55 protein-coding genes and 1 pseudogene are annotated in these 55,217 nt (G+C 73.0%); 31 read left to right on the top strand and 25 right to left on the bottom strand.

Going from position 1 to position 55,217, the window contains the following annotated elements; all coding sequences use genetic code 11:
* Both ACZ5CZ_RS09265 and nudC read left to right on the top strand, forming a co-directional pair.
* Positions 1-544: pseudogene (locus ACZ5CZ_RS09265) on the top strand (IS5 family transposase); the annotation flags it as partial.
* Between the two features lie 94 nt (positions 545-638).
* Positions 639-1,538, top strand: coding sequence for an NAD(+) diphosphatase (nudC, locus tag ACZ5CZ_RS09270; RefSeq protein ID WP_468940760.1), 900 nt, complete (start codon positions 639-641; stop codon positions 1,536-1,538).
* 267 nt (positions 1,539-1,805) lie between these two features.
* Here the strand turns inward: nudC and ACZ5CZ_RS09275 are convergent, their stop codons facing one another.
* The 5 genes from ACZ5CZ_RS09275 to ACZ5CZ_RS09295 all read right to left on the bottom strand — a co-directional run bounded on the left by ACZ5CZ_RS09275 (position 1,806) and on the right by ACZ5CZ_RS09295 (position 6,636).
* Positions 1,806-2,339 (bottom strand): hypothetical protein, encoded by a 534-nt coding sequence (locus tag ACZ5CZ_RS09275; RefSeq protein WP_385846996.1) that lies wholly within the window; start codon positions 2,337-2,339, stop codon positions 1,806-1,808.
* 112 nt (positions 2,340-2,451) lie between these two features.
* Positions 2,452-2,778 (bottom strand): divalent-cation tolerance protein CutA, encoded by a 327-nt coding sequence (cutA, locus tag ACZ5CZ_RS09280; RefSeq protein ID WP_006143010.1) that lies wholly within the window; start codon positions 2,776-2,778, stop codon positions 2,452-2,454.
* Positions 2,779-4,084: 1,306 nt separating this feature from the next.
* The gene (locus tag ACZ5CZ_RS09285; protein ID WP_385846997.1) at positions 4,085-5,050 is read right to left on the bottom strand and encodes a pirin family protein; all 966 of its coding nucleotides are present in this window, start codon (positions 5,048-5,050) and stop codon (positions 4,085-4,087) included.
* A 32-nt stretch (positions 5,051-5,082) separates the two neighbouring features.
* Entirely contained in the window at positions 5,083-5,778 is a 696-nt protein-coding gene (locus ACZ5CZ_RS09290) for a type 1 glutamine amidotransferase domain-containing protein (RefSeq protein ID WP_385846999.1), read from the bottom strand.
* Between the two features lie 150 nt (positions 5,779-5,928).
* Positions 5,929-6,636: a DUF5995 family protein gene (locus tag ACZ5CZ_RS09295; protein ID WP_385847000.1), complete on the bottom strand. Its 708-nt coding sequence runs from the start codon at positions 6,634-6,636 to the stop codon at positions 5,929-5,931.
* A gap of 212 nt (positions 6,637-6,848) precedes the next feature.
* Between ACZ5CZ_RS09295 and ACZ5CZ_RS09300 the strand changes: the two genes are divergently transcribed.
* The 3 genes from ACZ5CZ_RS09300 (at position 6,849) to ACZ5CZ_RS09310 (ending at position 8,961) form a co-directional block, all read left to right on the top strand.
* Entirely contained in the window at positions 6,849-7,754 is a 906-nt protein-coding gene (locus ACZ5CZ_RS09300; protein ID WP_385847002.1) for a LysR family transcriptional regulator, read from the top strand.
* Between the two features lie 87 nt (positions 7,755-7,841).
* Positions 7,842-8,507, top strand: coding sequence for a transmembrane-type terpene cyclase (locus tag ACZ5CZ_RS09305; protein WP_468940766.1), 666 nt, complete (start codon positions 7,842-7,844; stop codon positions 8,505-8,507).
* 94 nt (positions 8,508-8,601) lie between these two features.
* Positions 8,602-8,961 (top strand): cupin domain-containing protein, encoded by a 360-nt coding sequence (locus ACZ5CZ_RS09310; RefSeq protein WP_385847006.1) that lies wholly within the window; start codon positions 8,602-8,604, stop codon positions 8,959-8,961.
* Between the two features lie 24 nt (positions 8,962-8,985).
* On the opposite strand, the gene ACZ5CZ_RS09315 is transcribed toward ACZ5CZ_RS09310, so the two are convergent.
* From ACZ5CZ_RS09315 to ACZ5CZ_RS09340, 6 genes are all read right to left on the bottom strand, one after another.
* A complete protein-coding gene (locus tag ACZ5CZ_RS09315) occupies positions 8,986-9,960 on the bottom strand; it encodes a D-cysteine desulfhydrase family protein (protein WP_385847007.1) in 975 nt (324 codons plus the stop codon).
* Between the two features lie 47 nt (positions 9,961-10,007).
* The gene (locus tag ACZ5CZ_RS09320) at positions 10,008-11,360 is read right to left on the bottom strand and encodes a VWA domain-containing protein (RefSeq protein ID WP_468940769.1); all 1,353 of its coding nucleotides are present in this window, start codon (positions 11,358-11,360) and stop codon (positions 10,008-10,010) included.
* Positions 11,357-12,214 (bottom strand): AAA family ATPase, encoded by an 858-nt coding sequence (locus tag ACZ5CZ_RS09325; protein ID WP_468940772.1) that lies wholly within the window; start codon positions 12,212-12,214, stop codon positions 11,357-11,359. Before ACZ5CZ_RS09325 ends, ACZ5CZ_RS09320 begins: the two co-directional genes overlap by 4 nt.
* A gap of 127 nt (positions 12,215-12,341) precedes the next feature.
* Positions 12,342-12,983: a LutC/YkgG family protein gene (locus ACZ5CZ_RS09330; RefSeq protein ID WP_468940775.1), complete on the bottom strand. Its 642-nt coding sequence runs from the start codon at positions 12,981-12,983 to the stop codon at positions 12,342-12,344.
* Entirely contained in the window at positions 12,980-14,458 is a 1,479-nt protein-coding gene (locus ACZ5CZ_RS09335) for a lactate utilization protein B (protein WP_468940778.1), read from the bottom strand. Before ACZ5CZ_RS09335 ends, ACZ5CZ_RS09330 begins: the two co-directional genes overlap by 4 nt.
* A complete protein-coding gene (locus tag ACZ5CZ_RS09340) occupies positions 14,455-15,210 on the bottom strand; it encodes a (Fe-S)-binding protein (protein WP_385847014.1) in 756 nt (251 codons plus the stop codon). The genes ACZ5CZ_RS09335 and ACZ5CZ_RS09340 overlap by 4 nt, the downstream gene beginning before the upstream one ends.
* A 341-nt stretch (positions 15,211-15,551) precedes the next feature.
* On the opposite strand from ACZ5CZ_RS09340, the gene ACZ5CZ_RS09345 reads away from it, so the two are divergent.
* The gene (locus tag ACZ5CZ_RS09345; protein ID WP_468940780.1) at positions 15,552-16,910 is read left to right on the top strand and encodes a BNR repeat-containing protein; all 1,359 of its coding nucleotides are present in this window, start codon (positions 15,552-15,554) and stop codon (positions 16,908-16,910) included.
* A gap of 113 nt (positions 16,911-17,023) precedes the next feature.
* On the opposite strand, the gene ACZ5CZ_RS09350 is transcribed toward ACZ5CZ_RS09345, so the two are convergent.
* Positions 17,024-17,335, bottom strand: a complete 312-nt coding sequence (locus tag ACZ5CZ_RS09350) for a hypothetical protein (protein ID WP_467541392.1) — start codon at positions 17,333-17,335, stop codon at positions 17,024-17,026.
* Between the two features lie 115 nt (positions 17,336-17,450).
* On the opposite strand from ACZ5CZ_RS09350, the gene ACZ5CZ_RS09355 reads away from it, so the two are divergent.
* The 4 genes from ACZ5CZ_RS09355 (at position 17,451) to ACZ5CZ_RS09370 (ending at position 23,173) form a co-directional block, all read left to right on the top strand.
* The gene (locus ACZ5CZ_RS09355) at positions 17,451-18,752 is read left to right on the top strand and encodes an alpha/beta fold hydrolase (RefSeq protein WP_468940784.1); all 1,302 of its coding nucleotides are present in this window, start codon (positions 17,451-17,453) and stop codon (positions 18,750-18,752) included.
* A 58-nt stretch (positions 18,753-18,810) separates the two neighbouring features.
* Entirely contained in the window at positions 18,811-19,554 is a 744-nt protein-coding gene (locus ACZ5CZ_RS09360; RefSeq protein ID WP_385847020.1) for a PIG-L deacetylase family protein, read from the top strand.
* Positions 19,555-19,711: 157 nt separating this feature from the next.
* Positions 19,712-22,288, top strand: a complete 2,577-nt coding sequence (locus ACZ5CZ_RS09365) for a patatin-like protein (RefSeq protein WP_468940787.1) — start codon at positions 19,712-19,714, stop codon at positions 22,286-22,288.
* Positions 22,289-22,297: 9 nt separating this feature from the next.
* Positions 22,298-23,173: a pentapeptide repeat-containing protein gene (locus ACZ5CZ_RS09370; RefSeq protein ID WP_385847023.1), complete on the top strand. Its 876-nt coding sequence runs from the start codon at positions 22,298-22,300 to the stop codon at positions 23,171-23,173.
* Here the strand turns inward: ACZ5CZ_RS09370 and ACZ5CZ_RS09375 are convergent.
* A complete protein-coding gene (locus tag ACZ5CZ_RS09375; RefSeq protein ID WP_468940790.1) occupies positions 23,135-24,718 on the bottom strand; it encodes a cytochrome P450 in 1,584 nt (527 codons plus the stop codon). The two genes, ACZ5CZ_RS09370 and ACZ5CZ_RS09375, sit on opposite strands and share 39 nt — an antisense overlap.
* A gap of 122 nt (positions 24,719-24,840) precedes the next feature.
* On the opposite strand from ACZ5CZ_RS09375, the gene ACZ5CZ_RS09380 reads away from it, so the two are divergent.
* A complete protein-coding gene (locus ACZ5CZ_RS09380) occupies positions 24,841-25,446 on the top strand; it encodes a TetR/AcrR family transcriptional regulator (RefSeq protein ID WP_385847026.1) in 606 nt (201 codons plus the stop codon).
* Positions 25,447-25,536: 90 nt separating this feature from the next.
* Positions 25,537-26,262 carry a DUF2470 domain-containing protein gene (locus ACZ5CZ_RS09385; RefSeq protein ID WP_468940793.1) on the top strand — a complete coding sequence of 242 codons (726 nt, stop codon included), beginning with the start codon at positions 25,537-25,539 and terminating at the stop codon, positions 26,260-26,262.
* Between the two features lie 23 nt (positions 26,263-26,285).
* Here ACZ5CZ_RS09385 and ACZ5CZ_RS09390 read toward each other — a convergent pair whose 3' ends face one another.
* The 3 genes from ACZ5CZ_RS09390 to ACZ5CZ_RS09400 form a co-directional block, all read right to left on the bottom strand.
* A complete protein-coding gene (locus tag ACZ5CZ_RS09390) occupies positions 26,286-27,527 on the bottom strand; it encodes an FUSC family protein (protein ID WP_385847029.1) in 1,242 nt (413 codons plus the stop codon).
* A 91-nt stretch (positions 27,528-27,618) separates the two neighbouring features.
* Positions 27,619-28,113, bottom strand: a complete 495-nt coding sequence (locus ACZ5CZ_RS09395; protein WP_385847030.1) for an FBP domain-containing protein — start codon at positions 28,111-28,113, stop codon at positions 27,619-27,621.
* A gap of 131 nt (positions 28,114-28,244) precedes the next feature.
* On the bottom strand, positions 28,245-28,889 hold the full coding sequence (locus ACZ5CZ_RS09400; protein ID WP_468940798.1) for a PAS domain-containing protein: 645 nt from the start codon (positions 28,887-28,889) through the stop codon (positions 28,245-28,247).
* 218 nt (positions 28,890-29,107) lie between these two features.
* Here ACZ5CZ_RS09400 and ACZ5CZ_RS09405 point away from each other — a divergent pair, with 218 nt between their 5' ends.
* On the top strand, positions 29,108-32,284 hold the full coding sequence (locus ACZ5CZ_RS09405) for a bifunctional cytochrome P450/NADPH--P450 reductase (protein ID WP_468940801.1): 3,177 nt from the start codon (positions 29,108-29,110) through the stop codon (positions 32,282-32,284).
* A gap of 131 nt (positions 32,285-32,415) precedes the next feature.
* On the opposite strand, the gene ACZ5CZ_RS09410 is transcribed toward ACZ5CZ_RS09405, so the two are convergent.
* Both ACZ5CZ_RS09410 and ACZ5CZ_RS09415 read right to left on the bottom strand, forming a co-directional pair.
* Positions 32,416-32,658 carry a hypothetical protein gene (locus ACZ5CZ_RS09410; protein ID WP_385847034.1) on the bottom strand — a complete coding sequence of 81 codons (243 nt, stop codon included), beginning with the start codon at positions 32,656-32,658 and terminating at the stop codon, positions 32,416-32,418.
* 20 nt (positions 32,659-32,678) lie between these two features.
* A complete protein-coding gene (locus ACZ5CZ_RS09415; protein WP_385847035.1) occupies positions 32,679-33,710 on the bottom strand; it encodes an SDR family oxidoreductase in 1,032 nt (343 codons plus the stop codon).
* Between the two features lie 176 nt (positions 33,711-33,886).
* On the opposite strand from ACZ5CZ_RS09415, the gene ACZ5CZ_RS09420 reads away from it, so the two are divergent.
* On the top strand, positions 33,887-34,765 hold the full coding sequence (locus ACZ5CZ_RS09420) for an alpha/beta fold hydrolase (protein ID WP_468940805.1): 879 nt from the start codon (positions 33,887-33,889) through the stop codon (positions 34,763-34,765).
* Between the two features lie 256 nt (positions 34,766-35,021).
* Here ACZ5CZ_RS09420 and ACZ5CZ_RS09425 read toward each other — a convergent pair whose 3' ends face one another.
* Together ACZ5CZ_RS09425 and ACZ5CZ_RS09430 are read right to left on the bottom strand one after the other, a co-directional pair.
* A complete protein-coding gene (locus tag ACZ5CZ_RS09425; RefSeq protein WP_385847037.1) occupies positions 35,022-35,678 on the bottom strand; it encodes an HAD family hydrolase in 657 nt (218 codons plus the stop codon).
* 30 nt (positions 35,679-35,708) lie between these two features.
* A complete protein-coding gene (locus tag ACZ5CZ_RS09430) occupies positions 35,709-36,749 on the bottom strand; it encodes a PHP domain-containing protein (protein WP_468940808.1) in 1,041 nt (346 codons plus the stop codon).
* A 126-nt stretch (positions 36,750-36,875) separates the two neighbouring features.
* Here ACZ5CZ_RS09430 and ACZ5CZ_RS09435 point away from each other — a divergent pair, with 126 nt between their 5' ends.
* The 10 genes from ACZ5CZ_RS09435 to ACZ5CZ_RS09480 all read left to right on the top strand — a co-directional run bounded on the left by ACZ5CZ_RS09435 (position 36,876) and on the right by ACZ5CZ_RS09480 (position 44,018).
* Positions 36,876-37,679 (top strand): SDR family oxidoreductase, encoded by an 804-nt coding sequence (locus tag ACZ5CZ_RS09435; protein WP_385847040.1) that lies wholly within the window; start codon positions 36,876-36,878, stop codon positions 37,677-37,679.
* Between the two features lie 4 nt (positions 37,680-37,683).
* Complete coding sequence (locus ACZ5CZ_RS09440; protein WP_468940812.1) at positions 37,684-38,739, top strand: DNA topoisomerase IB; 1,056 nt, start codon at positions 37,684-37,686, stop codon at positions 38,737-38,739.
* Positions 38,740-38,744: 5 nt separating this feature from the next.
* Entirely contained in the window at positions 38,745-38,990 is a 246-nt protein-coding gene (locus ACZ5CZ_RS09445) for a hypothetical protein (protein ID WP_468940815.1), read from the top strand.
* Between the two features lie 244 nt (positions 38,991-39,234).
* Positions 39,235-39,420 (top strand): hypothetical protein, encoded by a 186-nt coding sequence (locus ACZ5CZ_RS09450; protein WP_385847042.1) that lies wholly within the window; start codon positions 39,235-39,237, stop codon positions 39,418-39,420.
* Positions 39,417-39,869: an MrpF/PhaF family protein gene (locus tag ACZ5CZ_RS09455; protein WP_468940818.1), complete on the top strand. Its 453-nt coding sequence runs from the start codon at positions 39,417-39,419 to the stop codon at positions 39,867-39,869. The genes ACZ5CZ_RS09450 and ACZ5CZ_RS09455 overlap by 4 nt, the downstream gene beginning before the upstream one ends.
* Positions 39,870-39,902: 33 nt before the next feature.
* Positions 39,903-40,163: a Na(+)/H(+) antiporter subunit B gene (locus ACZ5CZ_RS09460; protein ID WP_385847045.1), complete on the top strand. Its 261-nt coding sequence runs from the start codon at positions 39,903-39,905 to the stop codon at positions 40,161-40,163.
* Positions 40,160-40,894, top strand: coding sequence for an MnhB domain-containing protein (locus tag ACZ5CZ_RS09465; protein WP_385847047.1), 735 nt, complete (start codon positions 40,160-40,162; stop codon positions 40,892-40,894). The genes ACZ5CZ_RS09460 and ACZ5CZ_RS09465 overlap by 4 nt, the downstream gene beginning before the upstream one ends.
* A gap of 10 nt (positions 40,895-40,904) precedes the next feature.
* Positions 40,905-41,252: a sodium:proton antiporter gene (locus tag ACZ5CZ_RS09470; protein ID WP_385847049.1), complete on the top strand. Its 348-nt coding sequence runs from the start codon at positions 40,905-40,907 to the stop codon at positions 41,250-41,252.
* Positions 41,252-43,018, top strand: coding sequence for a complex I subunit 5 family protein (locus ACZ5CZ_RS09475; RefSeq protein WP_468940823.1), 1,767 nt, complete (start codon positions 41,252-41,254; stop codon positions 43,016-43,018). Before ACZ5CZ_RS09470 ends, ACZ5CZ_RS09475 begins: the two co-directional genes overlap by 1 nt.
* A 55-nt stretch (positions 43,019-43,073) precedes the next feature.
* On the top strand, positions 43,074-44,018 hold the full coding sequence (locus tag ACZ5CZ_RS09480; RefSeq protein WP_385847052.1) for a ribose-phosphate diphosphokinase: 945 nt from the start codon (positions 43,074-43,076) through the stop codon (positions 44,016-44,018).
* 39 nt (positions 44,019-44,057) lie between these two features.
* Here the strand turns inward: ACZ5CZ_RS09480 and ACZ5CZ_RS09485 are convergent, their stop codons facing one another.
* Entirely contained in the window at positions 44,058-44,438 is a 381-nt protein-coding gene (locus ACZ5CZ_RS09485) for an anti-sigma factor antagonist (RefSeq protein ID WP_385847053.1), read from the bottom strand.
* Positions 44,439-44,654: 216 nt separating this feature from the next.
* On the opposite strand from ACZ5CZ_RS09485, the gene ACZ5CZ_RS09490 reads away from it, so the two are divergent.
* Positions 44,655-45,113 (top strand): pyridoxamine 5'-phosphate oxidase family protein, encoded by a 459-nt coding sequence (locus tag ACZ5CZ_RS09490; protein ID WP_385847055.1) that lies wholly within the window; start codon positions 44,655-44,657, stop codon positions 45,111-45,113.
* 54 nt (positions 45,114-45,167) lie between these two features.
* Here the strand turns inward: ACZ5CZ_RS09490 and ACZ5CZ_RS09495 are convergent, their stop codons facing one another.
* Positions 45,168-45,470, bottom strand: a complete 303-nt coding sequence (locus ACZ5CZ_RS09495) for a DUF4235 domain-containing protein (RefSeq protein ID WP_385847056.1) — start codon at positions 45,468-45,470, stop codon at positions 45,168-45,170.
* Between the two features lie 28 nt (positions 45,471-45,498).
* A complete protein-coding gene (locus ACZ5CZ_RS09500) occupies positions 45,499-46,515 on the bottom strand; it encodes a glutathione S-transferase family protein (RefSeq protein WP_468940829.1) in 1,017 nt (338 codons plus the stop codon).
* Positions 46,516-46,617: 102 nt separating this feature from the next.
* On the opposite strand from ACZ5CZ_RS09500, the gene ACZ5CZ_RS09505 reads away from it, so the two are divergent.
* The 4 genes from ACZ5CZ_RS09505 (at position 46,618) to ACZ5CZ_RS09520 (ending at position 49,956) form a co-directional block, all read left to right on the top strand.
* Positions 46,618-47,670, top strand: a complete 1,053-nt coding sequence (locus ACZ5CZ_RS09505; RefSeq protein ID WP_385847059.1) for a cation diffusion facilitator family transporter — start codon at positions 46,618-46,620, stop codon at positions 47,668-47,670.
* 280 nt (positions 47,671-47,950) lie between these two features.
* Complete coding sequence (locus tag ACZ5CZ_RS09510; protein WP_468940833.1) at positions 47,951-49,180, top strand: cytochrome P450; 1,230 nt, start codon at positions 47,951-47,953, stop codon at positions 49,178-49,180.
* 12 nt (positions 49,181-49,192) lie between these two features.
* Positions 49,193-49,393, top strand: a complete 201-nt coding sequence (locus tag ACZ5CZ_RS09515; protein ID WP_385847062.1) for a ferredoxin — start codon at positions 49,193-49,195, stop codon at positions 49,391-49,393.
* A 29-nt stretch (positions 49,394-49,422) separates the two neighbouring features.
* Positions 49,423-49,956: a flavoprotein gene (locus ACZ5CZ_RS09520; RefSeq protein WP_468940837.1), complete on the top strand. Its 534-nt coding sequence runs from the start codon at positions 49,423-49,425 to the stop codon at positions 49,954-49,956.
* Here ACZ5CZ_RS09520 and ACZ5CZ_RS09525 read toward each other — a convergent pair.
* Together ACZ5CZ_RS09525 and ACZ5CZ_RS09530 are read right to left on the bottom strand one after the other, a co-directional pair.
* Entirely contained in the window at positions 49,953-50,810 is an 858-nt protein-coding gene (locus tag ACZ5CZ_RS09525; RefSeq protein WP_468940840.1) for a hypothetical protein, read from the bottom strand. The two genes, ACZ5CZ_RS09520 and ACZ5CZ_RS09525, sit on opposite strands and share 4 nt — an antisense overlap.
* Before the next feature lie 175 nt (positions 50,811-50,985).
* Positions 50,986-51,792 carry an endo alpha-1,4 polygalactosaminidase gene (locus ACZ5CZ_RS09530; protein WP_385847066.1) on the bottom strand — a complete coding sequence of 269 codons (807 nt, stop codon included), beginning with the start codon at positions 51,790-51,792 and terminating at the stop codon, positions 50,986-50,988.
* Positions 51,793-51,988: 196 nt separating this feature from the next.
* Between ACZ5CZ_RS09530 and ACZ5CZ_RS09535 the strand changes: the two genes are divergently transcribed.
* Positions 51,989-52,957 (top strand): aldo/keto reductase, encoded by a 969-nt coding sequence (locus ACZ5CZ_RS09535; protein WP_385847068.1) that lies wholly within the window; start codon positions 51,989-51,991, stop codon positions 52,955-52,957.
* 352 nt (positions 52,958-53,309) lie between these two features.
* Entirely contained in the window at positions 53,310-55,016 is a 1,707-nt protein-coding gene (locus ACZ5CZ_RS09540) for an RICIN domain-containing protein (RefSeq protein ID WP_468941407.1), read from the top strand.
* The last annotated feature ends 201 nt before the right edge of the window (positions 55,017-55,217 follow it).

The raw sequence follows: 55,217 nt of genomic DNA on the forward strand, positions 1-55,217 counted from the left end.
TGGTCCTGGATGAACTCGGTGCCCGAGGTGAGCTGGACTGGTCGCGGTGCGCGATCGACTCGGTCAGCGTCCGGGCCCTCAAAGGGGGCAGCTGACGGGACCGAATCCGACCGATCGCGGCAAGAAAGGATCGAAAATCCACCTCGTCGTGGACCGTCAGGGCCTGCCTCTGTCGGTCGGCATCTCCGCCGCCAACCTCCACGACAGTCAGGCACTCATCCCGCTGGTCCGCGGCATCCCACCCATCCGCTCACGTCGCGGCCCTCGACGCCGGCGGCCCGCCAAGCTGCACGGTGACAAGGGCTACGACTACCGCCACCTGCGGCGATGGCACGCTTCCCGCGGCATCCAGCACCGCCTTGCCCGCAAGGGCATCGAGTCGTCCCGGCGGCTGGGCCGACACCGCTGGGTGGTGGAGCGGACCGTGTCCTGGCTGTCCGGCTGCCGCCGCCTGCACCGCCGCTACGAGCGCAAGCCGGAACACTTCCTCGCCTTCACAGCCATCGCCGCGACCCTCATATGCCACCGCCGACTAGCCAAGTGAAATGACGTCTTAGGCAAGTTCTGGCTGCGGAGGGTGTCGGCGGACGTATCCGCTAGTGTCGAGGACAGGCGGACACTGTGATCCAGGAGGAGCGGTGTACTACAGCGGGTTGGGGCTCGACCGTGTCGTTGATCGGCGGGGGGACTCGGACTGGATCGAGGCACTGCTGACCAGGGCCAGTACCCAGGTCATTCCCCTGTGGCAGGACCAGTGCCTGGTGCGAAACGAAACGCCGTTGCGGCTGCCCTTGGCCCAGGCGAGGGACATCCTCGTCGCGGCCGGCGACCGGGTGCTGCTCGGCCTCGAAGGCGAGAGGGCGGTGTTCGCGGCTGATGTGTCCGGGCTCGAACGGGAGAGCGCCGTCGAGCTGGCCGGCGCGGACGGGATGCTGGACGTGCGGGCGATGGTTCCCACCATCACGCCGGACGAAGCGGGTCTGCTGGCGTACGCGCGGGGAATTCTGCACTGGAACCGCAATCAGCGGTTTTGTGGCGCCTGCGGGGGCCCGGCCCGGTCCTGCAATGGTGGCCACCTGCGGACCTGCCAGAACTGTGGGAAGCTGCTGTTCCCGCGGATCGAACCGGCCGTGATCGTGCTAGTCGAGCTTCCGGGCACGCCCCGGCGCTGCCTGCTCGGCCGCCATGCGGCATCCGGCCCGAACCGCTTCAGCACACTGGCCGGGTTCGTCGAGATTGGCGAGAGCTTCGAGGACACGGTGCGCCGCGAGGTGCGGGAGGAAGCCGGCGTCACCGTGGGTGCGGTGACCTACCAGGGTTCCCAGGGGTGGCCGTTCCCGGCCGGGGTGATGATCGGGTTTCGCGCCGAGGCCGTTTCCGATGCGATCGATGTGGACAACGTGGAAGTGGTGGAGGCACGCTGGTTCACGGCCGCGGAACTGCGCGCGCGGCTGGCGGACGCTACGCTCGGCGGCCCGTACCGGGTCGATTCGATTGGCAAGGCGCTCATCGACCAGTGGCTGGCCGACACAGACTGAACCGATGCGGTGCGAAGACAGATTTTACGCTGGCTCGTTTATCTTCTGCTTCAACTCGGCCACCGCCTGGGTCCGTCGGCTGGCCGACGCCCACCCGGCCGCATACCAAGCCCAGTTGGACCAGTCGCTTCGGCTCCTTGCTTCACTCGAACGGGTATCCGAGTGGTGATGAAAGGCTGGCTGGTGTGCCGCCTCGCGGGACTGGGCCGAGTATCGCGGCGTGGGACCCAGGTGACGAGGCGATGGTCTACTGGTCGATGACGATGCTCATGACGCGCCGCCTTGCCCGGCCACGTCCTTCGCGAGCGTGAACTTGCCCGGCGCCGACTCGACCAGCCACCCCCGGGCCACCAGCCGCTTCGCCTTCGACCGCAGCGCTTCCACCTTCGCCGGCACCGGGCCCAGGCCGAAGCAGGCCGCCATCTCCTGGCACGTCAAAGGTCCTTGACCGAGCCGGCTCCGGTCCGCGAGAGCCTGCAGGATGCGCTGATAGTCCACCGAGAGCGCCGAGCAGGCCAGTCCCGCACGCCACATCGGTACCACGGACTTCCGCCTCGCCGCTTCCGCCGGCTCGGGACGAACCGGCGGCCCGTCCGGATGGCCCTGGTCCTCGGAGGCGTCGGCGTCGTCGTCCGGGGCCAGCACCTCGCCCACGCGCGAGCGGGCGATGACCCACTCGCTCCACTCCCGCTCGGCCACATCCAGCTCGGCGTGAATGCGGTCGGCATCCTCCCGCAGCTCGTCCACACGACGGCGAGCAGTGAGCTCACGCTGCTCCAGCAGCCCCACGACCGACGGCATCCCCGACCTCCACCCCAGCGACGACACGACACATCACCACTGCCACGAGGCCGCCGACCCTATACCTGACCAGCGGAAACACAGCCATCAAGACCGGAAAGACAACAACCACTCAGTCGGATTCCGTCTCCTCGAAGACCCAGGACAGGTACGCCTCCGACCCGCCGGTTACGGGCAGTGTGATCCATTGGGGGACGTCGTACGAGTGCTTCTCGTGCACCCACGCTTCTAGCGCGGGAAGACGGTCCGTCGTAGTCATATACGAGATGCGCCACTCCCGCGCCGCCTCGACCTTCCCCTTCCACCAGTAGAAGGCGGTGATGGGCGCATCGATGTGAACTCCCGCTGCCAGCTTGCTCTCGACTGCACCTCGGGCCAGCATCGTCGCCTGCCCCTCGTCGTCGCTGGTCGTCTGAGCAATCACAATGTCGTGGGCCATGCAACTACCTCTCCAGCTTGGGTACCGCGACCCTACCCAGCCGTCCAGAGCACACCGAAGGCCGGTCGTCACCCGTGAAAGGTGAGTGACGCTCGATCACGCCATGCATCAGTCCGACGGCAGCGGCTCGGAGGTGGCGCGTCGCTTGGGGTTGCGGTGGCAGATCCTCTCATCGAAGGGGTTGTTCGCTTGCAGGGGGCGCGCGAAGTCACGGACCGGCGCGTTGCTGCTCCCTCCAAGGGTCCGGTGTTGTGGACGGCTCGGCGCCACTCGCGCGTGGCGGAGATCTCGCCGTCGAACCAGGGCGGGGCGCCGGGCGAGGGGCCCTCGTCAGGCGCATGCCGCCCCCGCTCGGCCCGGCGCCACTTGGACGGTGTCGATGGTGCCGGCGCCCGTGGCGCGGCACCAGCAGGTACACCTTCACCCGCCGACATTCGAAGAACCGCGTACGGTCACAGACAGATCCAACCTTCCAACGGTCGCGACCACCTACAGACCACGGCCGCCGCGAGCTGCCGACAGTCCATCGCCTCCCCGCCCCCGATCGGCCAGGACCGCCACGAGCCGCTGGGTAGTCCGGCGCCAACGAGTCGAGAGCAAGCCCTTCCTCCGGCCCAGAAGGACGCCGGCAGGATCGCCGAACGCGCCGCCGCGCACCCCCGTGAGCTCGACGCCCTGCTCCTGCCCCTGCACGGGCCGACGGTGAAGGCGGCGGTACGGGTAAAGCTCAGGGGGAGGGGTCCTCTCGAAGATCACCGACTGGTCGTGATCTTCGTATCGGTCCCGGAAGGCGGCGCGCCCGGGAAGCAGCGGGGACTCCACTCGACCGCGGGCTAAATGGTGGTGCCGACGGGGCCGGCGGCTGGGGGAGGTTCGCTGAGGGTGGGGTCGTTTCTTGGGATGCCATGTTCGCCGCTGGGATCGGACGGTAGTGCCCCTACACCTGCAGCTGTTTGGTTCCCACAACTGCCCGAGCGGCCGACCTGCGACGACTAGCCCCGAGGGCTATCGGCTGCGGGGGGCAGCGTCAGCCGACAACACGATGCAGATGATCTCTCCCTCAGCCGCGCTCCAAGGAGCGATCACACCGCTTCACCATGTGCTGATGACTCGTCAGTAAAGTCAACATGGGGTCAGCATTCGTCCGGCCAAAGCTGCCCTCATATGACCAGACTTTGGAAACGCGGGCAGCCTCGGAGGCGTCCCGGAGGCAGCGTCCAAGGGCCCGTGCCACCAGCGATCGTCGCTGGAGGGCAGGCGAAGAGAGTCTCGAATGCCCTGGACTGCACATCAGAGTTTCCCCAGGTCAACGCACCCTTCCGCGCGGTTTCAGCGGTACTTCCGGCAGCTTCGGTGCGCGCAGTGGGGCCCCGTCGTAACCCTTCACCTCGCCGAAGCGGACGCCGTTCATCCAGTCCTCCCGCGCCCGTTCGATCTCCTCCTGGGAGCGGGCCACGAAGTTCCACCACATGATCAGCTCCTCGGCGAACGGTTCACCGCCCAGCAGCATGATCCCGGCGTCCGACTCGGCGCGCAGCGGGAGTTCGGTGCGTCCGCAGCCGAGGTAGAGGAGCGAGCCGGGCAGTACCGGCACGCCGTCCACGTGGACCTCGCCGGACATGGCCAGCACGCCGTACTCGAAGTCCGGTTCCAGCGGGAGCCGGACGTCGGCGCCGCGGGTGAGGGCGAGGTCGGCGCCGACGATGGGGGTGTAGGCCGTACCGGGGGAGACCGAGCCGTCGAGGTCGCCCAGGATCACCGTGGCGGTCAGGCCGGGCGCGGTGACCGTGGGCAGTTCGGGGTGGTACTCGAACTTCGGCTCGGTGTGCCGGTGTTCGTCGGGCAGCGCCACCCACAGCTGGGCGCCGTGCAGAAAGCGGGCGTGTGGGCGCGGGCTCTCCTCGGAGTGGCTGATCGCGCGGCCCGAGGTCATCAGGCCCAGCTGCCGCGGCCGGATCGTTTGCAGGCTGCCCGTCGAGTCGCGGTGCAGCACCTCGCCCTCGTGCAGCCAGCTGACCGTCTGGAGCCCGATGTGCGGGTGCGGCGGCACCTGCATACCGGGCTCGTCGGCGATGTCGTCGGGGCCGTAGTGGTCCACGAAGGCCCATGCGCCGATCATGCGGCGGCCGAGGTTCGGCAGCAGCCGGCGCACCTCCGTCGCCTCCCCCAGCTTCACCCGGCGGGGGCTCAGCAGCTCGCGGACCGGTTCGGCGACGACGAATCCGCGGCCACCGCAGACACTGGGCTCGGGCGCGCGGTCAAGGTTGCTCATGGCGCCCAACTTAGCCGGAAATCCCCGTCCGCTCAGCCGAGCCGCTTGAGCAGTTCCTCCGCGACCGGGCCCGCCGAGGCCGGGTTCTGGCCGGTGATCAGGTTGCGGTCGGCCACCACGTGCGGGGCCCACGGCTGGCCGGCCCGGATGTCCACACCGGCCTGGGCCAGCCGGTCCTGGAGCAGCCAGGCGGCCCGCTCGGCGAAGCCGGCCTGGGTCTCCTCGGCGTTGGTGAAGGCCGTCGCCCGGTAGCCGGCGAAGGCGTTGGTGCCGTCGGCGCGTACGGCGGCGAGCAGCGCGGCCGGCCCATGGCAGACCACGGCCAGCGGCTTGCCCGAGTCGAGCGCCGCGACCAGCAGCCGGCCCGAGTCGGCGTCCACGGCGAGGTCCTCCATCGGGCCATGGCCGCCGGGGTAGAACACGGCGGCGAAGTCGTCCAGGTCGACCTCCGCGAGCTTCACCGGTTCGCGCAGCTCGGTCATCTCCTCCAGCGTGCGGGCGATCTCGTCGGCCCGCTCCTGGCCGCCGTTGGCCTCCGCGGCCAGGCTGGCCCGGTCCACCGGCGGCAGCACGCCGCCCGGTGTGGCCACCACGATCTCGTGCCCCGCGGCCTTCAGCGCCCGGTACGGGGCCACGGCCTCGTCGGCCCAGAAGCCGGTGGGATGCAAGGTGCCGTCGGCGAGCGTCCAGTGGTCGGCGCCGGTCAGCACAAAAAGGATCTTCGACATGGTTCTTCTCCCGGAGCTTGGGTGTCCAGGAGAAGAACGTAGGCGAGGTGACCCATAGGCAACCAATGAAACGCCGAATGCCAGGTATCGGCTTCCCTATGCCTGCCCTGTACGACGCAGGGGACGGGCCTGTACGACGCAGGGGACGGGTCAGACGGCCGGCGGAGGCACGACCGGGACCAGGATGGCGCGGCTCGTGGTGCCGACCATGCGCGCGACGGCCTCGAGGTGGCTGTCGTAGATCAGGGAGATGTTCCTGTCGTGCCACAGGGTCTGGGCGTTGGTCCAGGCCGTCTCCCGGGCCGTGAAGATGCCGAAGCTGCCCACCGCGTGCTTGAGGGCCTCGGCGGGCTGGGTCGCCACATGGACGAGCATGGTCTCGAACTCGGCGCGGACCTCGGCCTCGACGCTCGCGAGGAGGTCGTTGACCTTCTCGTAGTCCTCGTGGACGGGCGCGGTCTGCGGGGTGGTGCCGCGCTCGGCGCAGGTCTGCACCACCGCCACGGCCAGGTCGTGGTTGATGTGGGCGTTCATGCCGGCGAAGGCGAACTGGATCGGCCAGATCACCGGGTTGGCCCGCATCTCGAACAGCGGCGCCCAGGAGGGGTTGACCGGCCGGCCGGCGGCCGCGGCGTCGACGTTGCGCAGATAGAGCCCGCCGAAGATGACGTCCATGCGTTCCAGGAAGGCGTTGTCCTTGAACGTGCCCGCGCCGACGTTCTCCTTCACCAGGCGGGTGACCTTCAGGTACATGCGGTTGAAGCACGCCACGCCGTCGCGCGGATCGAGCCGGTCGTCGATCTGCTGCATGCGGTCGATGACCTCGTCGATGGTCGTGGGCAGGGCCTGGGTGGTCATCTGGCTCCTTCGAGGCAGGGAGGGGGACGGGGATCGCTTGCGGGTCGAGACTGCCCGGGGGGACGCTCCGCGGGCCACGTCCGCCTCGGTACGGTCCCCCGGGCGGCCCATGCCGTATCGATCCGGCATCACCCGGTCCACCCACTGCGGTGCCCGGCCCGTGTGTCCGTCCGCCCGACCGGGGCGTCTGCGCAGCGGTGATACTCGGACGCGTGGACACCGCCTCCCTCGATCTGAACCTGCTGCGCACCTTCCTCGCCGTGTACCGCTCCGGCTCCTTCACCGGCGCCGCGCGGCTGCTGGGGCTGTCCCAGCCGACGGTGACGACGCAGATCCGCGCACTGGAACGGCAGACCGGCCGGGAGCTGTTCGAACGCCGGCCGAGGGGAGCGGCGCCGACCCCGGTGGCCGACGAACTCGCGGCCCGGATCGCGGCTCCGCTGGACGAACTGGCCGCCGTCGCCGGGCCCACCCCGCCCGCCGGGGCCCGGGCCGAACCGGTCCATCTGGCCGGCCCCGCCGAGTTCCTGTGCACCACCGTGCTGCCCGCGCTCGCGCCGCTCGTCGGCGAGGGCGTACGGCTGCGGGTGGCGACCGGGCTGACGGATCCGCTGCTGGAGGAGCTGCGCGCCGGCCGTCACGACCTGGTGATCGCCACCACCCGTCCGCGCGGCCGGACGCTGCACGCGGTTCCGCTGGTGGACGAGGAGTTCGTGCTGGTCGCCGCGCCCGTGTGGGCCGAGCGGCTGGCGGACCGGCCGGCCACCGAGGGGCCGTCGGCGCTGCACGACGTCCCGCTGGTCAGCTACGCCGAGGATCTGCCGATCGCCCGCCGCTACTGGCGTCATGTGTTCGGCCGGCGCTTGTCCCTGACCGCCGCCGTGACCGTACCCGACCTGCGCGGGGTGCTCGCGGCGGTGACCGCGGGCGCCGGCTTCGGCGTGCTGCCCCGCTATCTCTGCCAGGACCTGCTGGCCTCCGGTGCGCTGGTGGCCCTGCGGGAACCGGAGGACCCGCCGATCAACACCGCCTTCCTCGTCCAGCGGCCCGGCGCCGCCGACCGCCCGGACGTGGCCCGCGTCCGCGCGCACCTGCTGCGGGCGGCCCGGTCCTGGTGACCCACGCCCGGTCCGGACCCTAGGCTGGGCCGAGCGGTGCCTACAGGGATGGGCCTACAGGGACGGGCCTACAGGGATGGGGGCGCGATGCAGTCGTTGCACACGGCGTTATTGCTCGGCACGGGAGCCTTCTGGACGGCGGCCTATGTGCTGCTGGTCCGCACCGGGGTGCGGGAGCGCACCTTCGGGATGCCGGTGGTGGCCTTCGCCACCAACATCAGCTGGGAGTTCATGTTCGCGTTCGTACGGCCCCCGGCCGGGATGCTGCACGTCGTGAACATCGTGTGGTTCTGCTTCGACCTCGCCGTCGGCTACACGGTCGTACGCTTCGGACGGTCCGAATTCCCGTATCTGCCCGGCCGGTTGTTCCTTCCGGCGCTCGCCGTGCTGCTGGCGCTGGCCTACGTGGGCATGGACTACGCCTCGCAGGAGTTCGACCAAGGGGTCGGCACCATCACGGCGTTCGGCAGCAACCTGGCGATGTCCGGCATGTTCCTCGCGATGCTCGCCGCGCGCCGCGGCACCCGCGGACAGTCGGCCGGCATCGCGCTGGCCAAGCTGCTGGGGACGGCCTGCGCCTCGCTGGCGCTGCTCACCGACCCCGCCGGGGACCCCCGCTACGACAGCGCCCTGATGTACTACCTCTACGTCGGCTGCTTCCTCCTCGACGTCGCCTATCTCGCCGCGCTGTGCGCCGTACGCCGTGCCGAACGGGCGGCGCCGGTGCCCGTGGAGCACAGCCGCGCAGCCTGACATCGTTGTCCGTTTTCTACCGTTCGGTTCCTATGGCGGCCACGTGTGGGCGGGCCGACGATGGAGGCGGGACAACCAAAGGGAGGAGGCCGTCATGCTGGAAGTGAAGACGGTCGACAAGCCGGACGAACGGCGCGACTTCCCCCGGGGCCACCTCGAAGCCGTCCACCTGACCGGGCTCGACTTCGCGGTGGGCACCTTCGAGCCCGGCTGGCGCTGGTCGGAGTCCGTGGGCCCGATCGCGGGCACCGAGAGCTGCCAGGTCCATCACAACGGCTTCGTGGTGCAGGGAAGGATGCGCATCCGCACGGACGAGGGCAACGAGGGCGAGGTCGGCCCCGGCGATGTGTTCGTGCTGCCGCCCGGCCATGACGCCTGGGTGGTGGGTGACGAACAGGTCGTGGTCTACGACTTCGCCGGGACCATGGCGAACGAGTACGCCAAGGGCCGGTGAGGCGGAAGGCTCCGAAAAGGGCGGTCACCCGTCGAAGGCCGCCGCACCCTTCTCCGCGAACGCCACGGCGTCCGCGTGTCCGAACAGGCCGGGCAGGCCGCCGGTGTGGACGAAGACCGTGCGCTCGCCCGGCCGGATCCCGCCGTCCCGGACGGCCGCGCGCAGCCCGGCCAGGGCCCGGCCGGTGTAGACCGGGTCGAGCACCAGGCCCTCGGTGCGCGCGGCCAGCCGGAGCGCCTCGGCGGCCGGCCCGGTCAGGGTCGCGTACCCCTCGCCCACCTGGTCGCGGCGTACCCGCAGCTCCTCCACCGTGACCTCGCTCGCGGTCAGCGGGGTCGCGAACCGGGCCACCGCCGAGGCGGGGTCGGGCAGCGCGCCCACGTCCACACCGAGCACCGATCCGGCGCCCAGCGCGGCGACCAGGCCGGCCATGGTGCCGCCCGAGCCCAGCGCGACCACCGCGGTGCGCAGCTCCGGCAGCTGCTCGCGCAGCTCCTCCCCGCAGCGCACATACCCGCGGGCGCCCAGTGCGCCGGATCCGCCGAACGGGATCAGCGCCGGCCGGGCGCCGTCCGCCCGCAGCCGGGCGCACACCTCGGCCGCCGCCGCGTCCAGCCCCGCCTGGTCCACCGCGCCGGCCCAGGCCAGCCGCGCCCCGAACAGCCCGTCCAGCGCGAGATTCCCGGACCGGGAGGCGCCCGGCGAGCCCCGCAGCACGAGGACGACGTCCAGGCCCAGACGGGCGCCCGCGGCGGCGGTCAGCCGGGCGTGGTTGCTCTGCGGTGCGCCGGTCGTCACCAGCGTGTCCGCGCCCTCGGCGAGCGCGGCGCCGGCCGTCCACTCCAGCTTGCGGATCTTGTTCCCGCCGCCGCCCAGGCCGGTCAGGTCGTCCCGTTTGATCCACAGGTCGTCGGGGCCGAGGCCGAGCGCGGCGGCCAGCCGGGGCGCGGGTTCGAGCGGGGTGGGGAACGTGCCGAGCGGCACCGGGACATGGCTCATGGCGGACATCCTCGCAGCCGCTGCCCCGCCGGGGCCGCCACCCCGGGTCACACCGGGAGCAGCCGGGCGATCAGCGTGCCGAGCTGCCGGGCCGTACGGCACTCGTGCATCTCGACCAGCTCGGCGTAGGCGGGGGCGGCCGAGTCGCCGGTGCCCCACCGGCTCTGCGGCTCGGGGTTCAGCCAGTAGACGCGGCGGGCGCGCCGGGCGAGGTCGCGGACGGCCGGCAGATTGGGGTCGCTCATGTTGGTCCGGGCGTCGCCGAGCACGAACACCGTGGTGCGCGGGGAGACCGCCGCGCCGTACCGCTCGGTGAACTCGCCCAGCGCCATGCCGTAGTCGCTGCTGCCGTGCCAGCCGGTGAGGGCGGCCTCGGCCAGGATCCGGGCGCTCAGCCCGTCGGGGTCGGCGCGGCCGTGGTCGAGCAGGCCGGTGACCTCGTCCAGCCGGTTGACGAAGGCGAACACCCGCACCTTGCTGAACTGGTCGTGCAGCGCCTGCACCAGCAGCATGGTGAAGTCCGAGAAACCGGACACCGAGCCCGAGACATCGCAGAGCAGGACGAGTTCGGGGCGCACCGGGCGGCGCCGGCGCAGCACCGGACGCATCGGCACCCCGCCCGTGGACAGCGAGGAGCGCAGGGTGCGGCGCAGATCGACGGTGCCGCGGGCGGCCCGGCGGCGGCGCGCGGCGAGCCGGGTGGCCAGCTTGCGGGCCAGCGGCTGCACCGTCCGGCGCAGCTCGGCCAGTTGCTCCCGGTTCGCGAAGAGGAAGTCCACCCGGTCGGCCGTCGGCCGGACCGCCCGCCGGGCGATCTCGTCCCGGCCGCGCCGCTCGGCCACCCGGCGCCGCGCCTCGGCCCCGACCATCCGCCGGAACTCCTCGATCCGGCGCCGGATCTCGTCGTCCAGCAGCCGGTCCGCGAACCCGGCGCCGCCCCGGTCCCGGGCCCGCGCGTCCGCCCGCACCCGGGCGAGCAGCGTCTGCGGGCGCACCCGTTCCAGCGTCTGGTACGCCGACCAGCCGTCCGAACCCGGCGAGTTGCCGTATCCGCCGAAGCCGTCGACCGCCTCCGCCGCCAACCGGGCCAGCAGGGCCCGGTCGCCGGCGGCGAGGGCCTCGGCCAGCCGGTCGCGCAGCTCCTCGCGGTCCGCGGGCCCGCTGTCCGGGCCGCCGACCCGGCACGGGAAGTACAGGTCGAAGACCTGGTCGAAGACGGGCCGCTGACCCGGGCCGTGCAGCAGGGTCGCCGCCAGTCCCTCGCGCAGGCGCTCCCGGTCCGCGAGCCCCAGCGCCTCGGCCGCGAGGGCCGCGTCCACGGTCTCGCCGGTGCCGATCCGCACCCCGTGGGCGCGCAGGGCCCCGACCAGATCGGTGATCCGGTCGGCGACCGCGGTCACAGCGCGTCCAGGTCGAGTGTGGCCGCCGCCTTCTGGATGTCGTCCTGGTGCTTGAGGAGCACGCCGAGGGTGTCCCGTACGACCGTCTCGTCCAGGGTGCCGGCGCCGAGTGCCAGCAGAGTGTGCGCCCAGTCGACGGTCTCGGCGACCGACGGCACCTTGCGCAGGTCCATCGCGCGCAGCGCCCCGGCCACCCGGACCACCGACTCGGTCAGCGCGTCGCCGAGGCCGGGCACCTTCAGCCGGACGATCCGCCGCTCCAGCTCCGGCTCCGGGAAGCCGATGTGCAGGAAGAGACAGCGCCGGCGCAGCGCCTCGGACAGCTCCCGGCCGGCGTTGGAGGTGAGGACGACGAACGGCCGGCGGGTCGCGGTGACCGTGCCCAGCTCCGGGACCGTGATCTGGAAGTCGCTGAGCACCTCCAGGAGCAGGCCCTCCATCTCCACGTCGGCCTTGTCGGTCTCGTCGATGAGCAGCACCGTCGGCTCGTCGCCGCGGATGGCGGTGAGCAGCGGGCGGGGGAGCAGGAACTCCTCGCTGAAGATGTCGGTGCGGGTCTCGTCCCAGCTCTCGTCGCGGCCCGCGCTGATGCGCAGCAGCTGCTTGGCGTGGTTCCACTCGTACAGGGCGCGGGACTCGTCCACGCCCTCGTAGCACTGGAGCCGCACCAGCCGGGCCTCGGCCGCCTGGGCGACGGCCTTGGCCAGCTCGGTCTTGCCCACCCCGGCGGGGCCCTCCACCAGCAGCGGCTTGCCGAGCCGGGCGGCGAGGAAGACGGTGGTGGCGACGGCGGGCGAGGCGAGGTAGCCCGTTGCGGCGAGGCGGGCCGAGACATCGTCGACGGATGTGAACAACGGGGCCTCCGAAGGGGCGGGGAACACGGCTTCCGACCCTATCTAAGCGCTTGTTCAGCACCGCTGTCACGGGGGATTCGCCACCCGGACCGGCACGCGCCCGCCCGACTCCACCGGGGCGCGGTGGTCAGCCGAGCAGGATCACTTCCAGGGTCCGTGGGCCGTGTACGCCCTCCACCCGGTCCAGCTCGATGTCGCTGGTGGCGGACGGGCCGGAGATCCAGGTCAACGGGCGGGCCGGATCGAGGCGTTCGAGGGCCTGCGGGACGGAGGAGACCACCTGGCCGGGCACCCGCACCACGCAGATGTGGTGATCGGGGACCAGGCTGATCCGGCGGCGCCCCTGCCCCGGGCCGCCGTCCAGCACGATCGTGCCGGTCTCGGCGATCGCCACCGCGCAGGACGTGACCACACTGTCGGCCCGGTCCAGGTCGAGCGGCGTGCTCTCGGCCCGGTCCGGGACCAGGGTGACGTCCGCCCGCGCCGTCCAGTCCGCCGCCGACCCCGGCGGCACCAGCACCGAGCGGGCCTTCCGGGCGGCCAGCAACCGGGCGATCAGCGCCGGGAGTTCCCCCTCGGTGCAGCGGTGCACGAGCGCCCGGTAGTCCACCAGGTTCTCCGCCAGCAGCTCCACCGTCTGCTCGGCCGTACGCTCCCCGTGCACCCGCAGATAGTCCCGCGGCACGGCCTCCTCGTACGGTCGCTCGTCCGGCGTCACATCGGCGAGGGCGCGCCGTACCCGGCCCAGGATCCGTTCCCTGCTGCTCACTTGGCGCCGTCCTTTCCCCCACGGGTGCGCTGCCACCAGTCCCGGAAGGGCTCCGCCGGTACGGCCGGCAGGTCCCGGGTGCCGGTCCACGCGCTGCCCGGCCCCGGCAGGGTGCGCGGATGCAGCCGACGGGTGCGCGAGGCGAGCCGCTGACCGGTGCGCAGCGCGCCCGGGCGGGCCAGGGCCCAGCGCGCCGCCCGCATGGCCGCCCGCTCCGCCGCATGGCCCTTGGCCGGCCGGAGCAGCACCTTGTTGCCCTGCTGCACCGCCGGGCCGCCCTCCACCACCCGCTCCCGCAGATGGACCAGCACCTCGGGGATGTCGATGGCGACCGGACACACCTCGTAGCAGGCGCCGCACAGACTGGACGCATACGGCAGCGAGGCGTCGATCTCGCTCGCGGTGCCCCTGAGCTGCGGACTGAGGATGGCGCCGATCGGGCCGGGATACACCGAGCCATAGGCGTGCCCGCCCGCCCGCTCGTACACCGGGCACACATTGAGGCAGGCCGAGCAGCGGATGCAGCGCAGCGCCTGGCGGCCCACCCGGTCGGCGAGGGTGTCGGTGCGGCCGTTGTCGAGCAGCACCAGGTGGAAGGTGCGGGGTCCGTCGCCGTCGGTGGTCCCCGTCCACATGCTCGTGTACGGGTTCATCCGCTCGGCGGTGGAGGAGCGGGGCAGCGTCTGGAGGAAGACCTCCAGATCCCGCCAGGTGGGCACCACCTTCTCGATGCCGACGACCGAGATCAGCGTCTCCGGCAGGGTCAGACACATCCGCCCGTTGCCCTCGGACTCGACGACGACCAGGGTGCCGGTCTCGGCGACCATGAAGTTGGCGCCCGAGATGCCGACCCTGGCGCGCAGGAACTTCTCCCGCAGGTGCAGCCGGGCCGCCTCGGCCAGCTCGGCGGGGGAGTCGCTCAGCCCGTCCGGGGCGGGGCGGCCCCACGCGGCCATCTCGCTGGTGAAGATGTCACGGATCTCACCCCGGTTGCGGTGGATCGCCGGAACCAGGATGTGCGAGGGCCGGTCCCTGCCCAACTGCACGATCAGCTCGGCGAGATCGGTCTCGTAGGCCCGGATGCCCTCGGCGAGCAGCGCCTCGTTCAGCCCGATCTCCTGCGTCGCCATCGACTTGACCTTGACGACCTCCGACTCCCCGGTCTCCTTGACGAGTTCGGCGACGATCCGGTTGGCCTCGGCGGCGTCGGCGGCCCAGTGCACGACGCCACCGGCCGCCGTGACCGCCTCCTCCAGCTGGACCAGATACCGGTCGAGATGGCGCAGCGTGTGGTCCTTGATCCGGCGGCCCGCCTCGCGCAGCCGGTCCCAGTCCGGCAACTCGGCCACCGCACGGGCCCGTTTGGCGCGGATGGTGTGCGTGGCATGGCGCAGGTTGCCGCGCAGGGTGGAATTGTGGACGGCGCTGTGCGCGGCCTCGGGGAAGGCCGGCATGCCGACGAACGTGCCGCTCATAGGGCAGGGTCCTCCTCTGTGCTCGCCAGGATCTCCGCGATGTGCACCGGCCGCAGTCCCGAGCGCAGCCGGCTCATGGTGCCGCCCAGGTGCATCAGGCACGAGTTGTCGGCCGCGCACAGCACCTCCGCGCCCGTCGACTCGGCGTTGCGCACCTTGTCCGTGCCCATCGCCGCCGACACCTCCGCGTTCTTCAGCGCGAAGGTGCCGCCGAACCCGCAGCACTCCTCGGCGCCGGGCAGTTCCACCAGCTGAAGCCCCTTGACCGCCTGGAGCAGCCGGCGCGGCCGGTCGCCCAGGCCCAGGCCGCGCAGCCCGTGGCAGGTCGGGTGATAGGTCACGGTGTGCGGGTAGTACGCGCCGACATCCGTCACCCCCACCACGTCCACCAGGAACTCCGTCAGCTCGTACGTCTTCGGCACCACCGGCGCCAGCGTCCGCGCCAGCGAGTCCCCGCGGCCCTCCTCCCGCGCCCGCTCGCCGAGCCGCGGATACAGCTCCCGCACCATCGCCCCGCACGACCCGGAGGGTGTCACGATCGCGTCGTAGCCCCGGAACACCTCGGCGAACCGCCGGGCCAGCGGCTCCGCCTCATGCCGGTAGCCGGTGTTGTAGTGCGCCTGCCCGCAGCAGGTCTGGCCGAGCGGGAAATCGACCTCCACGCCCAGCCTGTCCAGCAGTTTCACCACGGCACGGCCGGTGTCCGGATAGAGCGTGTCGTTGACACAGGTCAGGAACAGAGCGACACGCATCGCGGCTCCTCGCAGTCGGTCCTCGGACGAGTGCAGGGTAGTCGCCGGGCCCGGTCCGCCGGCAGACGGCCGCTCACCGGGCGGCGAGCCGCGCCTCGGCCGCCCGCCGGACGGCGGTGTCACCGGGGGGGCGCGTACCGGGTCAGCGGCTGGGTACGGTGAGCAGCCGGCGCAGGGCGGGCAGGGCGCCGGCCGGCCGCTGCGCGTCCTGGACGACCCGGCGGTGTGCGAGGGCCGGCGAGTCCAGGAAGCCAGGGCCCACCCATAGGGGTGTCCAGCACTCCGACCCGCCGTGATGGCTGGGGTCGCACCGTGAACTCCCGCTATCGTAGGAGCCGCTCATGAAAAGACGCATCACCGCCCCCGGCCCGTCCGTCAGCAGGAAGAGCACCACCCGACTCGACTCCCAGGCCGTCTTCTTCGTCTCCTACGACGGCCTGGTCAACAACAACTCCTTCCAGAAGCACGGCCTGCTGACCTACAAGGGCTACCAGTACGCCGCCTGGTACACCTCGTCGGGCAACGCCGTGGTCGGCCGCCGCGCCCTGAGCGCGAGCAGCTGGTCGACCGTCACCCTCTCCCACGTCCTGAAGGCCGGCGACTCCCACAACGTCATCTCCATGGGCGTCTCCATGTCTGACGGCCGCCTGCACCTCGCCATGGACTCCCACAGCGACGGTTATTTCTATGTGAAGTCGACGGCCGGGCTGATGGACAACCCCTCGACCACCAGCTGGACCTCGTCGGTCTTCGGTGCGGTCCAGACCTCCCTGGACGGCCTCGCCCTCACCCCGCAGTTCACCTACCCGCAGTTCCTCTCCACCCCCGAGGGCAGGCTCCAGCTCAGCTACCGGGCCGGCATCTCCGGCGACGGCCGCAACGCCCTCGCCGAGTACGACGGTTCGACGTGGACGGCACTGGGGGAGTGGACCAGCTCCACCGGCACGTACACCAGCGCACACGGCTCCTCGACCGCCCGCAACATGTACCTGCACGGCATCGACTACGACGTCAACGGCCGGCTGCACGCCCTCTTCACCTGGCGCGAGCAGAACGCCGCCGTGCTGTCCGGCAGCGGCGGCATCACCAACCACGACACCGGCTATGTGTACTCCACCGACCGGGGCCGCACCTGGCGCAACGACGCCGGTGCGCCGGTCGCCACCACCGGCACCTCCGACACGGTGGCGGTGACGGACAGCGGTCTCGTCGTGGACCCCCTCGGCCCGGACCACTCGCTGATGAACCAGGAGAGCCAGTGGACCGACTCGACCGGCCTCCCGCACGCGCTCATCAGCTACGTCCCCGGCCGCTTCGGCCGGTCCACCACCGACTACGTCGCAGCCCGCACCGCCGACGGACGCGCCTTCCACCTCCGCAAGAACACCTCCGGCACCTGGACCAAGACGGAGATCCCGGTCCCGCTCCACTCCAGCCAGCGCACCAAGCTGGTCCTGGACCGGTACGACAACGCCTACGCGGTCTTCCCCTTCGGCCGGATCGCCGCCGCGTCCAGGTCCTCCGGGTACACCGACTGGACCCTGCTGTACGACGGCAGCGACCTGAACGCCTTCGGCGAGGTCGTCATCGACGAGTGGCGGGTGCGGTACGACCATGTGCTGTCGTTCATGTACCAGGAGAAGTCCACCGGTACGACACCCTCGGCGCTCCATGTGATCGACTTCGCGCTGCCCGACTGACCCGCGCTGTCGCCCGCGCCGCCGGAGTGCCGGTGGGCACGGTGTCCAAGGTCATCAACCGCCCGCACATCGAGTGCGCTCCAGCCTCGCCGCCCGCCGACCGGCCGGGCCGCTCACTCCGGCTGACCCCAGCGCACCGCCGTGCCATAGGCGATGAAGAGTCTGTGCTGACCGTGGAGGCCGTCGGTGTCGTTCACTATCTGGAGGCCCAGCACGCCGTCGGCCTCCAGCTCCCGCGCGTCCTCCTGCATGCTCACCACCGCCTCCATCACCGTCGGCATCGGCTGCCCGACGGCCAGTCCCACGACGGTGTGCGGATGCGGCGGTGCGTGCACCGTGGCCGTGTAGAAGCTCTCGCTGGCCTCGTAAGCGGCCTGCTCCCGGCCCGCCCGCGTCCAGACTCTCTTCTTCGGGGATCGTTCCATTGCGGCATCTTCTCCCGGCTGCCCGGGCGAGGTGACGGGGGGTGGTCAGTCCCGGCCCGCACCCCGACATGTGCTCCACTGGGACGCGTCCGCTTCATCCGTCCCGGGAGCCCCGTTGAGCCTCAGCTACCACCAGCCCGGTGTCGTTCTCACCGACCGCCACTTCACCGTGCCCCTCGACCACGCCGACCCGGGCGGCGAGACCATCGAGCTGTACGCCCGTGAGGCCGTCGCGGGCGACAAGGCCGGGCAGCAGCTGCCCTGGCTGGTGTACCTCCAGGGCGGCCCGGGCTTCGGAGCGAACCGTTTCGTCGGACGTCAGGCCTGGCTCGACCGGGCCCTGAAGGACTACCGTGTCCTGCTGCTCGACCAGCGCGGCACCGGCCGCTCCACGCCCGCCACCCGGCAGACGCTTCCGCTGCGCGGCGGCCCCGCCGAACAGGCCCGCTATCTCACCCACTTCCGCGCCGACTCCATCGTCCACGACTGCGAGGCCATCCGCCCCGAGGTCACCGGCGGCGCCCCGTGGACCGTGCTCGGGCAGAGCTTCGGCGGCTTCTGCACCGTGTCGTACCTCTCCCTCGCCCCGCAGGGCCTGGACACCGCCGTCATCACCGGTGGCCTGCCCTCCCTCGACGCCCACGCCGACGACGTCTACCGCGCCGCCTATCCACGCGTGGAACGCAAGGTCGCCGCGCACTACGCCCGCTACCCGCAGGACGTCGGGCGGGCCCGCCGGATCGCCGACCACCTGCTCGCCCACGAGGTCACCCTGCCGAACGGCTACCGCTTCACGGTCGAGGCCTTCCAGTCCCTCGGCCTGATGCTCGGCATGAGCGACGGCAGCCACCGCCTGCACTACCTCCTGGAGGACGCCTTCGTCCGCACGCCCGGCGGCCTCGCCCTCTCCGACGCCTTCCAGGAGCAGGCCCAGACCCTGCTGTCGTACGCCTGCCACCCCCTCTACGCCCTCGTCCACGAGACGGTCTACGGCCAGGACGCCCGCCCCACCGCATGGTCCGCCGAGCGGGTCCGCGCCGAGTTCCCGCAGTTCGACGCCGCGAAGGCGGTCGCCGGGAACGCCCCGGTCCTGTTCACCGGTGAGACCGTTCACCCCTGGATGTTCGAGGCCGACCCGGCGCTGCGCCCGCTGCGCGAGACCGCCGAACACCTCGCCGCCCACTCCGACTGGCGTCCCCTGTACGACCCGGCCCGCCTCGCCGCCAACGAGGTCCCGGTCGCCGCCGCCGTGTACCACGACGACATGTACGTCGACACCGAGCACTCCCTGCGCACCGCCCGCGCCATCCGCGGTCTGCGCCCCTGGGTCACCAACGAGTACGAGCACGACGGGCTGCGCACCGGCGCGCCCCGGGTGCTGGACCGTCTGCTGGCCCTGGCCCGCGACGAGGTGTGACCCCGGTTCCCCCATAACCCCACGGGCCCGGCGGGGAGTTGCGGCATAGGATGCGGCCATGACCGAGTCGCAGAACGCCCAGCTCCAGCCCATGCCCGACGACTGGCAGCGCGCCCTCGCCGTGGTCGCGCACCCCGACGACCTGGAGTACGGGTGCGCGGCCGCCGTCGCCGCCTGGACCGATGCCGGCCGGGAGGTCTCCTATCTGCTCGCGACCCGTGGCGAGGCGGGCATAGACACCCTCGACCCGGCCGTCTGCGGACCGCTGCGCGAACGCGAGCAGCGGGCGAGCGCGGCCGCCGTCGGCGTCGAGTCGGTGGAGTTCCTCGACCACCGGGACGGCGTGATCGAGTACGGGCCCGCGCTGCGCCGCGACATCGCCGCCGCGATCCGCCGCCACCGCCCCGAACTGGTCATCACCCTCAACCACCGGGACACCTGGGGCACGATCGCCTGGAACACCCCCGACCATGTCGCCGTCGGCCGCGCCACCCTGGACGCCGCCGCGGACGCCGGCAACCGCTGGATCTTCCCCGAGCTCGTCGAAGAGGGCCTCGAACCCTGGGCCGGCGTCCGCTGGGTCGCCGTGGCCGGCTCGGCCGCACCCACCCACGCGGTGGACGCCACCACCGGCCTGGAGCGCGCCGTGCACTCCCTCCTCGAACACCGCACCTACATCGAGGCGTTGACCGACCAGGACCCCGAGACCTATGTCCGTGAATTCGTGACCGCCAACGCCAAGAGGGCCGGCGAGCGCTTCGGCGGTGTGCCGGCGGTGGCCTTCGAGGTGTTCAACCGCTGAGGACCCCTTCTGTCACTGAAGCTTCAGGGACAGAAGCTTCAGTGACAGAAGGGGCGCAGCGCGAGAAGCGTTATTATTGAGGTTCATACCCGATGGTCGGGATTCGTTCTGCCGCAGGACCTCGAGGCAGGGACATATCCGCAGGGACACATCGGCCATGGACGACACATCGACGCAGCTCGCACCGGCGGAACTCAGACTCGCGGCGGTCTTCACCGGCGGTGTGAGCCTCGCCGTCTGGATGGGCGGCGTGGCGCGTGAGATCAACCTCCTGACGCAGGCCGGGGCCGATCGCGCCGAGGACGGGCAGGTCCGCGCGAAGTACCGGGAACTGCTCGACCTGTTGCGCCTGGACGTCCGACTCGACGTGCTCTCGGGAACCAGCGCGGGCGGCATCAACGCGGCCTGCCTGGGACTCGCCAACGCACGCGGCTGCGACCTGGGCGGGCTGCGGGACCTGTGGCTGGACGAGGGGGCGCTGTCCGGGCTGCTGCGCTCCCCGGCCGAGCGGCACCCGCCGTCCCTGCTCAGGGGCGACGAGGTCCTGCTGGCCGGGCTGCGTACGGCGCTGGAGCAGCTGCCACCGCCGCATGCCGAGCCCCGCGACACCCATGTGTTCATCACGACCACCCTGCTCGACGGGGTGCGCAGCACCTTCCGGGACGACTACGGCACCGCGGTGCAGGACACCGACCACCGCGGCGTGTTCGCCTTCGGGCCCGCGGACCTCGCCGGCCCGGACATCCCGCAGGCGCTGGCCCTCGCCGCCCGCGCCAGCGCCTCCTTCCCGGTGGCCTTCGAGCCCGCGTTCGTCCCGGTCGGCACCGCGGGACCGGCCGGCCACCCCGACATGAGCCGTTATCTCGGCGCCGGCCCCCACACGCAGTTCTGCGCGGACGGCGGACTTCTGGCGAACCGGCCCCTCGGCCCCGCTCTGAAGGCCGTCTTCGACCGCCCCGCACGCGGTGAGGTGCGCCGGGTGCTCACCTATGTGGTGCCCACCGTGCGGACCCCGCCCCTCCGGCAGCCCGCGGCACGGCCGGATGACCCACCACCCATGGGCCCGGCCCTGGTCAGGGACCTCGACGCGGCCCTGTCCCAGACCATCTCCGGCGACCTGAAAACGCTCACCGACCACAACGACCGGGTGACGGCCCGGCGCCGCCGCGAGGAGTGGCTCGTACGGCTGCTCCCGCCCGACGACGAGACGACCACGAGCGCGATGTACGCCCAGTACCGCGAGGGCTGGATCGAGGACCACGCCCGCTCGGCCGCCGAGCGGAACCTGGCCCGGCGTACACCGGGACGGCCGCCGCCGGGCCGACGGCCCCCGGGGTACGGCAGCGATCTGGACGACCTGACCCACGGCATCGCGGCCGCGCTGGCGGCGAGGGTCCCCGACACCCTGCCGGAGCCGGACGCGCCGGACCTCTTCGGTGTACTGGCCCGCTTCGGCCAGGCACCCCTCGACGGAGCCCGGGCCTCCGTGCTCACCCTCCTGCGCGACGGCTCCGCCGCGGCCGGTCCCGACCTACGGCGCACGCTCGACGGCCTGATCGCGCGCGTTCCCGGGGCCGCCGCCGAGCACGCCCCCGCACGTCCCGTCACCACCGTCGCCGACCTGCTGGAGCTGCCCCGCGACGAGCGGGGCCGGCCGGACCCCCGGTCGGCCGACGGCGCGCTGGACGACGCGGAGAGAGACCTCGGCGATCTCCCCGGACAGTGGGCGCGATCCTGGCAGCGGCTCGCCGGGGTCCTGCTCGACGCGCGGGAGACTCTGGACCCCCGGGGGCCCGCAGGTCCCCGCCTGGCGTTCCTGGTGGCCCCTTGGGGGACGGCGCCCCCGTCGGCGGAGCGTGTCGCCCGCCGTCTGTTCCTGCTGGAGATGACCCAGCGGACCTTCTCCGCGGCGGAGCTGCCCGCCCCGCAGACGGTGGAACTCGTCCAGGTGAGCGCGGACACCCGCACCCTGCTCGACGCGCGCTGCCTGGCCGACGACAAGCTCACCGGTCTCCAGCTGCACCACTTCGGCGCCTTCTACAAGCGGTCCTGGCGGGCCAACGACTGGATGTGGGGACGCCTGGACGGCGCCGGATGGCTGGTGCACATCCTGCTGTCCCCGGCCCGCCTGTCCCGGCTGGCCGAGACCGCGGGCGCCGGCCGGAACGCCCGCGACGTCGTCCGCGAGGAGCTGTCCCGCATCGCCGGCGGACCACCACCGGAGCACATACGGCCCGGGGTCGACCGTGAGCTGGCCTTTCTCGACGACCCCGCCCGGGCCCACCACCACAGCAGTCTGCCGCTCACCTCCCTGTGGGTCGCGTCCGCCCTGCAACGCCTCATCGCGGCCGAGGAACTGCCGTGCGTCGCCGAGCAGGCGAGACTCGACCGGGAGGCGGGCGCGGCCGACGAGGCCGGGGCGTTCGAGCGGGCCTGCGCCGGGCGGACCGTGACGCCCGACGACGCGGCGAGGCTGCTCGGCCTGTGCCGGATCTCCGAGGAGACCTTCGCCGGGGAGGCCGGCACCCCGCTGCTCACCCACACCGTGGTGCAGAGCCTGACGGTGGCCGTCAACGCGGCGTGGGCGGCCGCAGGCCGCTGGAGCGGCCTGCGCCTCGTGCTGGACGGCGTCCGCGCCGTGCTGCGGCCGGCGGGGACCGTGCTGAGCGCCCGCCTGTTCGGGGACCGGCTCCGGCGGCATGCCGGGCCAAGGGTCGGTGCCGCAGGTCAGTAGGGTGTTCTCATGCCAGATCAGATAGCCGGGCCGTCCGAGCTGCGCGGGGACTGCGCGCAGTGCTTCGGGCTGTGCTGTGTCGCCCTGCCCTTCGCCCGCTCCGCCGACTTCGCGCTCGACAAGCCCGCGGGCCGGCCGTGCCCGAACCTCGGGGGCGACCACCGTTGCGGTATCCACACCGACCTGCGTGCGAAGGGCTTCACCGGCTGCACGGTCTACGACTGCTTCGGCGCCGGACAGAAGGTCTCGCAGGTCACCTTCGGCGGGCAGGACTGGCGTACCGGGACCAAGGAACACGCCCGCCGGATGTTCGAGGTGTTCCCCGTCGTACGACAGCTGCAGGAGCTGCTCTGGTATCTGACGGAGGCACTGGGGCTGCCCGCCGCCCGGTCCGTCCACCCCGAGCTGCGCAGTGCCCTGGAGGAGACCGAGCGGCTCACCCGGCAGCGGCCCGAGGAACTGGCCGCGCTGGACGTGGCCGCGCACCGGCAGAAGGTCAATGTGCTGCTGCTGCGCACCAGCGAGCTGGCCCGGGCCGGGGCCCTCGGGGGGACCGGCGGGACCGGCGGCAAGAAGGGCAAGGGCGGCAGGGGCAAGGGCAAGGACCGGCGGGGCGCGGACCTCGTCGGGGCCCGGCTGCGCGGCGCCGACCTGCGCGGGGCGAGCCTGCGCGGCGCCTATCTGATCGCCGCCGACCTCACCGGTGCCGATCTGCGCGACGCGGACATGATCGGCGCCGATCTGCGCGACGCCGACCTGACCGACGCGGACCTCACCGGCGCCTTCTTCCTCACCCAGCCGCAGCTGGACGCCGCGCGGGGCAGCGCCGGCACCCGGTTGCCGGGGTCACTGCGCCGCCCGGTGCACTGGACAGCCGGCGGCTGACGGTCCGGACCCGGCGTCGGCCGCCTCCCGCGGCGCCGCGCCGGACGGCACCGCCCGCTCGGCCGTGGCGGAGGGCATGGGACGCCGCTCCAGCCCCAGCCGCAGTCCCTCCGGCATCAGGGTCAGGCGCTCGGTGACCGTCAGCCGGTAGCCGGGGTCGGCGCGCAGTTCGTAGCGGCGCAGCAGCAGGCCGAGGACCAGGGTCGCCTCGTGCAGCGCGAACTGGCGGCCGATGCAGGCCCGGGCGCCGGTCCCGAAGGGCTTGAAGGTGTGCGGCGGGCGTCCCCGTACGGCCTCGGGCGCGAAGCGGTCCGGGTCGAACCGTTCGGCGTCCTCGCCCCACACCTCGGGGTCGCGGTGCAGCATCGGGGCGAGCACCAGCGTCCAGGCGCCGCGGCGCAGTGGATGCTCCCCGGCGAGCACCGTGTCCTGCCGGGCCTCGCGGGCGAAGCCGGGCGCGGTCGGCCACAGCCGCAGCGACTCGTCCAGCACCCGCCGGACATAGCGCAGCTTGGCGACCTGGTCGTAGCCGGGCGCCGTGGTGCCGCCCCAGACGCGGTCCACCTCGGCGCGCGCCCGGGCGGCGATCTCCGGGTGCCGGGCGAGGTAGTACAGGGCGAAGGAGAGGGCGCCCGACGTGGTCTCGTGCCCCGCCACCAGGAACGTGATGACCTGCTTGCGGACGTTCTCCGCGGACAGCCGCTCGCCGGTCTCGGGGTGGGCGGTGGCCAGCATGCGGTCCAGCAGGTCCCCCTCGCCGCCGCCCGACCGGCGCCGCTCGGCGACCAGGTCGTCGACCGTGCGGTTGAGCAGGGCCGTGTCCGCCGCGTTGCGCCGGGCGGCGCCGCGCAACAGCAGCGGGGCGAGCGGCGCGGGCACGCTGTTCAGCCGCTGCGCGTAGCCGAGCGTGCCGACCATCGCGGTCACGAAGGGGTGCGGCCGGTCCCGTTCGAAGGAGCCGAAGTCGTGCCCGAAGCCGGTGCGGGCGATCGTCTCCAGGGTCAGCTTGGTCATGTCCCCGGGCACGTCCACGGTGCGCCCGGCCCCCGTCTCGCGGTCCCAGTGGTCGGTCAGCCGGGCGGCGACGTCCAGCATCATCCCGTGGTAGCCCGCCATGGCCTCCCGGCTGAAACCGGGGGCCAGGACGTCGTGGGCCAGCTGCCAGTTGGGCTCGTGGTTGTAGGCGGTGAACAGGCCGTCCCCGGCCAGTGGCCGCAGATTGGCCACGCCGAGCCCGACGTGCTTGGCGAACCGGGACTCGTCGGCGAGGTCCGCGACCAGCCGGGACCCCCACACCAGCACGACCTCCTTGCCGAAGGCGCGGCGCCGGAAGATCGGACCCAGCTCACGCGCGTACCGCATGGAGTCCTGTACCGGCCTGCGCCGGTCGGCGCCGAGCACATCGCCGAGCAGCGGAAGCCGGTGCGGGGGGTGCGGTATCCGGTGCAGCTCGGGCCAGCCCTGCTCGGCACTGCGGAACCCTTTCGGCAGTGCCGCCGGCCGGGTGGTGTGCGCGGTCTGCGTCCTGTTCGTCGTCTCCGCCATGACGCCGATCTCCCTTGATCCAGCGGGCCGTTGAACCGGTGGCACGCCGTGTGTTGTACGTGGGTTCAATAGCGGTTCCAGTGTGGTCCGCTTGTTGAACCGACGTCAAGTAAAGTGCTGCCATGTCCGCGAACCAGGGGGAGCGTGCCCGGCGCCGGCTCAGCACCGAGGAGCGCCGTGCGCAGCTGCTGTCGGTCGGCGCGAAGCTCTTCTCGGAGAGTCCGTACGACGAGGTGTGGATCGAGCAGGTCGCCGAGATCGCCGGGGTGTCGCGCGGGCTGCTGTACCACTACTTCCCGAACAAGCGGGACTTCTTCGCGGCGGTGGTGGAGCGCGAGAGCGAACGCATGCTGCGCATGACCACCGCCGTGCCCGGCGTGCCCGTGCGCGAGCAGCTGGCCGCCGGTCTCGACACCTACCTCGGCTATGTCCAGGCCCACGCCCATGGCTTCCGTGCCTTCCACCGGGCGGATGCCGCCGGCGACCAGGCGGTGCGCCGGGTCTACCAGCGGGCCCTCGCGGCCCAGGAGCAGCAGATCCTGGCCGCGCTCGCGGCCGACCCCGAGTTCGGCCCCGTCTTCGAGAGTGCCCCCGAGGTCCGGCTGGCCGTGCGCGGCTGGCTCGCCTTCACCACGGCCGTCTGCCTGGAGTGGCTGCGCGACGGCGAGCTGAGCCGGGAGCAGGTGCGCGACCTGTGCGCCCGGGCACTGCTGGGCGTCCTCACCTGATTCCGCACGCCCCGCCTCCGGCCGGGGGCGTGGTTGGCGTGCGCGCCGATCTTCGGTAGGTTAGGCAAGGCTTACCTAAGGAGGTCTGGGATGGGTGACACGCAGGACTGGACGGCCGCACCCGGCGCGGCGGAACGGGCCCGGTCGGTGCTCGCCGCCGCATGGTCGTGCGCGGTGACCGCGGACGGCGTGCGCGAGGAGTACGTCGGCGCGCACACCGTCACCGACGACGGCGCGGTGCGGCTGTCGGTGCCCGACGACAGCGCGCTGCTCACGGCGGCGATCTGCGCCCCGCGCCAGGAGCCGGCCGCCGTGCTGGAGTTCGCCGACGCGGCCCCCGTGCCGGTGCGCCACCGGATCCGGACCCGGCTCCATCTCGCCGGCTGGTTCGCCGCGGAGGCGGGTGCCCTGCTGTTCCGGCCCACGCGCGTAGTGCTGCGGCAGGCCGCCGGTGCCGTGGTCGTCGGCCTCGACGAGTTCGCCGCCGCCCGGCCCGACCCGCTGGCCGAGGCCGAGGCCCGGCTGCTCACCCATCTCGCCGACGCCCACCCGGACGCCGTGGAGCGGCTCACCCGGCTGGTGCGGCCGGAGTCGCTGCACGCCGCGGTCCGGGTGGCGCCGCTCGCCGTCGACCGGCACGGGCTGACCCTGCGCATCGAACGCACCCGCGCCCACGGCGACGTACGACTGCCCTTCCACGCCCCCGCCGACGACGTCGCCCAGCTCACCGAGCGGCTGCACGTCCTGCTGGCGCAGGCGAGCGCCGCCGCCTGCCCGCATGCGCTACAGCGGCAGCACGCGGACGGCGACATGTGAGGCGTACGGCGGACCCTCCCCGCTCACTGGAACCCGGTGCGGTTGCGCCACAGCTCCTGCTGGACCCCGAGCCGCTCGCGCATCCGGGTCATCCTCGGCAGCTTCACCCGCTGCCCCCGGGACACCCGGTCCAGCTCCTCCAGCAGCCGGCGGGTGCGGTGCTCGGTGTCCAGCTCGTCGAGCATCCGGGTCGTCTCCGTCAGTACGGCGCCCAGCAGCTGCCAGTGCGCCCAGTCCCGGCCGACCTCCTGCCGCAGCAGCTCGGCCAGCCGGTCCCGGGTGCCGGTGGCGGTGTGCAGTTCGGCCGTCAGGCGCGCCTCCGCCGACTCCGCGTTCTCGCTGACATGGCTGGTGACCAGCACGGCGAAGCTGACCACCGCGTCGCCGATCTCGGACAGCAGCTGCGCCACGGTGGCCCCGACCGGCTGCGGGAACAGCTCCTCGGAGCCGCGGGCCTTGGCCAGGTCGGTGAACGAGCGGGCCAGCACCCGCAGCACCACCGTGCAGATCTCCAGCGTGTCCAGCCCGGTGCGCAGCACCACCCGGTGCAGCAGCCCCTCCTTGACCCGGGGATTGAGCCGCAGGCTGTCCTCCGCCTGCCGCAGCGCCGCGTCCACCTGCACGATGTCGTGGTCCAGCCGGCGTGCCTCGTGCAGCCGCTCGGCCGCCCGCTCCCAGGGGGTCTGCCCGGCCGCCTCCTCGCCCATCCGGAGCATCAGCTGCCGCACCCGGCGCGCCATGTCCTCGATCGACCGGCCCGCCTCGTCCACCCACACCGGGGGTGGAAGCAGCAGATTGCAGGCGGTGCCGACGACCGCGCCGATCAGCGTCTCCACGATCCGCGCCCAAGCGGTGAACCCGACGGTGGTCACGCCGAGCACCAGCATGGCGCTGATCGCCACCTCGGCCACGTACTCGTCCACCCGCACCAGATGCCCGACGGCCAGCGAGGCCACGATCAGCAGCGCGAGGCTCCACCAGGTCAGCCCCACCAGCACGCTGAAGGCGATGGCCACCAGGACGCCCGCGACCACCGAGTTCACCCGGCGGATGCCGTTGGTGAGCGTGGCATAGAACGTCACCTGGACCACCAGCAGGGCGGTCAGGGGAGCGGTGAGCGGGGCCGGTTCCGGGCTCAGCCGCAGGGCGATGACATAGGCGATCGTCGCGGCCGTGGCCGACCGCAGCGTCTGGACGACCACCGGTTCCCGGCGCCGTTCCACCAGGCGCCGCAGTCCCGTGGTCCACTTGCGTACCTCGTGCATCCTTTGGCCTGTTCCCCGTCATCGGGCGGGTCGAACGTGCCGGTTCGCGAAGCACGGCCGTACGAGAACAGGGCGCACCGGGCGCGGGGTGTCACTCGTACAGTTTGTCGAGGAAGGCGGAGAGGTTGGCCGTCGTCCGGGCGATCTGCTCCTCCAGGGTCAGGCTCTCCTCGAACCGGGCGCCGGACTCCGGCACCTTCCTGCCCCGCACATACAGCGAGCACGCCAGGTCGGTGCACATGTACAGGCCGACCGAGTTCCCCTCCCGGCCCGCCGCACCCGCCTTCCGCGCGGTCATCAGGGACACCCCGCCGCCCGGATGCGTGGTCAGGCAGAGCGAGCACATGCTGCGGTGCAGGAAGCTGCGCTGGGAGGCCGGGAAGCGCAGGGCGATCCCGGTCGGCCGGCCGTCCCGCTCGGTGACCAGATAGCTCCGGTCGGGCGCTCCGGGATCCCGCCAGCCGAGGAAGTCGAGATCCTGCCAGGGCCGCTCCCCGAGGTCCCGTGGCACCGCGAGCCGCTTGGCCTCGCCCTTCGAGCAGTTGACGAAGGAAGTGCGGATGTCCTGCTCGGTGAGCGGTCTCATGGGGGCGGGTCCTTCCGGGACGCGGTGTGGTTCGGTGCCGTAACAGAACCTAGGGGGCCTAGGTTCATGGCTAGCCTATGTAGCCACAGCGCGGGTGGGCCAATGGATTTCCGGGGGGCCTTGGCCGGCTGCTAGTGCGGTGCCCGCGGCTCCGGGGGCCACACGCCCGGGGTGAGGACGCCCAGGGCGTAGGCGCGGGCGACCAGCTCGGTGCGGTTGGCCGCGCCCCAGCGGGCCGACAGCCGGCGCAGGTGGTAGTTGACACCGTCCACCGTGAGCCCCAGGTCGCGGGCGGCGCGCGCCGTCGTGGCGCCCCCGGCCAGCAGCGCCAGCACCCGGCCCTCCACGGCGGTGACCGGCACCGGTTCCGGCCGGGGCAGCGGCCGGGCCGCGGACTCGCCGTGCACCCGCAGCATCACCAGCAGCGCCGGGGTCTCCTGCACGCTGTCGCTCACCGGGTCCGCGGTCAGTTCGCCGTACCGCTCACCGCCGCCGGGCGCCGGCCAGCGCACCGACACCTGGTAGCGCGAGCGGCGCCGCATCCGCAGCGCCTCGGCGATCCGCTCCACCTGGGTGGCCTCCTGCGGGCGGAACAGCTCCAGCACGTCCCGGCCGCGCAGCCGCCCCGGGGACGTACCGGCCTCCGCGGCCATCGCGGGATTGGCCAGCACCACCACGCCGTACACATCGCAGACCGCGACCGGCACCGTCACCCGGTCGAACAGCACCATGGCCCGGTTGCGCCACACCACCGCGTCGATCCGGCCCGCTTCCACCCCGCACCTCCCGCCGCACCGGGGCCGTCACCCCCATCAAAGATCACGACGCGGGCGCGAGGCAAACCTGGCGGCGTCGGCGCAAGCCGTCCCGCAGACTTTCGACTGCATGATCGTGTAGTGCCCGGGTCCGGGCCGGGGCATCCGGTCTACCACCCTGGAACGGAGTACTCCGTTACCCCGAGTACACCGTTACCGCGAAAGGCAGTTGTCGCGTCATGTCCGCCACAGCACTGCGTCCAGAACCGGCCGGAACCCTGCCCGGCATCCCCGTCGTCGACATCTCCGCCACCGGTCCGGGACACACCCCGATCCAGCAGGTCATGCAGCTGATGCGTGAGCACGGGCCGGTCCTGGTGCGCCGGTTGCACGGCCGGGACGTGATGTTCGTCGCCGACACCGACCTGGTCGCCGACCTGGCCGACGAGGAGCGGTTCGCCAAGCACGTCGGCCCCGCGCTGGAGAACGTCCGCGCCTTCACCGCCGACGGCCTGTTCACCGCGTACAACGACGAGCCCAACTGGGCCAAGGCGCACGACATCCTGATGCCCGCCTTCGCGCTCGGCTCGATGCGCACCTACCACCCCGTGATGCTCAAGGTGGCCCGCCGGCTCATCGAGTCCTGGGACCGGGCGGCCCGCGAGGGACGGCCCGTCGAGGTGCCGGACGACATGACCCGGATGACCCTCGACACCATCGGACTGGCCGGGTTCGACTACGACTTCGGCTCCTTCGAACGCCCCGAGCCGCACCCCTTCGTGGAGGCGATGGTCCGCTGCCTGGAGTGGAGCATGACCCGGCTCGCCCGCAACCCGGGCGAGGACCACTCCGCCGCCGACGCGGCCTTCCGCGCCGAGGCCGACTACCTCGCGGGCGTCGTGGACGACGTCATCGCCGCCCGCACCGGCACCGACCAGAGCGGCGCCGAGGACCTGCTCGGGCTGATGCTCAGCGCCCCGCACCCCGCCGACGGCACCCCCCTGGACCGGGCCAACATCCGCAACCAGGTCATCACCTTCCTGATCGCCGGCCACGAGACGACCTCCGGCGCGATGTCCTTCGCCCTGTACTACCTCGCCAAGAACCCCGCCGCGCTCCGGCTGGTGCAGCGCGAGGCCGACGCGCTGTGGGGCGACACCGCCGACCCCGAGCCGACGTACGAGGACATCGGCCGGCTCACCTACACCCGCCAGGTCCTCAACGAGGCGCTCCGGCTGTGGCCGACGGCCGCCGCCTTCAGCCGGCACGCCCGCGAGGACACCCTGCTCGGCGGCCGGATCCCGATGCGCGCCGGACAGGCCGTCACCGTGCTCGCCCCGATGCTGCACCGGCAGCCCGTCTGGGGCGACAACCCCGAGCTGTTCGACCCCGAGCGGTTCACCCCGCAGGCCGAGGCGGCCCGCCCGGTGCACGCCTACAAGCCCTTCGGCACCGGCGAACGCGCCTGCATCGGGCGGCAGTTCGCGCTGCACGAGGCCACCATGCTGCTCGCCATGCTGGTGCACCGCTACCGGCTGCACGACCACGCCGACTACCGGCTCACGGTCAAGGAGACCCTCACCCTCAAGCCCGAGGGCTTCAGCCTCACGCTCACCCCGCGCACCTCCGCCGACCGCGCCCACGCCCCGCTGCCCGGCACCACCGTGGCACCGGCCGAGGGCACCACCGCCACAGACACCCTCCCGACCCGGGTCCGCCCCGGCACCAGCGCCCTCTTCCTGCACGGCAGCAACTACGGCACCTGCCGCGACTTCGCCGCCCAGCTCGCCGACGAGGCCGCCGCCGTCGGCTGCACCACCGAGGTCGCCGCACTGGACGACTACGCGGACGGGCTGCCCACCGACCGGCCCGTCGTCATCACCGCCGCCTCCTACAACGGCCGCCCCACCGACGACGCCACCGCCTTCGCCGCCTGGCTCGACGGCACCCCGGACCTGACCGGCGTCAGCTACGCCGTCCTCGGCGTCGGCGACCGCAACTGGGCCGCCACCTACCAGCAGGTCCCCACCCGCGTCGACGCCCGCCTCGCCGAACTCGGCGCCACCCGGCTGACCGAGCGCGCCGCCGCCGACGCCTCCGGCGACCTCACCGGCGCCGTACGGGAGTTCACGGCCCGGCTGCGCACCGCACTGCTCAAGGAGTACGGCGACCCCGACGCCACCGCCCCGGCGGACGAGCCCGCGGCGGCCTACCAGGTCCGCACCCTCACCGGCGGCCCCCTGGACGCGCTCGCCGAGCGGCACGGACTCGTCCCCATGACGGTCACCGAGGCCCACGACCTCACCGCGCCCGGCCACCCGCGCACCAAGCGGTTCCTGCGCATCGCCCTGCCCGACGGCGTCACCTACCGCACCGCCGACCATCTGACCGTGCTCCCGGTCAACGCCCCCGAGCTGGTCGACCGCGCCCTCGCCGCGTTGGGCCTCGACCCCGACGCCGTCCTGGACATCCGGCCCACCCGCCCGCGCGGCGACGGTCTGGCGGTGGACCGCCCGCTGACGGTACGGCAACTCCTCGCCCACCACGTCGAGTTGCAGCAGCGCCCCACCGCACGGCAGCGGGAGCTGCTCGCCGCGGCCAACCCCTGCCCGCCCGAGCGCGCCGCCCTCGCCGCCCTGACCGACGACGACCCGCGCACCCTGGTGGAGCTGGCCGAGGACCACCCCGCGCTGCGCGGCGCCCTGGACTGGCCGGCCCTGCTGGAGCTGCTGACCCCGCTCAAGCCCCGCCACTACTCCATCTCGTCCTCACCCGCCGTCGACCCACGCCACGCGGACCTCATGGTCTCCGTGCTCGACGCCCCCGCCCGCTCGGGCCGAGGCCGCTACCGGGGCACCGGCTCCGGCCACCTCGCCGCCCTGCGCCCCGGCGACACCGTGTACGCCCGGGTCCAGCCCTGCCGGGAGGCCTTCCGCATCGACGGCTCGGCACCGGTCGTGATGGTCGCCGCCGGCACCGGACTCGCCCCCTTCCGCGGCGCCGTCGCCGACCGGGTCGCGGCGGCCGCCACCGGCAGCGAACTCCCTCCCGCGCTGCTCTACTTCGGGTGCGACGCCCCGGACGCCGACTTCCTGCACGCCGAGGAGCTGCGCGGCGCCGAGACGGCCGGCGCGCTCCGGCTGCGCCCGGCCTTCAGCGAGGCCCCGGAGCACGGCGCCCGCTTCGTCCAGCACCGCATCGCCGCCGAGGCGGACGAGGTCTGGGAGCTGCTGAACGAGGGCGCCCGGGTGTACGTCTGCGGCGACGGCGCCCGGATGGCTCCCGGCGTCCGCGAGGCCTTCCGCACCCTGTACCGGGAGCGCACCCCGGGCAGTGACGAGACGGCAGCCGCACAGTGGCTCGACACCCTGGTGGCACAGGGGCGTTACGTCGAGGACGTGTACGCGGCGGGCTGAACCGCCGGCGAGGGGCGCACCGAGGCGGCATCTGCAACACCGTCGAGGAAGGCCCCTCAGCATGCGGCCGGGGCCCCAAAGGGGCCCCGGCCGGGCGACGCGATCGGCTGGTCCCGTCCCGCAGATGGCCGTCAGGCCGGCGGCTCGTCCGGTCCCGGGTGTCCGGGCTGGACCGTCCCCGGGCGCGCCGATCCGCGGGGGCCGCTGCCGGCCTCGTCGGTGTCCGGCACCTCGTCCTCGTCCGGCTCGTCGTCGGCCGGGCGCCCGGACCCGACGTCCCACGGGTCGTCCCCGCCGCCCGCCTGCTGGTCCGGCATGTCCCGCGGGACCGGCGGCTCCTGGCGACCGGGCTCCGGCTCCTGCTGTGCGTCCATGGGCTTCTCTCCTCGTCTCCTCAGCCGACCTTCCGGCCCCGCATCGGCTCGGTCTCCATCCCGCCGCCCTGCTGGAGGCCGTCCAGGAACTCCCGCAGCACATCGGTCGCGGAGTACCGCGGCTGCCAGCCCAGCTCGGTGCGGGCCCGGGTGCAGTCCATCAGCGGCAGCCGCAGCACCGCGTCGAACAGATGCGGGGAGGCGGGCAGCAGCCGTAGCCCCCAGGCGGCGGCGATCGCCGACCGGGCCGCCGTACGCGGCAGCCGGACCGGGCGGGAGCCGAGCAGCTCGCCGAGGACCGAGGCGTCGAGCGGCGGGTCGGCGGCCAGGTTGAAGGCGCCCCGGGCGCCGTCCGAGTGCAGCGCGAGCCGGTAGGCCTCGGCCGCGTCGTCGGTGTGCAGCGCCTGCACCCGCAGGCCCGGGACGTCCGGCAGGACCGGCAGCAGTTCCGGGCGGGCCAGCGGCCCCGGCAGGAAGCGCCCGCCGAAGATGCGCCGCTGCTCGCTCGCCGACTCCCACTTGAACAGGAAGGCCGGCCGCATCCGCACCACCCGCACCTCGGGATGGTCGCGCTCGAACACGTCCAGGGTGCGCTCCAGATAGGCCTTCTCCCGGCAGTACGCGGCGTCCGGCCAGCCGTGCGTCGGCCAGGACTCGTCCACCGGGTCGTCCTTCGGACCCGGCGAGTACGCGCCCACCGAGGACGCGTGCACCAGCACCGGTACCCGGGCCGCGGCGACCGCCTCGAACACCCGGATGCCGCCGAGCACATTGGTCCGCCAGGTGGTCGCCGGATCGTGCGTCGGCTGGAAGGCCCACGCGAGGTGCACCACGGCGTCGGCGCCCTCGAAGCGCTCCGCCAGGTTCGCCTGCTGGGCGGCCACGTCCACGGCGGACCACTCGGTCTTCGGCGGCGACCACTCGGGTGTTCTGCGGGCCAGACCGCGCACCGACCTGACCCCCGGATCCTCGGAGAGCAGCCGTACCACGCTCGTACCCACGTTGCCGGTGGCACCCGTCACCACGACCCTGCTGCCCGCTGCGCTGCTCACCTTCGGCTCCTTCCGGCGGGGACGCTTCGGCGGACGGCCGGGTACCCGGGGCCGGGCGCGCGCACACGCGGCCATGACCTGGCAGGTAATCGACCCCGGCGGCGGACCCCGGGAGGATCGGTGACGTCAGCGCGACACACACGTCGCACCTGGTCCCGACCTTCCAGGAGGCACCCGTGCCGTACTACCAGAGCCCCGTCGACGGCACCCGGCTGCACTACGTCGACCACGGCCCGGCGGCCGGCCCGGTGGCCGTCTTCGTCGCCAGCGCCTACATGGGCCACGAGATGTGGGAGTACCAGATGCTGCCGCTCGCGGAGGCCGGCTACCGCTGCGTCGGCCTGGACCGCCGCGGCCACGGCCGCTCCGACGACGCCTGGTCGGGCTACGACCTCGACACCCTCGCCGACGACCTGTACGGCCTGCTCGACCACCTCGACCTGCGCGAGGCCACGCTCGTCGGGCACTCCGTCGGCACCGGCGAGGTGATCCGCTGTCTGACCCGGCACGGCACCGCCCGGATCGGCCGGATCGCCATGGTCGCCGGGGTCAGCCCGGGCGTCGTCCGGGCGCCGGACCTGCCCGACGGCGTGGCGCCGGAAGCCGTGGCGGCCGACGAGGAGATCTTCCGGCGTGACCGGGCGGCCTGGTTCACCGCGATGGCGGACGGCTTCTTCATGGTCGACAGGCCCGGCAACGACGTCTCGCCCGCCTACGTCCGCCACATGGTGGACCGCTGTCTGGCCGCCTCGCCGCGGGCCTCGACCGGCATCCGGGCCGTCGTCGCCGCCCTGGGCATCGCCGCCGAGCTGCCCGCGCTGGACCTTCCGGCGCTGGTCGTGCACGGCACCCACGACATCTACGCCCCGCTCGCCCACACCGGGGAGCGCATGGCCCGGCTGCTGCCGAACGCCACCCTGAAGGTGTACGAGAACGGCGGCCACGGCCTGTTCGCGACGCACGCCGCACGGCTCACGGCCGACCTGCGGGCGTTCCTCGACAGCGGCACCGCACGGACCGCCGAGCCGGCCGTCGCCGCAGTGGCGGGCCGGTGACGGAAGAAAACCGGTGACGGAAGAAAAAGAGCCCCGGCCGTGACGGGGGAATCACGGCCGGGGCGGTCCAGGCGTGGGCGCGGACGGCGGTCGCCTCGCGGCGAAACGCTCCACAGGGCTTCAGCCGAACGATCGTCCCTGTGGGCAAAAGGTGAGGCCCGGGGACACTGTCCCGTCCGCACCCACGATTCGTTCAACGGGCAACAACCTCTGGGTGTTCCACCCTCTCCTGTGACCTCCACCACGCCCCCGGCCCTCAGGCCAGCGGGCTCCCGTCCAGCCGCTCCAGCAGCTCGGCGGGATCGCCGTACACCGCCTCGGCCCCGGCCTCCTCCAGGTCCGCGCGGGGGATGCCGCCGCACAGCAGCCCCACACAGCGCACCCCGGCCCGGCTGCCCGCCCGCATGTCCCACACCGTGTCCCCGACGAACACCGCCCGCCCGGCCGGCACCCCGGCCAGCTCCAGGGCGTGTTCCACGGGCTCCGGCGCCGGCTTGCCCTCGGTCACGTCATCGGCGCTCGCGGTGGCCGCGATGGCGTCGTCCGCACCGATCGCCCGGCGCAGGGCACCCAGCTCGGCACCGCTCGCCGAGGTGGCGAGGACGACCGTCCAGCCGTCCCCGTGCAGCCGCCGCAGCAGCTGCCCGGCCTTCGGCAGCGCCGGGAGCCGGTCGAAGTACTGGCCGTACAGCGCCGTGTGCGCCGCGCTCAGCTCGGCGTCCGCGTCCTTGTCGCGGTCGTCGCCCAGCAGATGGGCGACCAGGTCCGAGGAGCCCAGCCCGACGGCCCGGTGCACGGCGTGCATGGGCACGTCGTGTCCCGCCTGGCGGAACGCCTCCCACCAGGTCACGACATGCAGATGATTGGTGTCGACCAGGGTTCCGTCGACATCGAACACGGCGGCACGGTTCATAGGCACTCCTTTCCGCGGCCGGGTACCACGTCAGAGCGCCGTCACGCGCTCCGGGAGCCGCCCCTCGCGCGTCCAGGCCAGCAGCTCCTGGGCCGGCCAGGTCGTCACCACCCGCTCGGCGGGCACCCCGCACTCCTCCGCGCGGGCGCAGCCGAGGATCTGCCAGTCCAGCTGGCCGGGCGCGTGCGCATCGGTGTCGATCGCGAACAGCACCCCCGCCGAGACCGCCTCGCGCAGCAGCCGCCGGGGCGGGTCCAGCCGCTCGGGACGGCTGTTGATCTCCACGGCCGTACCGGACTCGGCGCAGGCCGCGAACACCGCCTCCGCGTCGAACTCCGACTCGGGCCGGCCGCGCCCGGTGACCAGCCGCCCGGTGCAGTGCCCGAGCACATCGGCGTGCGGATCGCGGACCGCGGCCACCATCCGGCGGGTCATCGACCGGGCGTCCATCCGCAGCTTGGAGTGGACGGACACCACGACCACGTCCAGCCGCTCCAGCAGCTCCGGTTCCTGGTCCAGCGAGCCGTCCTCCAGGATGTCGCACTCGATCCCGGTGAGCAGCCGGAACGGCGCCCACCGCCGGTTCAGCTCCGCCACCACCTCCAGCTGCTCCCGCAGCCGCTCCGCGGACAGCCCGCGGGCCACCGTCAGCCGCGGCGAGTGGTCGGTCAGCACGGTCCACTCGTGCCCGAGAGCGGCCGCCGTCCGGCCCATCTCCTCGATCGGACTGCCCCCGTCGGACCAGTCCGAGTGGGTGTGGCAGTCCCCGCGCAACAGTGCCCGCAGTCCGGACCCGGGGCCCGTCGCGACCGTGGCGCCGGCTTCCTCCTCGAGCGTGCGCAGATAACCGGGCACCTCCCCGGCCAGGGCCTCCCGCACCACCTGAGCGGTCTTGGGACCGACCCCCTTCAACGACTCCAGCGTCCCCGCCCCGGCCCGCTCGGCGACCTCCCCCTCGGGCAGCGCGGCCAGCGTACGGGCAGCGGTCCTGAACGCCCGTACCCGATAGGTGGGCGCCAGCTTCCGCTCCAGCAGGAACGCGATCCGGTCCAGCGCGGCAACGGGATCCATACCCCCCAGGGTCACCCAGGCGCCCCACCGGGGCGCGGGGAACCGCGCGAGCAACCACGCACGACCCTGGGTGACCCTGCAGCCGGAGCCCGTTTCCCCACGCACCCCCCGGGTACTGCGTGAGCCATGTCCTCCACGCCCCAGCCCCGTGCAGCGATCATCACCGGCTCGGACTCCGGCATCGGCCGGGCCACCGCCGTACGTCTGGCCGAAGCGGGCCTGGACATCGGCATCACCTGGCACACGGACAAGGACGGCGCCGAGCGGACCGCCGAGGAGGTCCGCAGCCACGGCCGCCGTGCCGCCGTCGCCCGGATGGACCTCACCCGGCTGCCCGAAGCCGCCGACACGGTCGACGAACTCTGCGCCCGACTGGGCCGGATCGACGTCCTGGTGAACAACGCCGGCACCGGCACCATGACCCCCTATCTCGACCTGACCCTCGAGGACCTGCGCCGGGTCCTCGACGTCGATCTCGCCGGCCCGTTCCTGCTCGGCCAGAAGGCCGCCCGGCAGATGATCCGGCAGGGCGACGGCGGCCGGATCGTCAACGTCACCTCCGTGCACGAGCACCAGCCCCGGGTCGGCGCCGCCCCCTACTGCGCCGCCAAGGGCGGGCTCGGCCTGCTCACCCAGGTGATGGCGCTGGAGCTGGCCGAGCACGGCATCACCGTGAACGCGGTCGCGCCCGGCGAGATCGCCACCCCGATGACCGGGCAGGAGGACACCGACGTCCACACCGAGCGCCGCCCCGGCGTGCCGCTCGGCAGGCCCGGGGACGCCCGCGAGGTGGCCGCGGTGATCGCCTTCCTGGCCGGCCCGGACGCCTCCTACGTCACCGGCGCCTCCTGGAGCGTCGACGGCGGCATGCTCCGCATGGGCCCGCAGGCCGGCTCCCACCTGACCGGCGACGACTGGCGGCGGCCCTGAGACCGTGCGGCTGCGCACCAGCTCCTGCGACGGCCCCGGCTACCGCCGGCTGCGCTGCGGCCGGGGCTTCCGCTACCTCGACACCGTCGGCCGGCCCCTCACCGACCCCGCGCAGCTGGCCCGCGTCCGCGCCCTGACCATCCCGCCCGCCTGGCGCGAGGTGTGGATCTGCCCGTGGGCCAACGGCCACCTCCAGGCCGTCGGCACGGACGCCGCCGGACGCCGTCAGTACCTGTACCACGAGCAGTTCCGGGCGGAGCAGGAGAAGGCCAAGCACGAGCACGTACGGCAGATCGCGCTGGCCCTGCCCGGGCTGCGCGCCGAGGTGACCGCCGGCCTGGCCGGGCGCGGGCTGAGCCGGAACCGGGTCACCGCCTGCGCGGTCCGCCTGCTCGACCTCGGTTTCTTCCGCATCGGCAGCGACCGGCACACCCGCACCAGCGAGACCTACGGCCTGACGACGATGCTCCGCGAGCACGTCAGCTGCCGCCGCGACGAGATCACGTTCAGCTTCCCCGCCAAGGGCGGCATCCAGACCGTGCGGGCCCTCGTCGACGACGATGTGCGCACCGTCGCCCGCGCCCTGCTGCGGCGCCCGCGCGCCGGCGACCGCTTCCTCGCCTTCCGCGACGGCGGTGCCTGGCACGACCTGCACAGCGACGACCTCAACGAGGCGCTGCGCCGGCTCTCCGGCACCGATGTCACCGCCAAGGACTTCCGCACCTGGCACGCCACCGTCCTCGCCGCCGTGGCGGTGGCCGTGGTCGACGACAGCACCCGCGCGACCGAGGCCGCCCGCCGCCGGCAGATCGCCCGGGCGGTCCGCGAGGTCAGCCACTACCTCGGCAACACGCCCGCGGTGTGCCGGGCCTCCTACATCGATCCGCGCGTCTTCGAGCTGTTCGAGGAGGGCGTGACCATCGCCCCCGCCCTCACCCGGCTGGGCGAACACGGCGCCTTCGGCCGGCCGGCCACCCAGGGGCCCGTCGAGGCCGCGGTGCTCGCCCTGCTGGACGGCGCCGGTGGACGACCCGTCGGCGCGGGTTCCGTCCTACGCTGAATTGCATGACCGAACAAGCAGCTCCCCATATCTCCCATCCGCGGATCCTGGTGCACGGGGTCTGTCCCGGAAAGCCCGGCGAACCGCCCTTCCGGATCATGGAGATCGACGGTCAGGTGATCGGTGAGGCCAGGACCATCACCGATGTGCTGGAGGCCGCGGCCTCCTACGGGATCATCGTCCACGACCTGGACGACCCGGACGTGGTCCGCTGGGTCGGCGGCGACAAGTACACCTGGACCGTGCACTGAGCCACCGCCCCGGCCCCGGCCGGGGGTGACCTCCCGCCAACACCGCCGCGGCACAGCGCCTTTGACGGCCGATGAGCCGGTGCGGCCGCCGCCCCGGTTTGCGTTCACGCTCCCGGGGCACTCCTGGTGCCGACCAGCGCGCCGCCGCCCCTGGCCGGGGCCCGCGGTGCTTGGATGCCCCAGGCGGTGGCATAGAGGACGCCATCGCCGCACAGCAGGGCAGAGCGGCACGAGGAGGTGGCGGATGACCCGGCGTACGGCGGCCCTCCTCGCCGTCGGCGAAGTGCTGGCCTGGTGGGCGGCGCTGGCGCTGCTGTGGCTGATGCTGATCACCACGGTCGACTCCCTGGAGCTGATCGTCGGAGCGAGCGCCGCGGCGGCGGGCGCACCCCTGGCCCGGGCCGGCCGGCGGGCGGTGACCTGGCGGTGAACGGCTGGATCCTCGCGGCGGCCCTCGTCCTGGGCGGGGGAGGAGCGGCGGTCCTGTGGGGCGTCGCCACCGGCCCTGTGGCCCGCCGGATGGTCGCCCAGAACCTCACCACCTCGGTCGTCTGCCCGGCCCTGCTGCTGCTCTCCGAGGGATACTCCCGCCCGTCCTACATCGACCTCGCGCTGCTGCTGGCCCTGCTCGGCCCGGTCGGCACCCTCGTCTTCGCCCGGCTGCTCTCCGACGACCTGGCCGGGCAGCGGCCGAGCGCCTGGGGGCTGACCTGGACGGCGGCCGGGCTGAGCGCGGTCGCGGTGGCCGCGGTGTGCGTGCCGACCGGGCCGGGCCGCGCGATGGTGAAACTCCTCGTGATCGGCGCCCTGCTGATCGCGGGCAATGTGATCGCCTCGCGCGCGCTGTCGGGCGGCTTCCAGGGGGTGCGCGGTGGCTGACGTGCCGTGCCGGACCGGTGGCGGAGATGCCGTATGGCCGATGCCGTGATCGTCGTCGCGCTGCTGCTGGTGGCCGTCGCCGCGACCGCCGCCGTGGCCCAGCGCGACCCCGCCCGCCAGGCGCTCGTGCTGTCGCTGCTCGGGATCTTCCTCGCCGTGCTGTTCACCGTGGAGCAGGCCCCGGACGTCGGCCTGTCCCAGCTGGCCGTCGGCTCCGCGCTGACCCCGCTGCTGATCATGCTGTCCGTCCGCAAGGTGCGGCGGCGCGGCCGGCACGAGGACGGTGAGCGGTGAACCGGCTGCGGCTGTGGCTGCTCGCCACGGGCGGCGCGGGCCTGGCCGCCCTGCTCACCGCCGCCTGCCTGGACCTGCCGGACTTCGGCGGCCGCCGGCACCCGTACGGCACCCGGGCGGTGCACGCCTCCCTCGCCCGGCACACCGCCAACACCATCGCCTCCGTCAACTTCGACCAGCGCGCCTACGACACCCTCGGCGAGATGAGCATCCTGTTCGCCGCCGTGCTCGGCTGCGTGGTGCTGCTGCGCCAGGCCCGCGACGAGCACCGCGCGGCGCCCGAGCCCGCCGAAGTGGCCCGCCCGGTGCGCCGCTACGCCCTGCTCGTCCTGCCCGTCGCCCTGGTCACCGGCCTGTACGTGATCGCCCACGGCCAGCTCAGCCCGGGCGGCGGCTTCCAGGGCGGGGTCGTCGCCGCGACCGCCCTGCACCTGCTCTACCTCGGCGCCGACTACCGGGCGCTGGAACGCGTCCGCCCGATCGGTGTCTTCGAGACCACCGACGCGCTCGCCGTCTCCGCCTACCTCGTGCTGGGGCTTGCCGGGCTCCTGGCCGGCACCGCGTTCCTGGCCAACACACTGCCGTACGGCACCTTCAACACGCTGGCCTCCGGAGGCAGCGTCCCGCTGCTGAACGCGGCCATCGGCATGGAGGTGGCGAGCGCCGTGGTGGTCCTGCTCGCCAACTTCCTCGACCAGGCCGTGGAGATCGAGCAGGAGCAGGGGAGCTGAGAGGAGCGTGATGCACGTCCTGCCCTATCTGACCGCCGTCTACATCTTCCTGACCGGTTGTTACGGCCTGGCCACCAGCCGCAATCTGATCCATGCCGTCGGCTGTCTCTCGGTGTGCCAGGCCGCCACCTATGTGCTGCTGCTGGCGGTCGGCTACCGCGACGGCGCCACCGCGCCCGTCTTCTCCGACATCCGGCCCGGCTCCCGGCCCGTGGTCGACCCGGTGGTGCAGGCCCTCAGCCTCACCGACGTCGTCGTCGGCGCCACCGTCACCGCCCTGCTGCTCGCGCTGGTGCTCCAGATCGCCAAGCGGCACGGCACGGTCGACCCCGACGAACTGCGGGAGCTGCGCGGCTGATGCACCACCTGCTCCCGCTGGTCGTCGCCCTCCCGGTGCTCGGGGCCGCCCTGCTGGTCGCCACCGGGCGCAGGCTGCCCCGGCCCGCCGCGGAGATCACCGCCCTGGTGGTGTCCGGCGGCACGGCCGCTCTCGCGCTCGTCCTGCTGCTCGACTCGAGCCCTCCGATGGTCGAATGGGTCGGCGGCTGGCTGCCCGTCGGCGGCGAGAGCGTCGGCATCGTGGTGCTCGGGGACGGCCCGGCGCTCGGCATGGCCACGCTGGTATCGCTGCTCACCGTGGCGGCCCTCGCCTACTCCTGGCGCTACTTCGACGAACCACCGCCCGGCCACAGCGGCTCCTACCCCGCGCTCATGCTGATCTTCCAGGGCGCCATGTGCGGATTCGCCCTCGCCGGCGACCTGTTCAACGCCTTCGTCTTCTTCGAGCTGATGAGCGTCGTGGCCTATGCGCTCACCGGCTTCCGCATCGACGAGGCCAAGGCCGTACAAGGCGCCCTGACCTTCGGTGTCGTCAACTCCCTGGGTGCGTACGCCATGCTGATGGGCATCGGCCTGCTGTACGCCCGTACCGGCGAACTGGGCATGACGAAGATCGGGCGGGGCCTCGACGCGGCCGCGGCGCACGGCGGCCCGGACGCGCTGGTCCTCGCCTCCTTCGTGCTGGTCCTGACCGGGCTGCTGGTGAAGGCGGCCGCCGTGCCCTTCCACTTCTGGCTCCCGGACGCGCACGCCGTCGCCCCCACCCCGGTGTGCATGCTGCTCTCCGGAGTCATGGTCGAGCTGGGCGCCTACGGCGTCTGGCGGGTGTACGGCACCGTCTTCGCCGGACCCGGTGGCATCCCGCCCGCCGACCTGACCCGGGCCCTGGTCACGCTCGGCGCCCTCACGGCCGTCACCGGCGCCGTCATGTGCTGGTACCAGCGGCACATCAAACGGCTGCTCGCCTACTCCACCATCGCCCACACCGGACTGTTCCTCGTCGCCCTCGGCGTGCTCGCCCCCGAGGGCGACGACGGGGCCGCCCTGTACCTCCTCGGGCATGCCGGGGCGAAGGCCGCGCTGTTCGCCTGCACGGGCGTGCTGCTCGACCGGTTCGGCTCCGTGGACGAGCACACCCTGCACGGCCAGGGCCGCTCGCTGCGCGCGACCGGAGTGATGTTCGCCGTCGGCGGCCTCGCGCTCGCCGGCCTGCCGCCGTTCGGCACCGGGCTCGGCAAGGCGGTCAGCGAGGAGGCGGTCGGCGGCCCGCTCACCGTGCTGTACGTGGCCGCCTCCGCGATCACCGCCGGCGCCGTGCTGCGGGTCGCCGCCCGGGTGTTCCTGGGCCTCGGACCACGCCCCGAGGACTCCGACGACGAGACCAGCGGGTGCGAGGAGGAGCCGGAGACCGCCGGCCTGCTGCGGCGGATCCCGGACACCATGACCACGGTGCCCGCCGTCCTGCTCGCCGGCTGCTTCGCCGTCGGCACGGTCCCCGGCTTCGGCGCCCTGGTGGCCCGCTCGGTCAACGAGGCGGGGTCGGGCGGTGCCCATGCCGAGGCGCACTGGACGGCGTACGGGGTGCTGCTGGGCCTGGTCTCCGCCGCGCTGGCCGCGGGCCTCGCCACGCTCGCCGTGACCCGCCCCGGCTGGGTGGCCGCGCCCGGCTGGGCGGCACCCGTACGGCGCCTCCAGTCGGGGCATGTCGGCGACTACGTGGCCTGGCTGCTGGTGGGCGCCGTGGCGCTGGGGGCGCTGGCGCTGCCGGGGGTGCTGAGCGGCTGATCGGCCCCAGTAGCATGACGGTCCAGCCCCGTGTCGATCATGCGAGGAGCGGATCGTGCGAGACATCGCCGTCTTCAGCGGCAGCGCCCATCCCGGACTGGCCGAGGAGGTCTGCGCGCACCTCGGGGTGCCGCTCAGCCCGGCCCGGATCAGCCGGTTCGCCAACGACTGCCTGGAGGTGCAGCTTCAGGCCAACTGCCGGGAGCGGGACGTCTTCCTGGTCCAGCCGCTGGTCCGGCCGGTGCAGGAGCACCTGGTGGAGCTGCTGCTGATGTGCGACGCGGCCCGGGGCGCCTCCGCGGGCCGGATCACCGTCGTCATGCCGCACTACTCCTACGCCCGCTCCGACAAGAAGGACGCGCCGCGCATCTCCATCGGCGGCCGGCTGGTCGCCGACCTGCTGGTGGCGGCCGGGGCGAGCAGGGTCCTCGCGATGACCCTGCACTCCCCGCAGGTGCACGGCTTCTTCTCGGTGCCGGTGGACCATCTGCACGCGCTCAGGGAACTCGCCGCACACTTCCGGCAGTACGACCTCACGCGCACCACGGTCGTCTCCCCGGACCTCGGCAACGCCAAGGAGGCGGCCGCCTTCGCCCGGCTGATCGGCGCCCAGGTGGCGGCCGGCGCCAAACAGCGGTTCGCGGACGACCGGGTCACCATCAGCTCGGTCATCGGCGACATCGCCGGCCGGGACGTCATCGTCCTGGACGACGAGATCGCCAAGGGCAGCACCGTCATCGAACTCCTGGGCAGGCTGCGCGAGTTGGGTCCTCGGTCGATCCGGGTGGCCTGTACGCACGGGCTGTTCGCGGCCGGCGCGCTCAAGCGGCTGAGCGAGCAGCCGGACGTGCTGGAGATCGTCTGCACCAACACCGTGCCGGTGCCCGCGGACGAACACACCGACAAGCTGCGGATCCTGTCCATCGCCCCGGCGCTCGCCGAGGCGGTACGGCGGATCCACAACGGGGAGTCCGTCAGCGCCCTGTTCGACGAGTCGTAGGGCTGACCACGAGGTCCCGAGCCGCCCGCGACCGGCGGCTCAGGACGATCCGGAGGCGGCCCCGGACTGGGCGAGGGCAGCCTCCGGCGTCGGGTGCGGCGGCAGCAGCCGGGCGAGGCCGGTCACCCGCAGCACGCGCAGGGTCAGCGGGTGCGCGCACACCAGGTGCAGCCGCCCGCCCTGCTCCAGCACCCGGCTCCGCGCCCGGTACAGCAGCCGCAGCCCGGAGCAGTCGAAGAACTCGACTCCGCGCAGATCGATCAGGATCCGGGCGCCGGGCCGGCCGGTGACCCGGTCCAGCGCGGGCAGGATCTCGGTCGCCGCCAGGATGTCGATCTCGCCGCGGAACTCCAGCACCGTGTGCCCGCGCTCCTCGCGCACCCGCAGATACCGGGTGAGCGGTGCGGGTTGCTCGCCCACGACGGCACCACCTCCCACCCGCCCCTGGATGTCGATTCCCGACCGTCAAGTTACCCTCAGTGGAAGGAATTTGAGCATGTTCGATTGACATATGTCGTCGAGTTTCGGGCGTGTCGTCGGCCACCCCAGTCCGGACACGCCCCGGCGGTATCCGCGCACAGCCCTGACGGGCCGTCACACTGGTGCGCATCCGCACCACGAGGAGGCCCGTACGCCATGACCCCGCCGCCCGCCCGCAGCACCGCACAGCGCAAGAAGGACACCCTGCACCGGCTGGAGCAGGACGTCGACGTCTGGGTTGCCACCGCCGGACCCGACGGTGGCGTCCCCCATCTCGTACCGCTGTCGTTCGTCTGGGACGGCGCCACCCTGCTGATCGCCACCGCCGCCGACAGCCCCACCGGCCGCAATCTGGTGGCCACCGGCAGGGCCCGGCTCGGGCTCGGCCCGACGCGGGACGTGGTCCTGGTCGAGGGCACCGTCCGGGCGGTGACCCCGGAGGACCTGCCCGAGGAGGACGCCGAGGTCTTCGCCGGCAAGACCGGCTTCGACCCGCGCCAACTGTCCGTCCCCTACCTGTATTTCAGGGTCCTCCCGCAGCGCGTCCAGGCCTGGCGCGAGGAGAACGAGCTACGCGGCCGCGAGCTGATGCGCGACGGCCGCTGGCTCGCCTAGGGCTTCTCCTGTGTGCCAGGGCTCGCGACGCCGGCAAGATCCGAAAGAGAGGCCCTAGTCCCGGCCGCCCTTGTCGGCCACCGGCCACTGGCCGGTCGAGTGGGCGATGGCCTTCGCGCCCGTGCGGTCCACGGCGCTGCGCACCACCGCGAAGATCGCGCCCTGGACCGCGGCCGCCAGCAGGATCTCGGCCCAGCCGCGGTCCGGGTCCAGCGCGTCCGGCGCGTCCTCCTCGTGCCGGATCGCCTTCCACGCCTTCCGGAAGGCGGCACCGGCCAGCGCCCCGCTCGCCCAGCTGAGCACGAATCCGATCGGCTGGTAGACGACTGGCAGCTTCTTCTTCTTGTTCTTGGCCATGTCTGACTACTTCCTCGGAGCGGGGTGCTCATGCGGGCCGCCCGCGCGGGGCCACCCGTTCGCCCGGAGGCACCGGTCCGGGCGGGGTGCCGTCGCCGAACGGCCGGCCGCCCAGCTCCTCCCGGCCGTGCGGAGCCAGCCAGCCGGACAGATCGGGACCGAGCGGCACGATGCCGGTGGGGTTGATCCCGCTGTGCACCTGGTAGTAGTGCCGCTTGATGTGGTCGAAGTCGACCGTGTCACCGAATCCCGGTGTCTGGAAAAGGTCCCGCGCGTACGCCCACAGCACCGCGTTCTCGGTCAGCTTCCAGCGGTTGCACTTGAAGTGGCCGTGGTAGACGGCGTCGAACCGCACCAGCGTGGTGAACAGCCGGATGTCCGCTTCCGTCAGGGTGTCACCGACCAGATACCGCTGCTCCCGCAGCCGTTCGGCGATCAGTTCCAGCCGCCGGAACAGTGCCGTGCACGCCTCCTCGTACTCCTGCTGGTGCGTGGCGAACCCCGCCCGGTACACCCCGTTGTTCACGTCCTGGTAGACCGCCGCCATCACCGTGTCGATCTCCTCGCGCAGCGCGGCCGGATACAGGTCGGGCGCGCCCGGGCGATGCAGGGCCGTCCACTCGGTGGCCAGGTCCAGGGTGAGCTGCTGGTAGTCGTTGGTCACCAGCCGCCCGCTCGGGACGTCCACCACCGCGGGCACGCTCACCCCGCCCGGGTAGCCGGTCTCGCGCCGGTCGTAGGCCTCGCTCAGATACCGGATGCCGAGCACCGGGTCCCGCCCGCCGGGGTCCAGGGTGAACCGCCAGCTGCGGTCGTCCTGGAGCGGGTCGGCGATCGCCATCGGCAGCGCCTCCTCCAGCCCCAGGAGCCTGCGGGAGATCACCGCGCGACTCGCCCACGGACAGGCCCGCGAGACCACCAGCCGGTACCGCCCGGCCGCCACCGGCCAGCCGTCCCGGCCGTCGGCCGTGATCCGGTCGGTGAAGTGGCTCGGTGACCGGGTGAATGCCGTGTGGCCGTAGGCGCTGTTGCCCTTGCCGCCCATGTCTGCTCCTCCTCGCCGGGGCTGTGCCCACGGAACACCGCGTTCCCCGTTTTCCCGCGCCCGCACGGTGTGATCCGCTCCTTCCGGGGCAGTCGGCGAGAGATGAGCGGGACACCCTCGGCCCGGGACAGGGCCGCACACTCGGCCGGGGGCGCGGGCGCGCCGGGCACCGGCACCGCGTCCACGGACCACCGGCCGGCCGGTGCGCCGGGGGACCGGCACACCAAGATCACCGTGCTCGTGGCGCTCGCCGCCAATCTGCTGATCGCCGTGGCCAAGGCCGTCGGCGGAGTCCTCTCCGGCTCGCCGGCGCTGCTGTCGGAGGCCGCCCACTCCGTCGCGGACAGCCTGAACGAGGTCTTCCTGCTGGCCGCCCTGCGCCGCAGCCGCCGGCCCGCCGACGCGCGGCACCCCTTCGGCTACGGCAAGGAGCGCTTCTTCTGGTCCCTGCTCGCCGCCGTGGGGATCTTCGTCATGGGCGGCTGCTTCTCCTTCTTCCAGGGCTTCGAGGCCCTGAGCCAGGACACCCAGGAGGGATTCAGCGGGTATGTGGCGGGCCTGACCGTGCTCGGCGTGGCGCTCGTGGCCGAGGGCGTCTCGCTGCTGCGGGCCCTGCACCAGGCGCGCCGGCAGGACGGCGGGCTCGGCGCCCTGCGCGACCCGGCGCTGCGCACGGTGGTCGCCGAGGACGGCACGGCGGTGCTCGGCGTCGTCCTCGCCCTCGTCGGGATGGCCCTGCATCTGGTGACCGGGCAGGTCGCCTGGGAGGCGTCCGCCTCGCTGGCCATCGGCGTGCTGCTGGTCTACGTCGCCTACCGGCTCGGCCGGGACGCGCGCGACCAGCTCATCGGGGAGGCCGCCGACCCGGAACTGAGCGGCCGCATCGAGTCGCTGCTGCGGGCGCAGCCGGAGATCGACAGCGTCGAGGCGCTGTTCACCATGAAACTGGGGCTCGACTCCACGCTGGTGGCCGCCCGCATCGACCTGGTGCCCGGCCTGGACAGCGAGCGGGTGGAGGAGGTCGCCGACCGTATCAAGCGGTCCCTGGCCCGGACCTTCCCGGACGCCGACCAGATCTTCCTGGACGTGACCGACCGGCCGGCGGACAGGACACGCGAGAGCCCCGCCGCGACGGGGGAACGCGGCGGGGCCTGATCCACGGGTGCCCGCCCGCGAAGCCCTTCACACCTGCCCGGAACAGATTTTTCTGAAAGTACCCGCTTGCCGACTCGAACCGGTCGCCGCGCACCGGGACATGCGCGGACGCCCGCGGCGGGCCGCGGGACCTGGCCGGTTCCCGCCCCCGCACCCCCCACTCCTCGGCCAGATCGCCGACGTCACCGAAGTGGCCGAACTTCCCGTGTGCCGAATAGATGCCTGGGGCATCTAATGAAGATCTGCACGCCGCACTACTTTCGCTCTGCGAGGTCTTTCCATGACGGAACTGACGGACATCACCGGACCGGCCATCGAGACCGGTCCCGTCGCGTTTCCCCAGGACCGCACCTGTCCCTACCACCCGCCCACCGGCTACGCCCCGCTGCGCGACGGCCGAGCCCTGTCCCGCGGCACCCTCTACGACGGCCGCGAGGTGTGGCTGGTGACCGGGCACGCCGCCGCCCGCGCCCTGCTCGCCGACCCCCGCCTGTCCAGCGACCGCACCGACCCCGGCTTCCCGGCGCCCACGGAGCGCTTCGCCGCCAACCGCGGGCGCGCGGTGGCCCTGCTCGGCGTGGACGATCCCCAGCACCACCGGCAGCGGCGCATGATGATCCCGTCGTTCACCGTCAAACGGGCCAACGCCCTGCGCCCCTGGATCCAGCGGATCGTGGACGGCCTGCTGGACGCCATGATCGCGCAGGGCCCGCCCGCCGAGCTGGTCTCCGCCTTCGCGCTGCCCGTCCCGTCGATGGTGATCTGCGGGCTGCTCGGCGTGCCGTACGCCGACCACGAGTTCTTCGAGGCGCAGTCCCGCACGCTGCTGCGCGGCCCCACGGCGGCCGAGGCCCGGGCCGCCCGCGACCGGCTGGAGGAGTACCTCGGCGGCCTCGTCGACGCCAAGGCGAAGGAGGCCGCGCCCGGCGACGGCATCCTCGACGAACTCGTCCACCACCAGTACCACGACGGCACCCTGGACCGGGCCGAGGTCGTCGCCCTCGCCATCATCCTGCTGGTGGCCGGCCACGAGACGACCGCCAACATGATCTCCCTCGGCACCTTCACCCTCCTGCAACACCCCGAGCGGCTCGCCGAGCTGCGCGCCGACCCGGCGCTGCTGCCCGCCGCCGTCGAGGAACTGATGCGCATGCTGTCCATCACGGAGGGACTGTTGCGGGTGGCGGCGGAGGACATCGAGATCGCCGGCACCACGATCCGGGCCGGTGAGGGCGTGCTCTTCTCCACCTCGGTGATCAATCGCGACCCGGCCCAGTACGACGACCCCGACGCCCTGGACTTCCACCGCCCGGCCCGGCACCACGTCGGGTTCGGCTTCGGCATCCACCAGTGCCTGGGCCAGAACCTGGCCCGCGCCGAACTGGAGATCGCCTTCGGCACCCTGCTGACCCGGCTGCCCGGCCTCCGCCTGGCCGCCCCCGCCGAAGAGATCCCCTTCAAACCCGGCGACACGATCCAAGGGATGCTGGAACTCCCCGTGACCTGGTAAGAGGCTCTGCTCATGCATATCGACATCAACAAGGACGCCTGTATCGGCGCCGGCCAGTGCGCGCTGACCGCGCCCCGCGTCTTCACCCAGGACGACGACGGCTACAGCACGCTGATCCCCGGCCGCGAGGACGGCGCGGGCGACCCGCTGCTCAGGGAGGCCGTCCGGGCCTGCCCGGTGGGCGCCATCACGCTGAAGGAGTCCGGGGACTGACCCCGGGGCCCGGTCGGTAGGGTTCCCGGATGACCGAACACACCGGGAAGCCCTTCCTGTACGTCGTCGTCTGCGCGGCCGGTATCGCCGCGGGCGTGAGCAAGCTGATCACGGCCGCGCAGGAGCGGGGCTGGGAGGTCGGGGTCATCGCCACCCCGGTCGCGCTGGGCGGCTTCTTCGACACCGAGGTCGTAACGGCCCTGACGGGCCGTCCGGTGCGGTCGGCGTGGCGGTCCCCGGCCGACCCGCGCCCGTTCCCGCCGCCGGACGCCGTCGTGGTGGCCCCCGCCACCTTCAACACGGTCAACAAGTGGGCCGCCGGCATCGCCGACACCCTCGTCCTCGGCACCCTGTGCGAGGCCGTGGGCCTCGGCGTTCCGATCGCCGTACTGCCCTGTGTGGCCGACGCGCTGGCCGCCCACCCCGCCTACCAGGACAGCCTGATACGGCTGCGCGGGATGGGCGTCCGCTTCGGCGAGCCGTACCGGGGCGCACCACTGGCGGACGGCAGCCGCCCCGACTTCGGCTGGGAACGGGCCCTGGACCTGCTGGAGCGGCCCTAACGGCAGGTCAGTTTCGGGCCCGCCAGCATGGCGCCGGTGTACAGCTCCTGACCCCTCGGCATCCAGTAGCCGAGCTTCGACACCACCGTGGAGCAGGTCGCCCCCACGGTGATCCGGACCTTCACCTTCTCCGGATGGCCGGGCTGCAACGCGGTCAGCGCACAGTCCAGGGAGTGTGCCAGCCGCGACGTCGCCGGATACCGGCCGACCAGCGGGTTCACACAGCGCGCGTCCGTCGTGGCGATCCGCACGCCGGTGCCCTCCTCGCCGATGAGCCCGAACCGGGCGCTGCCGTCGCCCTCGTCGCTGTCCCGGCGGACCGTGTAGGTCAGGGTGGTGGTGGCGTTCCGGCGCAGGACCGTCCGGTCGACGGTGACGGCGTGCGTGGCCTTCGGCTTCGGCGCGGTCAGCGACAGGGTGGCCTCGACCGTGCCGGTCAGGTCGACGCCGGTGGGCGCCGAGCGCACATGCACGGTGGCGGTGATGTCGTACGTGCCCGGCCCCGGGTACTCGCCCGCGCCGGACAGCGTCCCGCCGGCCAGGGTCTTCCCGGCGCGCGAAGCCGTCCAGGTGCCCTCGGTGAGGCAGGCGTACCGGACCCGGACCCCGGCGCGCCGGCAGCTCGCCGGGGCGGACACCGCCAGCTGCGGGGTGCCACTGCCGGCGCACAGGCTGACCAGGGCCTGCTGGCCGTGTTCGCCGCGCAGGGTACCGGCGATCGCACACAGCGTGCCGGGTGCCTCGGGCGCCGGTGCCGGCGCCGAAGCGGACCGGCCGAAGGCGGGGGTGACGAGGGCTAGCGGCAGCAGCGCCGCCCCGGCCAGGGCTCTGTAGCTGAGGGAACGGATCGACACCGTGTCCTCCCGGTCGACCGGGACCGGCCGGCCGCCGGTCACCTGCGCAGAGGATGGTCCGACGGTACGACGATCGGCCACGTCCCACGCCGTGCGGTCACCTGGGAGCAGCAACCGTCGTGCCCCGAATGCCGCAAGGAGGCGATCAGCCACGACCGCGCCCTCGGACGGTGGCCTATTCCGCCCCGCCCCGCGGAGCCTTCCGGACATATTCCGCACTGCCCGGCACGGACACATCCCGGTCGCGCCGGACGATGCTCAGCCGGCCGCCCCACCCGGCGACGGCCGCCCGCAGTCCGCTGTCGGTGTACTCGACGTCCACCACCCGGTCGTCGAAGGCCTTGGCGTAGACCCCGCACTCGTCGTACTGCCCGCACTCCTCCGCCACCGCGAAGTCCAGCCCGGCGCGCCGCCGTTGCCCGGCCAGCTCGGCGGTGTTCTTCTGCCCGACGGCCAGGTGCACGGCGTGCGCGTGCCGGGACAGCAGGGTCATGTACGCCATCGCGTCCGCGGCGGTGAGCAGCCGGTGGGAGCGGGTGTAGCTGTCGTAGTTGTCCGGCTCCACGGCGTCGAAGCCCCGGTGCGCGCACCCGTCGATCCACCGGTTCACCCGTGCGGCCACCCGCTGTCGCTTGGCCGGGGTGCGCAGGTCGAGCAGCGGCTCGTTCCAGTCCTCGTCGATGACGACCTCGCCGTGCGCGTCGCGCAGCAGCAGATCGGCCGGCCAGGAGGCGCGCTCCTCGGGCTGGGCCTGGAAGGCGTTGACGTAGCAGATGTTGTACAGGCCGGGCGCGGGGGAGTCGGACCGGTCGCGGCTGACGATCCGGACGCCGGCCGGCGGGGGATAGGCGCCGCCGATCTGGTAGTCGAACCCGGCGTGCCGGGGCGGCAGCCGGACCGCGGCGGGCCGCGCAGAACCGCCTCCTGCGCCGCCGGACCCGCAGCCGGCCAGCGCCGGCACGGCGACGGCGAGGGCCAGCACCGCGGCACCGGCTGCCCTGCGCGCAGCGCCGGCGCGGGAAACACCCCTGGGGGGCACAACCGCTCCCTCCTGCGCACGCCGGGCGGCGCGACGCGTTCCAGGATGAAAGCCTCTGCTCGCACACGCCGTCAAATCCGCCCCCGCCGCGTCGTAGGCTCGGCCCTGACCATCGTCGGCGAAGGCAGGAGCAGCAGCGATGCAGTACGTGAAGCTCGGTTCGACGGGTCTGGACGTCTCCCGGATCTGTCTGGGCTGCATGACCTACGGGCTGCCGGACCGCGGTGTCCACGAGTGGACCCTCGACGAGGCGGCGTCCCGCCCGCTCATCCGGCAGGCGCTGGAGGCCGGCATCAACTTCTTCGACACCGCCAACGTCTACTCGGACGGCACCAGCGAGGAGATCGTCGGAAAGGCTCTGCGGGACTTCGCCCAGCGCGACGAGATCGTGCTGGCCACCAAGGTGCACGGCCGGACGCGGCCGGGCCCCAACGGCCGCGGGCTGTCCCGCAAGGCCATCATGACCGAGATCGACCACAGCCTGCGCCGCCTCGGCACGGACTACGTCGACCTCTACCAGATCCACCGCTACGACCACGCGACCCCGGTCGAGGAGACCATGGAGGCGCTGCACGACCTGGTCAAGGCGGGCAAGGTCCGCTACATCGGGGCGAGTTCGATGTACGCGTGGGAGTTCTCCAAGGCCCAGTACACCGCCGAGCTGCACGGCTGGACGAAGTTCGTGTCCATGCAGAACCACTACAACCTCCTCTATCGCGAGGAGGAGCGCGAGATGCTGCCGCTCTGCGCGGACCAGGGCGTCGGCGTGCTGCCGTGGAGCCCGCTCGCCCGTGGCCGGCTCACCCGTGACTGGGAAACCGCCACCGAGCGCAGCGCGAACGACGCCTTCGGCAGCCGTCTGTACCTGGAGAGCGACCGCGACATCGTCGAGGCCGTCACCCGGATCGCCCAGGACCGGGGCGTGCCCCGCGCCCAGGTGGCCCTCGCCTGGCTGCTGCACCAGGACACGGTGGCCGCGCCGATCGTCGGCGCGGCCAAGCCGCAGCACATCGAGGACGCGGTGGCCGCCGTCGAACTCCGGCTTTCCGAGAAGGAGATCGAGGAGCTGGAGCGGCCCTACACCCCGCGCGCCGTCAGCGGCCACTGAGCGGAGGAATTCGATTCGTTGACAATATGTCAATGAGGGGCCGTTATAAGAAAGAAGCTGAGGGGAATGCCGAGAAACGGAAGATCTCTTGTTCCCCGGTGTGCGGTTGTGCGAAAGTGTCGGCTGTCGGCGCGCAGGCACCATACATTCCCGCTGTATGCGCCAGGCCGCTCCCCGTACACCCCCCACGCTTCAAAAGAGCCGCCTCAGGTGGACGTTCGAGCTGCCTCACCACCTCCCCATACCGATTGGTATGGACTTGTTTCGGAATCACGTCTGGAGGAATGCGGCTGTGCCCGAGGCAGACCCGTCGGACGGCGAACTCAGCGCGGAGCTGAAGAAATGGTCGGGTATGACACCCGCGCTCCATCCGGTCGGTGAACTCCTCGACCGGCACTGGGAAGCGGCCTTCGCCTATGCCCGGCTGTGCACCGAGGGCCCGCGGGCCGCCGGCATGCTCACCACAGCCGCCTTCACCCGGCTCTTCGGCGAGGCACTGCGCCAGGTCGGCCCGGCCGCGGCCTGGCGGCCCCGGGTGCTCGTCGCCGTCCGGCGCATCGCGGCCGAATGGGACGCCGACGGCCGCCAGGAACTCCTCCACCCCGGGCTGCGCTCCGCCGCCGGTGAGCGGGCCGCCGCCCGGCTGCTGCCGCCACCGGGCCGGCGCCTGCTGGCCCGCGCGTTCCAGCGGGTGCCCCAGACCGCGCGGACCGTGCTGTGGCACATCGAGGCCGAGGGCGATCCGCCGGCCGTGCCCGCCGTCCTGCTGGGCCTGGACGAGGCGGACATCGATATCGAACTCCGGCGAGCGCGCGAGCGGTTGCGGGAGGAGTGCCTCCAGGCGCACCGCGAACTCGCCCCGCAGGCCGAGTGCCTGCGCTACCAGCGCCTGCTCGACGTCACCTTCCGGCGCGGCGGGGCCGACCTCGACCCGGACCTGCGCGAGCATCTGGCCGGCTGCGACCACTGCACCCGTACCGCGGACCAACTCGCCGTCTTCCAGCAGGGTCTGGGGCTCGCGCTGGCCGAGGCGGTCCTCGGCTGGGGCGCCCGCGCCTACCACGAGTCCCGTGCACACCGGGCCCAGCAGCCGACCGCCCCTTCCCCGGCGCCGGCCGCCGTCCCGCCCCCGCCCGGCGAGGCGTTCCTGTCCTTCGCCCGCCCAGACCATCCGGCGGACCCGCTCGTCCCCGTAGAGCCGGCCGGTTCCGCCGCTGTCTCGGCCCCGGGCGCGGTGGCCGCCTCCGGACGCTCCGCGCTCCGCGCCGCCCGGCGTGCCCGACGCCGCAATCTCGCCCTGGCCGCCGTCACCGTCAGCGGCCTGGTGGTGCTGCCGCTGGTGCTGTGGTCGGCGCTCGGCTCCGGGGACGACGCCGCACCGGGCCCCGTCGGCACGGCCACGCCCACACCCGGCGGTGGCTCTCGCGCACCGGGCGCCTCCTGGGCGGGTACGAACGGCGCCGGGCGGGGCACCTTCCACGGCCGCCTGCGCAGTCTCGCCTCCGGCCTGTGCATCGCCGTGGCCGGCCCGAAGACCGTCGACGGCGCCGAGACCGAACTCGCCACCTGCTCCGCGGCACCGAGCCAGCAGTGGACGTACGAGGCGGACGGGCTCCTGCGCAACGCCGCCGACCCCGACCTGTGTCTGGACTCCCACCTCAGCTGGTCGGTCCGCCTGGCCCCCTGTACGGCCACCGGCCGGGCCGCCCGGAACATCCGCTACGACTTCACCGCCGAGGGCGCCCTGCTGCCCCGCTGGAACGAGGAACTCGCCCTCACCCCGGCCGCCACCGACGGCTCCGGCGCCCTCGTCGTGAAGACCCGCGCCCCGGGCGCCGCCCAGCGCTGGTCCGTCGACACCGCCAAGCCCCGGCTGGAGATGCGGAACGTCGACTGGGCCAGCGACACCACACCCACCCCCGCGCCGAGCACCGCCCGGCAGACCGGCGCACCATCCGCCGCACCCCCCTCCCCGACGCCGAGCGCAACACCCCCGTCACCGTCACCCTCGCGGTCGGTCGTCATCGGCCACTGGGGCGGCCGGCGTCACCACCGCTGACGCGGCTTCCGGTGTCCGGCGGGCGGCGGGGCTGGCGTAGTGGGCCGGTCCGGGGCTCGGTGCGGGCTGGCGGGCGGCACTGGGCAGGCCGCTTGGGCGAACGTCGCACCGCACCGCCCTCGGCGCCCGCGTACGACAGGTGCAGCCCTGTCGGCGCTGCCGCAGCGGCCTTAGGCGCCACGGCTCCGCCGGCACGGCTTG

This window comes from Streptomyces sp. NPDC031418, from assembly GCF_055581605.1.

Excerpts from the sequence above, each read along its gene's own strand:
- ACZ5CZ_RS09475 (WP_468940823.1), top strand. The coding sequence starts at position 41,252 with ATGCACCACCTGCTCCCGCTGGTCGTCGCCCTCCCGGTGCTCGGGGCC.
- ACZ5CZ_RS09445 (WP_468940815.1), top strand. The coding sequence starts at position 38,745 with ATGACCGAACAAGCAGCTCCCCATATCTCCCATCCGCGGATCCTGGTG.
- ACZ5CZ_RS09520 (WP_468940837.1), top strand. The coding sequence starts at position 49,423 with ATGACCGAACACACCGGGAAGCCCTTCCTGTACGTCGTCGTCTGCGCG.
- ACZ5CZ_RS09340 (WP_385847014.1), bottom strand. The coding sequence starts at position 15,210 with ATGCGTGTCGCTCTGTTCCTGACCTGTGTCAACGACACGCTCTATCCG.
- ACZ5CZ_RS09505 (WP_385847059.1), top strand. The coding sequence starts at position 46,618 with ATGAGCGGGACACCCTCGGCCCGGGACAGGGCCGCACACTCGGCCGGG.
- ACZ5CZ_RS09295 (WP_385847000.1), bottom strand. The coding sequence starts at position 6,636 with ATGACCACCCAGGCCCTGCCCACGACCATCGACGAGGTCATCGACCGC.
- ACZ5CZ_RS09345 (WP_468940780.1), top strand. The coding sequence starts at position 15,552 with ATGAAAAGACGCATCACCGCCCCCGGCCCGTCCGTCAGCAGGAAGAGC.
- ACZ5CZ_RS09510 (WP_468940833.1), top strand. The coding sequence starts at position 47,951 with ATGACGGAACTGACGGACATCACCGGACCGGCCATCGAGACCGGTCCC.
- ACZ5CZ_RS09405 (WP_468940801.1), top strand. The coding sequence starts at position 29,108 with ATGTCCGCCACAGCACTGCGTCCAGAACCGGCCGGAACCCTGCCCGGC.
- ACZ5CZ_RS09540 (WP_468941407.1), top strand. The coding sequence starts at position 53,310 with ATGACACCCGCGCTCCATCCGGTCGGTGAACTCCTCGACCGGCACTGG.
- ACZ5CZ_RS09430 (WP_468940808.1), bottom strand. The coding sequence starts at position 36,749 with ATGGATCCCGTTGCCGCGCTGGACCGGATCGCGTTCCTGCTGGAGCGG.
- ACZ5CZ_RS09535 (WP_385847068.1), top strand. The coding sequence starts at position 51,989 with ATGCAGTACGTGAAGCTCGGTTCGACGGGTCTGGACGTCTCCCGGATC.
- ACZ5CZ_RS09285 (WP_385846997.1), bottom strand. The coding sequence starts at position 5,050 with ATGAGCAACCTTGACCGCGCGCCCGAGCCCAGTGTCTGCGGTGGCCGC.
- ACZ5CZ_RS09290 (WP_385846999.1), bottom strand. The coding sequence starts at position 5,778 with ATGTCGAAGATCCTTTTTGTGCTGACCGGCGCCGACCACTGGACGCTC.
- ACZ5CZ_RS09380 (WP_385847026.1), top strand. The coding sequence starts at position 24,841 with ATGTCCGCGAACCAGGGGGAGCGTGCCCGGCGCCGGCTCAGCACCGAG.
- ACZ5CZ_RS09490 (WP_385847055.1), top strand. The coding sequence starts at position 44,655 with ATGACCCCGCCGCCCGCCCGCAGCACCGCACAGCGCAAGAAGGACACC.
- ACZ5CZ_RS09460 (WP_385847045.1), top strand. The coding sequence starts at position 39,903 with ATGGCCGATGCCGTGATCGTCGTCGCGCTGCTGCTGGTGGCCGTCGCC.
- ACZ5CZ_RS09275 (WP_385846996.1), bottom strand. The coding sequence starts at position 2,339 with ATGCCGTCGGTCGTGGGGCTGCTGGAGCAGCGTGAGCTCACTGCTCGC.
- ACZ5CZ_RS09335 (WP_468940778.1), bottom strand. The coding sequence starts at position 14,458 with ATGAGCGGCACGTTCGTCGGCATGCCGGCCTTCCCCGAGGCCGCGCAC.
- ACZ5CZ_RS09350 (WP_467541392.1), bottom strand. The coding sequence starts at position 17,335 with ATGGAACGATCCCCGAAGAAGAGAGTCTGGACGCGGGCGGGCCGGGAG.
- ACZ5CZ_RS09500 (WP_468940829.1), bottom strand. The coding sequence starts at position 46,515 with ATGGGCGGCAAGGGCAACAGCGCCTACGGCCACACGGCATTCACCCGG.
- ACZ5CZ_RS09310 (WP_385847006.1), top strand. The coding sequence starts at position 8,602 with ATGCTGGAAGTGAAGACGGTCGACAAGCCGGACGAACGGCGCGACTTC.
- ACZ5CZ_RS09515 (WP_385847062.1), top strand. The coding sequence starts at position 49,193 with ATGCATATCGACATCAACAAGGACGCCTGTATCGGCGCCGGCCAGTGC.
- ACZ5CZ_RS09360 (WP_385847020.1), top strand. The coding sequence starts at position 18,811 with ATGACCGAGTCGCAGAACGCCCAGCTCCAGCCCATGCCCGACGACTGG.
- ACZ5CZ_RS09385 (WP_468940793.1), top strand. The coding sequence starts at position 25,537 with ATGGGTGACACGCAGGACTGGACGGCCGCACCCGGCGCGGCGGAACGG.
- cutA (WP_006143010.1), bottom strand. The coding sequence starts at position 2,778 with ATGGCCCACGACATTGTGATTGCTCAGACGACCAGCGACGACGAGGGG.
- ACZ5CZ_RS09305 (WP_468940766.1), top strand. The coding sequence starts at position 7,842 with ATGCAGTCGTTGCACACGGCGTTATTGCTCGGCACGGGAGCCTTCTGG.
- ACZ5CZ_RS09375 (WP_468940790.1), bottom strand. The coding sequence starts at position 24,718 with ATGGCGGAGACGACGAACAGGACGCAGACCGCGCACACCACCCGGCCG.
- ACZ5CZ_RS09390 (WP_385847029.1), bottom strand. The coding sequence starts at position 27,527 with ATGCACGAGGTACGCAAGTGGACCACGGGACTGCGGCGCCTGGTGGAA.
- ACZ5CZ_RS09470 (WP_385847049.1), top strand. The coding sequence starts at position 40,905 with ATGCACGTCCTGCCCTATCTGACCGCCGTCTACATCTTCCTGACCGGT.
- ACZ5CZ_RS09395 (WP_385847030.1), bottom strand. The coding sequence starts at position 28,113 with ATGAGACCGCTCACCGAGCAGGACATCCGCACTTCCTTCGTCAACTGC.
- ACZ5CZ_RS09315 (WP_385847007.1), bottom strand. The coding sequence starts at position 9,960 with ATGAGCCATGTCCCGGTGCCGCTCGGCACGTTCCCCACCCCGCTCGAA.
- ACZ5CZ_RS09370 (WP_385847023.1), top strand. The coding sequence starts at position 22,298 with ATGCCAGATCAGATAGCCGGGCCGTCCGAGCTGCGCGGGGACTGCGCG.
- ACZ5CZ_RS09410 (WP_385847034.1), bottom strand. The coding sequence starts at position 32,658 with ATGGACGCACAGCAGGAGCCGGAGCCCGGTCGCCAGGAGCCGCCGGTC.
- ACZ5CZ_RS09365 (WP_468940787.1), top strand. The coding sequence starts at position 19,712 with ATGGACGACACATCGACGCAGCTCGCACCGGCGGAACTCAGACTCGCG.
- ACZ5CZ_RS09435 (WP_385847040.1), top strand. The coding sequence starts at position 36,876 with ATGTCCTCCACGCCCCAGCCCCGTGCAGCGATCATCACCGGCTCGGAC.
- ACZ5CZ_RS09450 (WP_385847042.1), top strand. The coding sequence starts at position 39,235 with ATGACCCGGCGTACGGCGGCCCTCCTCGCCGTCGGCGAAGTGCTGGCC.
- ACZ5CZ_RS09495 (WP_385847056.1), bottom strand. The coding sequence starts at position 45,470 with ATGGCCAAGAACAAGAAGAAGAAGCTGCCAGTCGTCTACCAGCCGATC.
- ACZ5CZ_RS09425 (WP_385847037.1), bottom strand. The coding sequence starts at position 35,678 with ATGAACCGTGCCGCCGTGTTCGATGTCGACGGAACCCTGGTCGACACC.